The following is a 52,686-nucleotide window of genomic DNA, read 5'->3' on the forward strand; positions in this document are numbered from 1 at the left end:
TGAAATCACCCTCCTATCAATGACGGGGGTCAAAATTCACCCGTCGACAGGGGGTCAGTTTTCAGGCGTCGTCAACAGAGGATGGCGAGCAGTCGTGTGCGCACACCCCGCGTTACCGGCAGGCAGTTGGACAGCACGTCGTCGTTGCGGTCCATGCGTTCCCCGCTCCTGTTTCGGTTCGATGGTTCTGGCGTGAATGGGTTGTGGCAGACCGCGTTTGGGCGAACGCGGTTCGCGTTTGCCTACAGCCCGATGGAGTTATCCGCGCTGAGCGCATGGAGGGTTCGCTGTTTGCGCGTCTGGAGGTAGTTGCGCAGCCAGGCTTGGTCCTCAGGGCTTAGCCCGGAGGCTTCCTCGTCAGTGTGGATGCTGTCCGCACCGCAGGTGTTGGCCCGTCCGTCCAGTGCCAAGCCGGCGCTCAGGAAGAACCTCGCGGCCAGCACTTCGCGGCGGATCGCGGCGGGGTCGAGCAGCGTGGTGGCGGCGCTGTCGATGGCTGCTTGGGCGTACTGGGCACGGCGAAGGTCGTCGCCGTCGCGGAGCGCGTCTTGCGCGGCGGCGATGTCCAAGCGGGCCTCGTCGAGCGCTTCACGAGCGGTGGTGGGTTCGACAGTCATGGTGTCCTCCACGGCGGTAAATCAATCAACTTTGCGTAAACATTAGCATGTTTACGGGTTGTGTTACCTGCTTCTCTCTGACATCATGAAGCGATGGACACACCACGCGCGGGCGCCGAGGATTCCAGCGCCCTCGCGCAGGGAGCTCCTGGTGTTGATTCAAATAGCACTGTGCCAGTTTGGATTCGGTCTCGATCACGGGCGTACCGACCTTTGACTGCCGATGCCGAGCGGTCGCTTCGACTCCGCGTGAACAACCCTGGATTGCAGCGTCGACGTGAACAGCTGCGGCCAGGCGGTAGCGCTGGATCGCTCTCCTCAGCGAGGCGACCGCGATGACCGTGTGCACCGTGCCGCACGCCGCACGCGCGGCGCGCTCGGTGCACCAGACCATCTTGACCCGCGACGGTGTATCCCTGGCCGTGTATGACAGCGGCCCAGTTGATGCCGAGCACACGGTCGCGCTTCTGCATGGCCTGTGCCAGGGCGCCGGCAGTTGGCAGGTGATCGACAAGGCGCTGCACGAACTGCTCGGCTGCGCGGTGCGGGTAATCCGATACGACCACCGTGGTCACGGCGACTCTAGCTGCGCGCCGATGAGCACGTATCACGTCGAACAGCTCGCCGACGACTTCACCGATGTGCTCATGGCGCTGCGGGTGAGCGGCTCTCTTACGGTCGCCGGACACTCGCTGGGTGGCATGGCGGCGATGACGTACAGCGCGCGATCGGTTGATCGACAGCCTGTGCGCCCGCAGGGGCTGGTGCTGGTGGCCACCGCTGCGGGAAAACTGTGCGATCGCGGATTGGGGCGGTTGTTGTCCACTCCTGCACCGGATTTCCTGTCCGCGTTGGTGGCGCACACCCCCGCTTACGCGGCTGAGCACGCGGTGCGAGCACTTTCACGGCCGGTCTGCGAGCTGGTCGGGCTGTGCCGGGGATGCGCTCGCGCCGAGCGACGTGTGCTGTGCTCGATGTGCAGTGCGGCGCTGTCGACGACGGCGCTGAGCACCGCTGCGGGGTTCCTGCCGCATCTGCGCCGCTTCGACCAGCGTGCTGTCTTGGGCAATATTGGTGCCGCCACCACCATTTTGAGCGGTGACGCGGACACCGTGACACCCGCAGCGCATGCGTACGAGATGGCCAGCGCGATTCCCGGTGCCCGGCATCGTCAGTTCCACGGCGCTGGGCACATGCTCTTGCACGAGCGCCCCGTGCAGGTCGCGGACGAAATCGCAGCTGTCGTGCGGTCGCTGCGCACTGTCGTGAGCGGGGTGGGCGCGTGATCATGGCCCTTGCTGAGCGTCCGCGAGCTGATTCTCAGGTACCTCACGCGGCGTCCCGCACACCGACAGCGTCGCCGAGCGGGGTGAGTGTTGAGGCCGTGTTCGCTGGCGGGGTGAACGGGGCGGTGCGTGATGCGCTGTACCAGTGGTATGAGCAGCACGGCCTCACCGTGGATGTGTTCGGCCCCTTCACTTTTGAGGCGGTCGCTTATGCGCGGAGGGTGGCCGGTATCGCCACGGCCGGCGAACACCTGTCCGCTGATGAGGCGTACCGCCGTGGCCTGTGCGTGGAGTGCGCCGCCGTGCCGTACAGCCCTGGCATGCTGCGCTGTGAGGTCTGCCATCGCCGATGCGTCAACCGGCGAGGTGAGCGCTGATGAGCGCCATTGTCAGCACCCCCACCGAAAAACCGTGGCTGCGTACACTTCTCAGTGGACGACCGCACCAGGTTATCCGCTCCGAGCGGGGCGTGTATCTGCACCGATACTTCCTCGTGCCGAGAAATCGTTGGCATAACTTGTATCTGCATCGCTTCGTTGGCTCCGATGATGCACCCGCCTTGCATTCGCACCCGTGGAGCTTCGCAACGCTGATCGTTTCAGGGTCCTACACCGAGGTCACCGAGAACGGTGCGCATTGGCGCGGCCCGGGGAGCCTGGCGTTTCGACGTGCCGGTCACCGCCACCGCGTACAGCTTCTTCGCGACGACACCGGCCGAGAGCAGACGTGCCTGACCATCGTTTTGACCGGTCGCCGCACCCAGGCATGGGGATTCTTCTGCCCCCGGCGTGACGGAACGTGGCGGTTCATTCCGTGGCAGAACTTCGGCGCAGGCGGATGCGGAGAGTACTCCAACGCCACCGACGGGCAACTCAGCGACACCAAAAGCAGACTAGACCAAGGGATTTGACGATGACAGCTCTGATGACGGCGGCGATCAATGAAACGGTCTTTCGATACGTGCGCCCGCTGCGCGGCGGCGAACACGGCGACCTGTTGGGGATCTGGTCCGGACACGACATCCTGTTCCTGACACGGCGCACGCCGGGCTGGGCGCTGCTCGATGCGCACAATCAGGTGTGGGGCTGGCATCGGCGCGAATCGGGGTGGTCAACCGCAACCGCCGCGTTCGACAGCTTCATCGCCGATCCGGTCCTGCGTGATCGTTTGGCGGCAGACGGATTTCATGTCATCGCCGACCACGGGCCGCTGCTGGAAGAGTTCATCCGCGCGAACCCGAGCTATGGACTGCCGCCCCTGGCCAGCGGCCCAACCGGGCGCCCGGCCGAGCCGATCCTGCCCAACTGGGGTGACCTTCTCGATCTGGCCCAGCACGCGGTGCGCGGCGCAGAAGGCCGATACGGCGCGTCGGTGGAGGACCTGCTGCGGGCCGACAATCGGAACTTCGCGCGGCCGGCGGTCTTCGACCGCGCGGTGATGCGGCGTTGGCTGGCCAGCGATGACACGTCCGCCGCGTTGAGCGCGATGCGCGCCGCCGCTGGGCGCCACGACAGCCCCAGGACAGCCGGTGAGGCATTCGCGCTGCTGGACCCGTCAGGGTGCAGCGGGTCTCCCGACCAAGACCACGTCCTCGACGTCCACCTGTCCGATGCCTGCGGTGACGGCGACTGGCTGATCGGCACCTGCCGGCACTGCTGGCATCCCATCGTCGAGCGCGAACACCCAGACCTGACGGTGACCACCTGGAGTCTATTCGGCGATCTGCGCTGACACCCCGTTCCCTTCGACCGCGCAGGAGCGTGCAATGACCTCTCTGGCTGACAACCCCGAACAGACCATCATGAAAGTGGTCGCCCCACAGGCGGCCTACGCCGTGTGCACCTTTGAAATTGACGTCGAGAAGTGGTCCCTACTGCCTGTTGCGGCGACCTCACATCAGGCCCGATGGGTTGACAGCATGTACGCCAATGCCATCTGCGAGCCGGCGGGACATTGCGAACCGGCTGACGATTGCCGCTGCGGCGCTTACGGCTATCGCAGCCTCCGGAAGTTGCGCGACGTCCACCGTCAGGCCACGACGCTCGTAGCGGTCATGAAGTACGACCCATCGTCGGCCGTCGAAGACGAGAACGAGGTGCGGGCCTTAACCGCAACGGTCGTGGCCTTCTGGATCAGCCCTGACTTGCCCAAGCGCCACGTAGCGGCGGCCGTCGTACACGACGTGACCGGGAAGCTGTGCATCGAATACGACGACCTGGACTGCATGTTGGCGCGGTACGACATCACCGAGCGATGGGAGGCTTGGGGCGGCTTGGACGAAGACATCGACGAGGAACTCCGGCCGGCTGCCGCCACCGACGGTGTCGCTCCCGTGCCTCGGTGGGCTCACGCACTCGGTTGGGATCGGCCAGTGCACACCGCCCGTGCGGTGCGCTCATGGGTGACGGTCGTGGGACGCCCTCTGATCGAATCGTTCTCTGGCGCCGTCCATTACGCCACGAAGACTGCCCGGACCATCGTGATGACGATTGTCATCGCCTGGTGTGCCGTCTTCACGCACGTCTACATCCACACGCACGTCACCCCATTCGCGTTCATCGATCCGGTGCTGTTGGCCGGCCACAGGCTGATTAGCGCCATCCTCGCGCCGCCGGTGATGCTGCTCACGATGTCCGCGTTGGGGCTGCTCGCACTGCTCGAGACGGTGCACGGGGCGCGGCCACTGCCGCGTCGTGCCGATCCGATCGCCTGGGCGATGACCGTGATCCTCCCGTTCGTGTACCTGTTCGCTGAAAAAACCGTGCTGGTTTTCGGCATGCTAGTCGTGCTCGCGGCGGCCAACGGCACACCGGAGCCCTCCGAGCTGGGTTGGTGCCTGGTTGCGATGTTCGTTCTGAACATCGTGGCGCGCAGCGCACCACCGTTCTGCGCAATCTACGGACACCTGCGCGTACTGCGGGCGCAGTCATCCTGGGGGGCGTCGACGGATGTATAAGGAGCCCCAGACACCGTATCTCGGCTTCATGCGACGCCAAGTCAACGGCCGCGACCAGCTCTATGTACCGCGCACGGCCGCACACTGCCTCATCTCCGCACCAACCGAGACAGGTAAAACCCGCCGCCTTCTCGCCCCCGCGATTTCGTTGTGGGGCGGACCGGCGCTGGTCGTGAACAGTAAAGACGACATCATCGACTTGGTGATGCAGTGCCGGCACGGGCCGACCGCAGTGATCGACTTCCGGCCCATCGCCAACCCGACCTACCCGGCCGGGGTTCAGTCGATGATCTACGACCCGACCACCACCATTGAAACGCCGCTAGAGGCGCTGACCATCGCTGAAAACATCATGCAGATGGCCACTGTCGGCATGGGCAGCGGCGCTGACCAAGTCTCCGACGGGGGAGTGTGGGAGTCACAGGCCTCCGGCCCGTTGGCCGCCTTCCTCTACGCGGCATCGCCCAACGGTAACGGCATGGGCATGGACTGGGTACTCAAGGCCGTCGACAACATGGACACCACCGAGAAAGGCGCCGCCGAACCGGGGTGGTTGCAAGCGGCGGCCCTGTGCCACCAGTATGAAGTGCTCGCCATCGGGATGACGAAAATCCTGAACATGGAAGCGCGGCAGCGTGATTCGGTGGCAATCACGATGCGCAAGGCGATCACCCCCTGGTTGCGCATGAGCCTGAACATTGCCATGGGCAGCGACATCCCGTGGACATTTGATCCCTCGTTCCTTGATCACCCACAAGCGACCGTGTTCATCCTCGCGCCCGCCGACGGCACCGTGGCCGGCGCAGCGGTGACAATGCTCGAATCTCTCTACCGACGCTGGCGAGAAAAGACCGCGCAGCGAGAGCAGATGCACCGGCTCCTCATCGCGATCGACGAGCTACCCAACACCGCGCCGCTGCCGAGTCTTCGCCGCATTATCGGGGAAGGTCGCGGGCTGGGGGTCAATGTACTGGCCTGCGTGCAGGACTCAGAACAGCTCGACACTGTCTATGGCCCGGTGTACGCCAACGAGCTCCGCAAGATTTTTCCGGCGAACATCATCATGTTCGGCGCACATGAAGAAAAGCTGCTCACCGGCCCCGAAAGCTGGTCTGGCCTAACCTTCCGCCGATCGGAGAGCTTCGGGCAGGCGGACGGTCACCGCAGCCTGAACAGCGACTTCGGTGCAGGGTTGCGATGGCAGGAGCTGCTGCCTCCCGACCGCGAACACGCCCGACTGATTATTCGCGGCGGTCTCGGCCACTGCGTCGAGATTCCCGACTGGAGCCGGTTCCGGGTCCTATACGACCAGGCGAGCGCAGCCGCGCTCCGACGAGCTGGCCGAGCGCCACTCGTGCCAGCAGCGTCAACCCGACCTAGCCCAGCAGCCAGCCGCATGAACCGACTACGGCAATTCATCGTCGGTGAATGACCGACGGCACAACACATCCGACCATCACAACGAGAGATCAACCGTTGAAGAACCTCACCCGAGCCGCCCTCGCCGCCGTGACCATCACGGTCGCCGGGTGCAGCCACCTACCCATCCCCGGCCTGACTGGCTCCAGCACAACGGGAATCACCGACGGGCCGTACACCCTGATCCAGGAGCCCCAGGCCGGCTACAGCACCATCAGTTCACACATCGACGGCGCCAAAAAGTCGGTCCGCGTCGTCATCTACGAACTGGCGGACGACGCCATTGAGAAATCGCTCGAGAACGCGAAAACCCGCGGCGACGACGTCAAGGTATTGCTGGACAGCGCATTTCACGGACAGCAAGTGAACCAACCGGCCTACACGCGGCTGCGAGCTGCCGGGGTAGACGTCAAATGGGCACCAGCGCGCACCATCGTGCATCAGAAGTCGGTCGTGATCGACGACGACACCGCCATCATCAGCACCGCCAACTTCGACGCGAAATACTACCCAACCGGACGCGACGCCATGATCGTTTCTACTGTGCCCGAACAGGTCTCGGCAGTCGCCGCGACATTCGACGCAGACAACGCCGTAACCGACACCGGCCGCCTATCACAGGCCATTGCCGCACCCGGCCTGATCTGGTCGCCCGCCGCCCGAGCCGAATACATCCGCACCATCAACGCCGCGCACGACGTGCTGAACGTGACCAGCGAAGAGCTAAAAGACCACGCTGCAGCGATTTCCATCGCTCAGGCCGCCCGCCGCGGCGTCCCCTGCAAAATCGTGCTCAACGCCGACGACGCGGACACGCCCGCCGTCACTCAAGTCAAGGACGCCGGCTGTGCCGTACGCGTCCTGCCCAAGTCGCCCAACGCTCTGTATATGCACGAAAAGATCGTCCTGACAGACGATTCCCTCATCATCGGCAGCCAGAACCTATCCACCAAGAGCCTGACCGAAAACCGGGAGCTGTCCATCCGGCTCGACAAGGCCGCTGCCCCGAACATTGTTGCGGCAGTACACAACCAATTCGCCGCCGACTTCGACAAAGCCACGCCGGCGTGACAACAAGGAGACCATCATGCCCACCGTTGAACCTGCCGCCATAGGAACCGATCACACCGCGCCGAACATCGTCGGCGAGCGTAATCAAGGAGCATCAACATGAGCACCACCCTGGCCGCACCCACGTTCCGCGCCGCGCTCGACGCTGGGCTCTGCTGGCTCTATGCCACCGAGCAACCCGACACCGCTCTCGTCGAACGCTGCGGCGTCCGGATCATCAGCGGAGACCGGATCGTGCGCTTCCTTCCCGTCGGCATGGAGGGACACCCGCTCATCGTCCTCGATGCCCGCATTCCCCGATGGAGGCCACGTCCGACAGAGTGTGGTATCGGCACCCTGCCTGAATGCGAATTAGCCTCTGTTGCTGCACAATTACGCGAACTCGGTGTCGCATCGAGCCGCTGGCACTACCACAGCACCACCGGCACGATCGTGCTATCCGTCTCCGCGCACCCGTCACTGCGCGCCGCCATCGAACGATTCAGCGCCGGCTGCCCATGGCACCACAGCCAAGTGTGCGATGCGCCGATCAGCGCCGGTGGACAGGGCTGCACCTGGCATACCGATGGTCACAATGCGGCGGTGTGGCCATCGGTCGCCGCCGACGCCATCGAGAACGCCCGCGCCCTCTCCCTGCTGCCGTCGAAGTGAGCGGCCATGAGCCTCCTGCCTGCCACGGCGCTCCTGATCGCCGACGACGACCCCGAGTTTGACGAAGACATTCCCACCATCTCGCCTCCGCACCGCAGCGGCCGGGCCGCCGGGTCCAACAGCACCCGCCCAACGTCGATGAACACCAGCCAATCGCACCACGGAGAACGTATGTCTCAGAACAGCTCAGCATCGGGCACGTGCCACGCAAACGACTGCGACACCCCGTGCACCGGTTTCATGTGCGGGCCACACTGGAAGCTCGTGCCCCCGGCCATGCGACTAGTCATTGAATCAAGCCCGCACCCCCACGCCGTGCCGCCGGCGATCGCCACAGCCGCCATTGCAGAGGTCGCCCACCGAGAATCCCGGACCAAACCAGCGGTCCGCCAGAAAGTCCGCCGGCATCCGGTCCAGCTCGCACTGTTCGGAGACGACCAAGTGCTCACGAAAGGAAAGCGCTGATGCAAAAGCCTGGCTGGCTGGAACTTGCCGGCGCCACCGCCCTCATCGTTATTGGACCGGGCAGCGTCCTCGTCGGCCTCACCACCACTCCCCGGCGTGACGTACCTGCATGGCTGCATGTCAGCGAGACCGACCTAGCCTGGTGCACGATCGGGGTCCAGGTGTCCCTCGCTGTCACCATCGTGTGCCTGGGCACGTTCGCGGTATTCAGTACCGTGTTAGGAGAATTCGGCTCAGCCCTCACGAGTGCGCTAGTGCTGGTCATGACGGCCCCGTTCGCGGTTCTTGCGCTGCCCGAAATCATGCTGAGCGACCGACACGCACCGCCCGACCCCGATATTCCGTTTGCGACCGACTTCGACTACCGCGCCTATCTGCCTCACCTGTTCGAGGCAGTGAAAGAGCCGGCGTTATGGTCGCTCACCGCCGCTGTGCTCCTGGGCGGAGTCCTTGGCGTCGCGGTTCGCTGCTGGCCACGTCCGGCTGAGCACGCACCGCTCAGCGCCGGCATGCTCATCGACGACCCCGCAGCCGTGTTCACACCGGAAGTTCCCTCAGGGCAGCGCGATTCATTCGCGTCGCGAAGGGAAGGGCGGCAGTAATGACACCAACGCTGGACGGCCAACAGCCCACAGGGTTTGAGGTGGAGGGCCGCCGCATCCACGACGTGCACTCCTTATCGTCGCAGCAGGTCCTCAGTGCTGCCAAAGCACTTCATGTACGGCCGCTGTGCCTGTGCCAGTATCCGCCTGTGCCGATGTACATCGCCAGCAGCGGGCACGAGCTCATCGTCAAGCGGATGCCGGGTACCGCAGGCAGCCATCACCATCGGTGCCGGTCCTGGCTGCCGCCGGAAGAACTGTCCGGATACGGCGCGGTAGCTGAGCAGTCCATCGTGGACAACCCTGCGGACGGAACAACGGTGCTGCGCCTGGGGTTTTCGCTGTCCAAATCCGCTGGTCGCGCAGCGCCCGAGCCTTCGGGAACTCCATCGGACACCGTTCAAGCCAGCGGCAACAAGTTGTCTCTAAAGGCGGTGCTGCACTATTTGTGGGACGAAGCCGAATTGACGACGTGGCAGCCAAGTTTCGCTGGACATCGTTCCTGGGCGGTGGTCCACCGTCGTCTGCGAATGGCGGTGGACGGCAAGCTGGTTCGTAAGAATCCGCTCGGGCCTGCGTTGTTCGTACCCGAGCCGTTTTCGGCCGACCGTAAGGCTGAGCTGGAACAGCGCCGCATCAAGGCGTGGGCAACAGCGCGGCGGCAACCGGGTAAAACCACGCAGCTGCTCATCGGAGTGGGCGAGGTCAAGGCGCTGGAAGCGACCAGTCACGGATTCAAGCTCCAGATCCGGCACCTGCCGGGGCATCCGTGGTTCCTCGAGGAGGATTTGTACCGCAAGCTCGCCAAGCGATTTGCCGTCGAATTGGAACACTGGCAGATGTCGGAGCCGGGCGATGTGCGCCTGGTGGCGATCTGCACCTTTTCGGTGTCGCGGGCCGGGTATGCGACCGTCGAACAGTTGTCACTGATGACCACGGACCGCAACTGGCTGCCGTTCACCGGCGATGCTGACCGCACCTTGCTGAGCACCGCTGTCGACGCGGGACGGTCGTTCCGGAAAGTGCTGGCGTACAACGGAAGCGCAACAACCATGGCGTCGCTCACGTTCACCGACACCACACCGCCAGTAGCGGCGTTCATCGACCGCCCCGCGGGCGACGCTGACGGCGAGGAGTCGATTGCCGGTGTGTCGGTGTGGAACTGGCGCACCGACGAGGACATGCCCGACCTTCCTCTCACGATGTCTGACCGCGCGGCGCGGAGCCCTTCGACCGAGCAGTCCGACGCTGATATTGAACCCCCGTCTGAGGGCTCCGGCTTATGAGGTGCGCCGCTACCGACGGTGTTGTGCCCGTAGCGCTTCACCGGCTGTGGCAAGGGCGTGGACCGGCGTCTGGGTGTCGGTGTTCTCGCGCATCCAGCGGGCAAGGCGGTCGGGGTCTGCGCCGGCGGCGATGAAAACCGACATGATGTTGATGTCGGAGCTGCTGGGCGTCTCGGAGGGTGTCACGCTGGTCCGCCTTCCCGGTTGGTGAGTGAGTGTACGAGGCGGTTCAGACAGCCAGTGGTTGTTCTCAGACTGCGCACGGGTCGTCGCCGTCTCGTACCGCCACAGTCACGGCGTCGCCGCCCGGGACCATCGACAGATCAGCCAAAGTCATCGACGCCACGCGCCCGGCTGCCTGATGTGGAACAGGAATCGAGCCGCATTCGGCGACGGTAGCGATACCGCCAGCAACGGGGGTGTTCCAGAGCGCGGCTTGTACCTCACTTAGGGAGCTACCGCCGCCGCTGAGCTCGTGCCCGTCGATCGAGACGAACCATCCATCGCTGCCCAGACCGGCGTGCCGGACTGTCACGCTGGCGACGTGGAAGTTGACCGCGGTTTCACTCATGCTCGGGCTGCCCCGTCCCCATGGACCTGCGGGGGAGTGCTGGCGGCGGGGCGGGGTACCACCCTCCGATCTGGTCGGCGAATTCAGCTGGAGTGAAAGGGCATCCGTATCTGGCTGTGCGCAGGTGGTCGGAGACGACGGCGAGGTGCATATTGATGGCGCGGCCCATGCCCGCCAGCTGCGGCAAGGGCTGGAGCGTCCACGGAATGTGGGGGGCGACGGTGATCAGAATGTGCGGTTCGCGGCGCGGGTTGGCGAGTTTGTCGCGCGAGCTTGCCGTGACCGTCAGAGTTCTCAGAAGTGCGTGGTCGTAGACGTCCAGTAGGCAGTGCGATTGCCAGCCCGCGGCCGCGGCGCCGGCATGAAGGCGGTCGCGGTCGGTGGCCCAGTCGCGTATCCAGGTGTGCGTTAGCCCCTCGCCGTTCTCGGCGGTCGCGAAGGTCCATGGTCGAAGTGATGTTGTCGGTAACATGTGTCGAACTCCTTGAAGTGGTTGAGGTTTCGCGCTCAGCGCGCGCTCGGGGCTGGCAGTGTCCACGACGTCGTGGAAGCGGCGTCGGTGAGGGCATCTTTGACGCCGACCGCGACCGCGCCGATCATCCACGCGGCCCCGATGGCGCAGACTGCTATGCCGGTCTTGACCAGGTGCAGTGATTGCAGGGACTGTGTGATCTGGGTGACCGGTGCCATGTCGACCGCCGATAGTGGTTCGCCGACGTCGAATACCGGTGGGGCCGTGAGGTCGTCAGGGCCGAACGGCAGATTGAGGTCGACCGGCGGCGGCGGCGGGGTGATTGGCCACCATGTCGCGGAGCCGTCGATGGCCAGCCACCCGTTCAAGATGCCGTAGATGCCGGCGACCGCGAACGTCGCGGGTATCTGCGCCAGCAGGTACGGCGCAAGCAGAGTCCGGTACAGGGAGTCGTCCGGTCTGTAGAGCAGGACGGTGAGGACCCCGATGCCGACGGCGGTAGCGAACAGCGCGGGGATCGGATAGGCGCGCAGCCGGGCCGGGATGTACTGGACAGTCAGCTCGTATAGGAGCTTGCCTGCCGCCCATCCCAGGGGCGCGAGCAGTGCGCTGGCCAGGACGATGATTGCTTCCAGGCTGATTTCCACGGTGGACCCTCTGCGAGCCCAGTGGGGGTGAGTCAGGTTGTCGTCATAGGGATTTGGTCGTGCGCCCGCTGTCATGCGGGTGCGTTTGCGGATCTGCCGGTTCAGTTTCTCGCCGCGCCGTTTTTGGAAGTTCCAGATGCCGGCGTGCTCGGTGATCCATTCGTGCCGCAGTTCGTCGTAACGATCAGGCGTGATCTGTCGCATGTGTGTTCACCTATTGTCGTTGTTGCTTTGATCTGTCAGACTCGACAGGCATAGAGGTGAGGGTAGTCGCTGGAGCGACTGTTGTCGCCAGGCAATCGAGGGGAGCTTTCGTGGGAGTGCCAACAGTCAGCGCGCTAGTGCTGTTTGCGCTGGTATTTATCGTTTTTCTGATGCTGGCATGCAGTGGCGGTGGGCGTCCGAAGCCGCCGGTCACGCAGGCGATGGTCGACTCGATTCCGACGTGGCCGGGACGCGAAAACATGCAGTCACGGAACACCACGTTGTCCACCGGCGGTGTTCACCAGGTGCCGAGTGCGGTGCCGGCGTGGCCGTCGATGTGGGTGGGTCCGGCACCGGTTACGGCGCCGTCGCCCGTGGTGGTCGACATGGCGCCTGCCCTGGTGCAGCGCCGTCAGCCCAGCGCATCAACGATGCGCGTGATCAGCCACCGGGCGGCCTCATGACCACCTCCGACGCACTCTCCGACGAGGACTGGGGACGCGGTCTGCAGCAGTACGGGCAGAGCAGCACCCCAGACAATGACCACGACGCCGAAGACCTCGGCGATGTCGATGTCGCCGCACTGATGGCTGACGACGATGACGACGCGCCGACGGGGCCGGTGGACCTCGACGCCGGGCAGGACGGACCGCCCAAAGAGCGGTTTGATCACAAGCTGCTGTGGGGCTTCGGCGGGCTGGTCGCCGCTGGTGTCGTCGCTGCTCTGGCGGGCTCGGTGATCCTGTATTCCCATGACAGCAAGCCCGCGCCGAATAGTGGCGGGTCGCTCAGTGAGCCGCAGGCGGTAGCGGTCGCGAAACCGCCGCCAAGCCCTGCGGCCGCTACCGACAGCCCCGGTAGGGACCGCTCACTGCCGTACACCGCCGATGCGAACGGATCGTGCGCGGAAGGCTCTACGCCCGCACAGACCATGAGCGGGACCGATCCGCACAATGCGTTCGTCTGCGTCCGGGGCGGCGGCGACGGCCAGGTGATCATGCTTGATCTGGGCCGCACTTACATGGTGACCGCCATCTCCTGCACGTGCGGCTGGGTCGGGCAGGACGCCAGCGGCGTCACGCAGTGGTCGCAGCACCGGGTTGTACGCCTGGTGCAGTACAGCTTTCCGGACAACCCATCGATCACGCCGATCACGCAGGACACCAAGGACGTGCACGGCGAAGCGATTCAGCCGCTCAAGCCCGTGCTGGTGTCGCGGATCAAGATGCTGATCCGCTGGACCGAGCGGCCGCCGGCGGACCCGGCCGCTGCGCCCACGACAGCACCGCGCCCCGGTGGCGGCCTGGCCAGCGTGTTTGGCGACTCAAACACCACAGGAGCGCCAATCCCGCCGCCGAACGTGTCCCCGCTGGGCAGCCAGGGCAGTGACGGCAGTGACCCGGTTGATGCCACGTTCGCCATCAGCACCCTGAAAATCCTTGGACACGAGGCGGTTTGATGATGGATCAACACGGCATCGACGCTGAGCTCCCGCACCTCATTCGACTGGATCGGAATATCCCGGGATGGATGCACGACCAACGAGCGCTGCAAACCACGGGCCGCGCGCTGACCTTGTGCTCCGCCATCTTCGGAGCGATGGTCGTCGCCGGCGCCGGACCGGAGCTGATGTTTCCCGCGAACATGACACCCGCAACCTTGGGGACGTTGCCCTGGGTCGCACTGTGGACGGTGGCCGTGTTGCTGGGCATGTGGCATGTAAACGCCGCCGCCATGCAGCACCGGATGCGCGCAGCCAGCCGCGAACTGCGATTCGAATCACTGAGCCGCGCAGCTGATTACGCCGAAGACGTCCTCACGCTCAGCGGGCACGGACCTGCCGACGTCACCTGGCGCGTTATGGCAGTGGCACCGCTGACCGCGCTCGTGTACGCGGCGTCCACGCGCGGCAACGGTGAAGGAATGCCGTGGGTGCGCGAGATGGTCGATCGCTTGAACACTGAGGGAGCCTCCGGGTGGCACGCGGCCTCCCAGGCGGTCGCCGATATCGACGAGAAGCTGCAACCAAGCATCGACCGTTGGGCTGTCGCGGACGCCGCTCAGCGCGGCAGCGTTGCGCTGGTCATGCGGGAGGCGGTCGGCAGCATGGCGGGAGCGCCGGCATGAAGCTCAACAAGACCTGGCAAGGGCGGGTGGGCGCATCGTCGTCGGCGCTGCGCCGCTACGGCACGATCGTCATCATTGTGCTGGCGGCGATCAGTGGTCTTAACACGCTGTGGGACTTCGCTTTCGGCCGTCCCACCGATGTCGTCACGCCGGCGCGCAGCATTGTGAACAAGTCCGCGGTGGTCAGTTCGTTCGCCGAGGACTACGTCACCACCTGGCTGACCGCCACCAGCTCCACCGGTAAGGCGCTCGGCCAGTTCGTGTCGGTCGACCCGTCCCATCTGAATCTGCCGACGACCCCGGCGCTGGTGATCGGTTCCCCGACGGTGGTGGCTGTAACGGCTGAAGGCACCGCCGCCAAAGACGATGCTGCCGAGGTGTACTCGGTGGTCGTCGGCATCAACCAGCGGCCCTACGACGCGGCGGCACCGAGTCGCGCGATGTACCGGGTCGCGGTGCTGTGGACCAAATTCGGTCCTCGCGCGGCAGGACTGCCGTACCGCGTCGAGGGGCCCGGTCCGGGCGCGGACCTCGCCCAGGACTACCCGACGACGCTGGCTCCGACCGATCCCGCCTACAAGGTCGTCTCGGGATTCCTCACGGCCTACCTGACAGCCTCCACAGGCGTCGAGCAGTTCGTCACGTCGGACTCGTTGTTGACCAGCCTGGGCGCGCCGTACGTGGCCCTCAAGGACGACAAAGGGAACCCGATATCGGTGGTCACCGCGGTCACCGCGGCCTCGGCCGTGCCCGCGCAGCCCGCCGACGGGCAGACCGCGCAGGTGCTCGCGGCGGTCACCGCGCTGTCCTCGCAATACGCGAACGTGTCGATGAGCTACCCGCTGACCCTGCGCGGCGTGGGCGGGCACTGGGCGGTTGCCGGGATCAACCGTTCACCGCTGATGTCCCTCAATGACGACATCGTGCCCGTACCGGTCACGAGCGCCCAACAATCGACGAACTGACCACCGGCAGTTCGGGTTTCACCACCAAAGGAGCACAACGACCATGATCGTCACCACCACACTGGCCGCAGGAGACCTCCTCACCGGCACCGTCACATTCTGGAACGACTTTCGCGTCCCCGGCGCGATCGGCCTGCTCATCGTGGGCGTTCTGACCGCAATCTTCGCTTACCACAAAGGATTCGGAGCCGCCGCCGGCAAGTTGATCGGCGCCATCGCCTTGGCGGCGATCACGCTGGGAGCCGCTGGTCTGGTCAACTCCGCACAGCAGACGATCGACAACCACACCGGCGGCATCACGCGCGGCCAGTACGGGCAGTAGCGCCTAAAACCTGAGGGGGAATGCGCACGTGAGCGACAACTACGACGAAAATAGCACCGCCCGTTCCTTCGGCGGTGTGATGGACTTCCCGATCCGTCTCGGCTATCTGGACGAGCACACCCGACTTCTGTTGGGGCCGTGGGGCAGATACGACGGCGCCGCCGTTGTCGTATTCGGTGGTGGCACCTGCTGGGCCACCTACCACTGGTTCGACTCCGGGCACGCCAGGTCCATCTTCATCTACGGTGTGATCCTCACAGCATTCCTGGTGTACCTGGCCCGGCAAATTCCGATCAGCCGACCCTCACCGGAGTACCGGATGCTGTGGCTGCTCAACAGTTTCATCGGCACACAGAGCCGGGCCGCCGCGAACGGTAAGCGCGACCCGTGGAAGTCGCCGCCGAAAGCGGTAATCGATAACCTCGTCTTCACCAAAGGTGGTGTCTACGCGGACTTTATCCTCTCCGGTCAGGCCAGTGGCATGGAGCCGTTCGAGCAGCGCCGCGTGCTTGCCAATGCCCACCGCCCCTTGGTCCGCCAGCTGCCGTCGGGCATGGTGTTTTGGGGCATGTCCGCACGGGTTGACCCGACGCTGCTGCTGCAACGCATGCTCAAAGGCCGCGAGCACCAGCCGCGCTGGGTGCGTGAGGTCCGCCAGTGGGAACCATTCGTACGCGAAAACCCTTTCTACGAAGATGTTTTCGGTGTCCGGATACCGGTCGATGCTGGCATGGCCGGCCGCAGCGGCGCCGGCGCAGTAGCGAAATTCGCGAGCACCGTCGTCGGTCGCGACCACGACGCTCCCGACACCCTCGAAGGGTTCCGCGCGATCGTCGACGAACTGCTCAGCAAGATTCCCGCGCAGTTCCAGGCGCGGCCGGCAACACCGCAGCAAATCCAGTGGCTGTATGAGCGGCACTGGACCAGGGGAGCGGTGTCCCGGCCCTTCCCGCATGCCGCTGGTGGTCCCCGCCAGCTGACCTCCTCCGATTTCGAGTGGATGCTGCCTGTCGAGTTCGACGAGGGTGACCAGCACGCCCGCAAAGCGCACCGTTCGTGGTGGCGGCGGACGTGGCCATCGCGCAAACCCGTTGTCGTGCTTCGCGGTCCCGCCGGTTCCAGCTACCAGACCCTACTGCCGGTGGCCGAACTGCCTCGCGGCGGACTGCGTTTTCCGGGCGCGGAAATCCTTCAATCCGCCTACGACGTGCACTTCGGCGCAGACGTCGATTGCGACTGGTACCAGCACGTGAGTACTACGGCCCGGGAAAAGGAGCTCAATCGGGTCGAACGTGCACAGCGCAACCTCAACGACCAGTCGTTTCAGACCTCAGGCGCCCGTGACGCGGACCTGGCAGACCGATACGCCGCGGGCGAAGACTACGAGCGGGAACTGAACTCGAGCTCGCTGGAACGGGCGACGCATTCGACAACCGTCCTGGCGATCGGGGCGGCGACCGAAGCGGCACGGGCGGACGCTGTGCAGCAGCTCAAGACGCATTTCGCCGAGGAACTGGACACGGTTCTCGCCGCACGTGGCGGCGCACAGTCATCGCTGTGGGAGATTGGACATCCCGGCAGCGAAGGGCGTGCCCCGCACAGTCAGTTCTCACAGCCGACCACCACCCGGCAGTGGGCACGCTACGCGCCGCTGGTGTCCTCGGTCCTGGGCCACGACACCGGTATTCCGTTCGCCCGCAATCTGGCCACCCGCCGGAACAAGATGGTGCTGCTCGACTTCGAGGGGATGAAGGACCGGCGCGGAGCACCGGGCATGCTGTGGTTCGGCGCGCCCGGCGGCGGAAAGTCGCAGTCCTGCAAGCGCGTCGTGGACAGCCTCATCAAGCGCGGCCACCAAGCCTCGATCATGGAGCCGGGCACGATGCGCGAATGGGTGCCGGCGTTGCGACACCATGGCGACCGCGTGGTCCTGATCGACCCAGTCGCCGGGCAGTGGTCGCTGGACGGCCTCAAGATTTTCCCGGGCAAAGACGCCGTCGAGCACACCCTCGACCACTTGTTGCCGATGATGGGCATGGACGCGGTGTCCGTACCGGCGCGCCAGTTCGCGCGGCTGTTGCGCCCCGACGACGGTGTCGCACATTCTCTTGGCGGTCTGGTCCGCTGGTTCAAAAACCTGGATCGCAAGGAATACGCCGAGTATGAGGAACTGGCCGACAGCCTGATCTATTTCTCCGAAAAAGACTACTGCCGAGCCATGTTCGACGAGTCGCTGCCCGCACCTCCCTTGTCGGAAAAGGACGCGGTGATCTGGACGCTCGGGGGCCTGCAGCTGCCATCGACGTCCGAGACCGAGGAAGTGCACCTCTATCGACGCCAAACGCCCCGCGCCAGGGCAGGTTTGGCGGTGTACGGCATGATCGCCTCGCTGACCCGTTTGACCTACACCGATCCCCGCACACGTCGCCCGGATGCCTTCGGGTTCCTCGTCGCCGAGGAGGCGCGCGAGTATTTCGCGTCACCGGTGGGACGCAAAGACGCTGAGCGTATGGGGCTACAGGGCCGCAAAGAGAAGTACGGGCTGCTGGCAATCTCGCAGTATGTCGAGCATTTCGAGGGCATCGGCATCCAGAATCTCCCCATGCGGGTCATCACCCCGTTCAAGCCGACTGACCGTGATTACGCACGAGAATCGTTCCGGCGCTTGGGTATTAATCCCGACGAATACCCGGAGGTGCTCGACACGCGTGTCCAGGAGGGACGCGGTCTGGCGTACCTGTTCGATGACCTGGGCCGCGTTGGGCTGGTCGACATGCTCGCCCCGGTGCAGCAGGAGTTGGTGGACGCGTTCGACACCCGCGATATGGCCGACGAGGGGTGGGCGGCATGAGCGAGACCATCGCCGCGTGGATGTACACGCGGCCACGCGTTCGGCGGGTATGGTTCATGTTCCAAGCGATCTGGGCGTTCTCGATCACCGCGGTGTACTTCGCGCCGAACGCGACCGCTGACACCCTCTCGGCGGCATGGAATTTCACCGGCCTGCATGACAGCTACGGCGTGCCGATCGGCGCGCACTTCGTTGCCGTGGTGCCGCTGACGGAGATGATCGGGTCCAATGGCCCGCAGTTCGGCGTCTCACCGGAGACGTGGGGGCCGGCGATCATGTCGTCCTTGGCAACCGCCGGCACCTATGCTCAGCTCAACGAGGCACTCGCCGCCGAGACGGCGTTCCTGATTTTCATCTGCTCGGTGGGCATCTGGATCGTCAAGTTCGCATTGGGCGTGGTGTGGCTGGGATGGCTGGCTGCCATCGCCGAGCCGATCGTGGAAACCCTCAAAATGATCGTCGCCAGGACGCACCTGCTTGCCGCCGGCGTCGGTGTCTGCGTCGTGGTCGGCGGATTCATCTGCCTCACAACGGGATACGCGGCTGGCATCGGTATCATCCTCAGCGGCTTCGTCGCGCTCATCCTGTTTTGGGTGTTGCTGCGCGACCCTGTTGGCGACCTCGTCAGCGACAACGGGGTGCTCGGGATGGGCCGATCCATTGGTTACTCGATCGCCCAGGGCGTGGTCAACAATGGGCCGGTCGCCGCCGGCGGCACCAGCGCCCAACTCGACACGCTGTGCTCCTGGCTGGTGGACGTCCTTGTGCGCGACATCATGCAACTGCTGACCTTCGGACAGGTGATCGACACCATCCCCGGCTGCGCCGCCAAATACAACGCAGGGCTGCTCAGCGGGATCGGCGACGCCCCCGCGACGTACATCAAGGCGTGTGCGCCGCAGGCGTACGAGCACGCGCTGCACCTCGACTTTCTGACCGTCGGGTTGTTCTTCTGCTGCAATCTGGGTATCTGCGTCATCCTGCTCGCGGTCGACTACATGGGCATGGAGGCATTCCGTGTCGGGTTCAAAGCCTTCTGGAATGTCCTGATCCTGGTGCCTGCTGCGGCGATGGCAACCTTCCCCGGTCCGCCTCGGCAGGCAGCCAAGAAAGCAGCTGCACGAATGCTGCTGCATGGCGCCGAAATGATCGCCGGCACAGCCGGTTTGGGAATCTTGGTGCTCATCATGGCTGGCGTGACTCGAGGCACGCTACCCGGCACGATCGGCATGACCGACCCTCTGGCCAAGGTGCTGGTGATGACGCTCATCGCTGTTGCAGGAGCGTTTGCCTTCCGGATTGCCCTCCTGCGGATGTTCGGCGACCGCGGTATTCCGGGCCCGATCCGGGCTGTGAAGGGCACGTACCGCACTGTCACCGGGGCTGCCCGCACCGTGAACGAAGTCGACTACGCCGGGCGGGTGATCAAGAGTGCCGGCGATCGGTTGCGGGACTTCCGCAAGTCGCGAGCCGAAGGCCGAAAGGGCGAGAACGATCCCGACGGCACCGGGCCGAAAGCGCCGGGGCGCAAAGCCCATCCACCCACCACCGGACCCGGGCGGGGCACCCCGGGCAGCAGTGCCAGTGGCGCCGGTCCGAATCGGCCGGGCGGCAACACCCCGACCGCGCCCCCCACGGGACCGCGATCGCCCAAGCCTCCCACCGGAGACGGCGTCGCACCGCCACCGTCAAGCGGTTCACGAGCCCGGTCGGCCGTCGCGCAGACGGGTCGTACCGCGGCCAAGGACGCGGCGTGGGCGGGAGCGACCGCTGTTGCCCCGGAGGTCGCGGTCCCCGCCAAAGCCGCCGCCACGGTGGCTCATCGCCTCCACCACGGCAACGGGCACGGACATGGCGGCGGATCGCACGGTGCGGCACCTGGTCGCGCGGTAGGCAATCAGCCTGCGGCGCAGCCCCAGAACCGTGTCGGGCAGCCACCCAACGGGTTGGGCCACAACAGCAGCTCGGCCAAACCCCAGGCGCCGGCGGTGGACACGCCGCCGACGGCGCCGCCCGGGCGCCAGGCCCCACGACCCGATGAGCGCCAGTGATCGACCCTTCGCCACCGACGCAGCCATTTTCAGATGACCACCACATACCTACCCGCGCGACGGCCGTCCGCACCGGACCGGCGTCCTATCGGAAAGAGCGAGACATGACGATGGCACTGACCACACACGACCGGACTGGCAACTGGCCTTCGCCACGTACCGACCGTGGACCGCAGCCACGCATGCACCGGGCCGGCCACCCCGCCGCCGTCGGCGCGGTATCGGTGGGCGCTGAAACTGAGTTCGCCAACCCGTTCGCCGCCGAGGCCCGCACGGAGGATCAGCGCCAGTCGGCACTGACCGCCTACGCCGTCTGGCTGGCCGGTCAACCGGACCGCATCGCGGCGACCCGCCAACTGGGCGGGCACGACCTGTCCTGCACCTGCGCTCTCGGTGATAGCACCTGCCACCGCAACGTGCTGCTGGACGTGGCCAACCCGCCACGCGACGCGTTCGCCGCCGAAGGCCACGCCATGGGACTGACGCTGCGGCGGCCGTGGGCATCGCTGCTGCTCATTCCGGAGACATTGGGTGGCAAGACGATTGAAAACCGCACCTGGTCGACCGACTACCGCGGACCGGTACTGATCTACGGCGGCACCCGCATCGACAGCGCCGGTGTTGCGGCGGCGACTCGAGCAGGCTTGGACACGTCCTGGCACGTCGACCAGCAGGGCTGGCTCGGCGCAGCGATGTTGGTCGATGTACACCGCTCACGCGGCTGCTGCCGACCATGGGGACAGCCGCATGTCCGCGACAACGTGCCCGTTTATCACTGGGTTTTCACGCATCCGCAGCGGCTGGCCAGCCGCACCTGGGGACGTGGCTTCGTCGGCCTTCGCCCCACGTCCTGGTCGGTTCTGATCCGCCGCCGTTTCCTCAACATCGCCACCTCGCAGAAAGGCACACGCTGATGACCGCAATGTTCGATGGCTCCTACGACACCGACGCTGAGCAGCGGATGAATGCTGAGCGGATGGCTGCGCATCGGGAACGCAAGCGCCGCGACAAACTTGCGGCCCGGATCGCCGTGCTCGACGAGGTGGTCACCGGGCGCACTGAGCTGCGGCGCGCCCGCCCCTCGCTGGGCGAGGTCGCCGAGTTCTTCGGGATCGACTGCGGTCCACTGCACACCCTTCTGCGGCTTCGTCGTGAGGAATTCCTTTCCGACGGATGGCGTCACGACCGGTGGACCGATGAGGCCATCATCCGGGCGGCATTGTTGCTCGAAGATGGCGAATCGGAGACAGCCGACGAAATCCGTTACCACCTGCGGGAAAGTGAACTGCCCGTGGTGTATACCTCGCACGCGCGGCGGATTGAGCAGTGCGGCAATGACTTTGCGCGTGCGATGAGCCTGATCGATGCTGTGCACGGGGGCGAGAGCCCAGTCGACGTGTGGCGGCGCCTTCAGGACATGCCCCGCTACGAGCTGCAATCGCTGGCTATCGCGGTCGCGGCGCTGGTGCCCGAGGGTGCCGACAACCTTGGCGCATACTTGAAACAAATTGCCGGCAGGAACGGCTCTGTGGCACAAGGCCTTGCCCTGCTCATTCCGCGGCCGTCCAAGCTGTACCGGCGGCGCCGCAATCCCGGCAGACGACGGTACGTTGACCAGCCCGGCGGTGTGTCGGTGACTGCACAGCGATGACCACAGCCGACACGTTGCTGCTGCGGGACAAGTTGATTGCTGAACTGTGCGCTAGCCCCGTCGCGCTGGCAACCGCTGAACTGGCCGCGCGGATGCCCGGGAAAGTGGAGCGCAGCAACGATTCCTGTGCACAGCTATGTCACCGCAGCACTCTCGGTCCAGGATTGAAAGTGCTTGAATGCCACCGCAGTTGGCATCTGGTGGAATATCGACGAGCCACCCACGGATACACCGGGATTTACCGCCATCTGCGTGCGCTGGAAGCCCAAGGGCTGATCCAGCGCACCGTCCGTGAGAACCGCAAAGGCGTGTACTGGATCTACAACGGCCCCGACGTCGTGGCCGCATCACCTAGCCACACCGGCGACGGTGGTGGTCGGCCGTAGCCCGGGCGGCCACCACCGATCACACACCTGCTCTGGAAGGGACCACCCGCATGTCCACCGACGACCGCATGCCCCTGACCCCGTGGGCAATCAACCTCATCCGGGTAGTGGCCGCCCTGCTGGCGATCGGCGTCGGCTACGCCGCGATCAGGCTGAGCTTTAGCACCCTCAAAGACATCGCCACCCGCGCGCACGTGCCGCCAGACCAAGCCTGGCTGTGGCCCGGAGCACTGGACGGCGCCACCGTGCTGGCCACCCTCGGCGTCGTCGTCGGCAGCAAACGCGAGAAACGCTTCTTTTGGGGCGTGTTGGCCGGCGGCCTGCTCATCAGCATCATCGCCAACGACCTGCACGCGATCCTGCCGCCAAACCAGGAATTACCCCTGATCTGGCGCGCGGTAGTCGGATGGGTAGCGCCGATCTTCGGCGCACTCACCATTCACGGGTTCACCATCCTGCTCAGCATGAAATGGCACCGTGGCGCCGCGAAACAATCCAGCCAAGCACCCGCACCAGCGACACAGGTCGTCGCCGAACGGGCCGAAGCTGAAACCGCCGAGCCCACCATGCGGCCCGACACCACCGCCGTAGCCCCGGTCGATGAACCCGCTCCCACCGCGCTACCCGCCGCCACCACCGAGCCGGGCCGGGGCAAATACGCTGATCTTGCGGGCAAAGTGCTGACGATCGTCAATGTCAAGGACGTTGCCGTTAACGATGTTTCAGAAGTCCTGCGGATGAGCTACGACTTGAACATGGCGAACCGCGACATCGGCCGGCGACTGAGCATCGGGCATCACACCGTCGGAAAGATCATCGACGCCAGCGCGGCGGTCCTGCGCGGCGAACCGATCGCCGTCGCATCCTGACCAGAAAATTGGAGTCCGACACCCCCCGCAGGCCCCATTATCATCGAGTCAGGGGGTGCAGTGGCCCCATCCATTTTTATCGACCAGCGATGTGGAGCTACACCGATGACGATCATTCTCGATGCCACGGGTCTGACCGCCGCGGCCGGACAGCTGTCGGGCAGCGCAGGACTGCACACCCCGGCGGTTGCCGAACCACCCGGACTCGACCTCACCTCGGTTTCAGCTGTCGCACAAATCAACGCCGCATCCAGTGCGCTGGCCACCCTGCTCAACCACGGCAGCGCGCTACGGGAAGTCGGTGGGCTCGCCGTCGCCGGCACCGCCTTGATGCTGCAGGGCCAGGACGACGCCAACGCGTCCTCGATCCTCAACGGCGGCTCCGGCTCGGGTCCGGCCACCAGCGCTCCCACCATTCCATCGATACCGCACCCGGACGTCCCGGCGATCCCGTCGGTTCCGACGGCTCCGGCTCCGCTGCCGGGCGAAGCCCACGCACAGGCGCTCTACGGTGGCCCGGGATCATCGAGCCTGCACCAATTCGCTGACCATTGGGCCAACCACGCCCAACAGCTACGCGGGCAGGCTCAAACGATCATCAACGCCGGGCACGCCATTGACGCCAGTTGGGATGACGGTCACCAACGCGCTGGCGCGAATACCCGGGAGCATGCTGCCTGGCTGGACTCCATGGGGGATGAGGCGGAGAAGCTGTCGCTCCACGCGCGCACGGTCGCGCAAGGCTTCGATACCGCCAAAGCCAACACCCCTTCTCCCCACGAGTTCGCCCAGGCGCATCAAGACCTTCAAGCTGCGATGCAGCGGTTCGCCGCGACCAAGGGCGCGAACGCCGCGGAAGTGCAGATGCGCACCCAAGACATCGCGCACAAGCAGACTCAGGCAACCACCGCCATGGCCGACTACCACACCCAAGTGGCCGAGGGCAGCCTGTCCTCGGCGGCGCAGACGCTGAAAACCGCGCCACCGATCGCCCGGGGCGGCAGTAGCGGTGCGGCCCCCGACGGTGGCAACACCCCGGGTGTTCAGGCCGTGGACTACAAGCCGGGCGACGAGCACCACTATGCACCGATCATCCGTGGCCCCAATGGCTTGGGTCCGGCGCCGACACCGGACGGGCCGAAGTGGGTGGAACTGGGCCGCGGCTCAGGCAACTGGGTCCGTCAGGACGAATTGCCCGGACTGCAACTGCGTGAGCCGGGCGCGCTCGGCCCGGCCCCGCTGACTGACAGTCACGGCAACTCGGTCCCGTGGGTGGAGCTAGGGAAAGGATCGGGCGCATGGGTGCCGCAATCGGATTTCCCGAAAGCTCAGTTCCTCCCACCTGACGCGTTGGGGCAGTACGGCTACGAAGAGTATCTGCCGCACACGGGAATCTGGCTGCCCAGCAAGGACTTGAAGGTCGATCCGTTCGACCCGACGCCACCGCCGGTCCAAGTGCTGCCCGCCTAAGCATATGTTCCCCCAACAGCGGGGAATGCGTAAAAAATTACGTAAAAAATTACGTAAAGCTAGTGACATAGGTCGGCCGCCGGCGATAGGCTCGCATCATGCGTATCGACATGAGCGATCTGGTTTCGGCGACCGATCTGGCACGGCAGTCATCCTGGATGCTCAAAGAGGTTGCCGCGGGCCGGCGCTTCGTGATCGTCAAAGGAAACACGCCAGCGGGCGCCCTCGTCAGCATCGCCGACCTGGAAAAACTCAAAGCGGCCGAGGGTGACCCTGCCGCTGTCGGACAGTCGTGGCAGGCGATGCCCTCCCACGTGACATTCGCCGACCTCGCGCCGCTGCCCCCTTCGGCGCCACGGCACGCGATCCCGATCGGGATCGACGAGGACGACCTGAGCACCGTGTGGCTGGACTTGGAGCAATACCCGCACGTCTACTGCACCGGCACCAACCGGTCCGGGCGAACCACGTTCCTACAGGCGGTCTGTGCCTCCATCATGGCGCGTTACACCCCGCAGGAAGCCCAGGTGGTCGTGTTCGATCCGGATATGCGGCTGACCGATGAGCTAACCGACGAGTATCGCACTGTGTACTTGTACGACCCCAAACGGATCGCGCAAGCCGCGCAGGAGCTCGCCCACAAGCTCGATCAGCGCCGTCCGCCCCCCGATCTCACTCCGGCACAGCTCAGAGAATGGAATCCGGTGCGGCCCAAGTGGTTCTTCATCGTCGATGACCTGCATCTACTGTCAGGTGGTAGCTCGCTCTCGACAGTCCTTGCGCCGCTGGTCGAGCCCGTTCAAAATGCCCGTCTCTTGGACTTGCACGTCATCGCCGCCATCACATCCGACAACTGGAATGCCAAGGGCCGCAGCAACAAGCTGATCAATGCCATGGACGTCGGCGGCGCGACGGTCGTTGTTCTGGACGGCAGTCCCCGAGAAACGATCATCGATGACGTGCGGCCAGGATCACGGCTGCCAGGCCACGCCGAATTCTATGAGCGCCGCTCAGGCGGCCGCATGATCCAAATCGTGGCAACGCACGCAGCCGTGGAAAGCACGAAACCCGAAGAGTCCGATAGCGATTCGCCGCCGCAGCGGATGCCCGAACCGACCAGCCCGCAGGATTTCCTCGACGCACTGGGCATCGACGATGTGGCCACCTGGCAGCCCCGGTGGTCAGAGTCGGCGGTCAGCGACGGTGATGTCGTCGTGCCTTTCGGCCTTTCCGGCACCGGGCCGGCGGTGCTGAACCTGACCAGACTGGGCCACAACGCCCTGCCGGGCCTGGTCGTCGGGCGCACAGGATCAGGTAAGAGCGAGGTGATCAGGACCATCATGTTGGCGCTCGGAGCGCTCTACAGCCCGGAACAGGTACAGGTGATTGTGCGTTCAAAGTGGTCCGAAGAATTCACCGAGGAAGCCAAGCTCCCGCACATCACCGTGGCAGAAGACTGGGCCGGATTCGGCGACGTGATTCGTGCGGAGCTGAAAAGGCGTGAGGAAGCCGCCACGGTGGACGCAGAGCCGGAATTGCTCGTCATTGTCGATGAGGTGGACGACCCGTACTTCATGCAGGACCCCACCCTCCTGCGCGATGTCGTCGAGAGCTACCGACTCAAAGTGCATCTTCTCGTCACGGCACAGACGCTCAGACAGCTTGTTGAGCGCAACTGGCCCGGCCAGCGCGTCGGATCGTCGGCCTTCCGGCTCGCGCTGGCCTCCATCTGGATGGCCGACGCGCGGATATTGATTGGCTCGACAAACATCGCCGACCCGCGAGCCGAGGGCGGCACAGCGTTCCTGGGCTCGGCCGGCGATGGCGAGTCGACACCCGTACGGCTGTTTTTCACCGGCAATCACCTCGACGCTGATAGCGCACAGACAGTTTGCGATTACCTGATTGAACGCATTGCGGCGGTCGGAGCGCCGCGGCTGGACCAGTAATTGTCAGCGACACCCGGGCGTATGTCGAAATGCGCTGGGCAGGAGCATGATTCGCCTCCATATTTCCGATGTTCGGAATTCGATAGTCCAACAGAAGGGCCGCCAGGTGCACGTCGACGACTTTGACGAGCCAGAGCGCACGCTAGCGTCGGCATCGGTCTGGCATGTGCCGATGGTGTCGACGGCGGACTTCGCGTCCAAGTTGGGCGTGACGGTGCGGAGCGTCCAAAACTATGCCTGTGGGGACAACAGTTTTCCCGAACCCGCGGTGGCCGGTCGTGGGAAAGCGAACCTGTGGACATTGGCTCAGGTGTTCGACTACTGCGCACACTCGCGGGCCAACCGGCGGGTACCGCATCGGGGCATCCCGCGTGTATATCCACTGTGCTCGCCTACACCCACCAGCTTGGGTGGGGCCAGCCACTTGCTGCGGGCGCAGTTCGTTGCGGCCGAGCCTGTACCCGACATCTACCGGTATCTGAGGCCGCCGCGCCCGAACAGGACGCCGATCGTGCAGTACTGGACCCCGGGAGACACCCAGGGAACGCTAGCGGTCGTCTACCTGGCAGGGGATGCTGAACTGGACCGCTGGGATGCGCGTGACCTGGCGGTGAGCGCCGCGCGCTTCCTGCACGACCGGGAAATCGCGTCGGTGGCGGCGGTCATCACCGACGAGAACGATCGACCGGTCCCGAATCGTAAAGATGAACGTCAGCAGACAGTCATCGTGGCCGAGGTCGCCGAACACCCCGTGTGGTTACCGCAGAACTCTGTGGCACAACCGACCACTCCGGGCAGATCGTGGCGACCCAGCCGATTCGACCTGGACGCCGATCCGCCAACGTCGGTGTACGACATCGGCTGGCACGACCTGCGGTACCTCCTGCGCAGCAACCTGTTCTGGTGGCCGGCAGACACGCGGCACAGTGATGTGGTCAGGGGTTGGCGCCCATAAGTCGGCTGAGCGTTGGACACGGGAAGGTCAAGACCGCCCGACGCGGTTGATCAGCGCTGAATTAGGCGCCGCGTGTTTAGCGTTCGCGGCCCGCGTCGCGTGTGCGATCTTGGTCCTTGTCAGCGAGACGCCAGCGCTCGTTGTGGAACCGGTTGCCGGATTCGTGGTCGCGGCGTAGGCGGCGGCGTTCTTCTAGAGCCTCGGTAACCTCGCTGGTCAGGATTGCCGGGTCGCAGCGTTCGGCCTGGTCGAGCAACGGGTCTCGGTCGGGCTGGAGGGCGCGGCGTGCCGGGGTGGCCGACTCGACGGACAGGGTGACCGACCAGGGCAGGTCGCGGTGAAGCAGTTTGAGCATCGGCGCCGACGGGGCTGGAGGCCAGCCGCGCTCGTCGCCGTCGACCAGAACGACGCGGGCACGGCGGTCGTCGGCCTGCTCGGCGAGGTCGGCCAGCACGTCAGGCGATGCCAGACCTGCCCGGTCCACGACGATCGTGGTGTCCGAGTCCAGTTCGTACTGGCCGGTGGCGATCTGCTGGTGAGCCTGCTCGACGGTGAGCACCGAGTCCGCTTCGTCGGGGCCGACGATGCGGGAGGCCCGTTCGGCGGAGGGGCTGCACCACAGGATGCGGCGGCCCTTGGTCGTCGCGGCGGTATGCAGAACACCGAGCGCATCGAGGGCGACGTTGTCGTCGCCGGCGTGCACAGCGGTCACGGTGAACCCGCTGCGGGTGATCGCATTGAGGCGGTGCAGCGTATCGCTGGTGAGGAGGTCGGTGTTGGAATCGGCGATGGTGAATCCTCGCTCGACGACGTAGGAACCGGCGGAGCGGAGCATTTCCATCTCGGTGTGCAGCGCCGCGACGTTGTCCAAAACGTGTGCAGCGTTGCGGGTTTCGGCTTCGGCGAAGGCTATTGCGGTGGCGCTTTCGGCGCGGTCGAGTTCACCGGCGAGGCGGTCGCGCTCAACCCGTGCGGCGGTGACCGCGTTCCAGTCTTGGGCCATGGCGCGGCGACGTTCAGTGTCCACGTCATCGGCGGTGACGATGCGGTCAGCGCCGCCGGCGGCCTCAGCGCGGCGCGTCAACGCCTCGGTCAGGTCGGCGTGGAATTGTTCGGCCGGGGTCTGCTCGGGGAGGTTTGACATCGCCAGCGCCACCCCCGAGCGGGCGAGGTCCACGGCGACTTCGTCGGCATTCGGGTCAGCCTCCAAACGGGACAGTTCGGCACGTTCGTGCGTGACCCAGGCCATGATGCTGTCGTAGTGCTGTTCGGCGTCCGCCCACCGCGCCATGACGTCTTGAACGGCGAGCATGTAGGGGCGATCGGCGTCGGCGCGGGCACGCAGATCGCGCAAGGTGTCCTGTGCGGCGGTCATGGCCGGTCCTTGATCGGCCATGACCGCCCGGCGCAGGCGTTTGAGCTGTTCGCCGGCAGCGTGGTAGCGGCCGCGCAGCTCGATGACATTGGCCAAGACGTCGGCCACGGGTCGGGTGGGCGGCCGTTCGGTGAGCAGGTCCTCGAACGCCAAGTCGTCCTCGCCGGCGTAGCCGTCGTACTCGTACGGGTCTGGCGGGATGTCCTCGCCCAGGTCCGGCGGAATGAGGCTGCCGCCGTAGCCGAGGCCGAGTTTTTCCAGCAGGGCGTCGTCGGAGAGGCCTGCGTGGGTGTCTGGATGCTCGAGCGGGTGTTCGGGATCAGGGAACCGGTGGGCCAGTTCCTCGTGCTCTTCAACGCTGAGCGGTTCTTCGTGGGGGACCGGGATGTCGATGTGGTCGTACGGATTCGCGGTGGCGAACAGGTCGATCGAGTAGGTGAGCAGCAGGGCGTACTCGTCGGGCCGGATCGGGGTGGAGTGCTCGGCGTCGACGTCGCGCAGGTGCTCGTGCGCGACGTGCAGGAGGTCGATCGGATTCCAGCGCAGCGGGTCAGCGTTGTCGACGGCGGCGACCAAGCGGCCGAATGCGGGGTCGGCGATGATCGTTTCGGCGACGGCTGTCCCAAACACGGTGTGCAGATCGGGGAGCCATGTGGGCTGCAAATAGGGAGTGGACGCTTCCAGGGTGGCGGGCTGCACCCGTCCGGCCAGGCGCCACCATAGTGCGGCGCCGGGCATCAGGTCCGGGAGCGGCCCATCGGAGGCTGCATCGTCGATGAGCTGGGCCAGGTCGATGTCGGTGCGGGCAATCTTGGCCAGGTGCGCGGCCAGTTGTGGCCAGTACGGATCGCGGCGCACGCGCGGGTCGACCTTGTCGACGAGGTCATTGAACCGGGTGGTGTCCGGTGCGGTCCGGCCGATTTCGGCGGCAGCGAGGTCTTCGAGAAGGCGCTGAATCTTGCGGTCGCGTACCGCGTATTGGTCCGGGCCGGTGAGACGGGTATCGGCTTCGGGGACGTCGTGCGCGGCGCGGAAGACCGCGATTTCGCCGCGTAGTTGGGGGTTGGCGGCCAGCAGTGGGCGCGCCCACGCGGGCGCAGTGGTCGCGTCCCATCCGGCGGCGGTTGTGCGGATCGCGTCGGCGAGTTCGGTGACCAGATCGGCGCGCGCCCGCAGGTAGATGTTCTCTTCGTCGGACATTCCTCGGGGCAGGTCGGGCAGCCAGCGCAGCGGGCCGGTGTGCGCCGAGTGGGCACCGCTGGAGTCCAGGCGCCAGTCCAGCACCGCGGCCACGTCCCAGGCGCTGGCAAGTTCGCGGCGGCCGGCGGCTTGTTGCAGGGCAATGATCGGGTCGTCCCCGGCGACGGCAATGGTGGCCAGGTGCATCCGCAAGGTGGGCCACGCCGGCATGCGCGTCAGTCCGGGATGGACCTGGTCGGCGGCGGCGTCGATCGTTGCCATGGTCTCGGGGCCGAGTTTGTTCTCGGCGAGCGCGCCGACCGAGTGGGTGTAGTAGCGCGCCGCGCCGGCCAAGCGGGTGAAGGGGTCTTTGGCAACGTTGTCGGCGGTGGTGGCCGAGACCTGGGCGCCGTCGCTGGCGAGCACCTTGGTCAGGACGTCGATGGCGGTGTCCGGGTGGGTCGCGCGCGGGGTGAGAACCTTGTGGGCGTCGGTTTCGGCGGTCTCGACGTAAATGTGGCTTTCGTCGGTGGCCCGGGTCATTGCGACGTACAGCTTCTGGCGAGTGAGGTTCGCTGATCCGATGACGTGGCAGGTGCCCTTGGTGGTGCGCGAGCCGATGGTCATGCCCTGAGAAGCGTCGATGGTGGAGGCGTAGCCCAGGGTCACGTAGGCGTTGACGTACCAGGCAGGAAGCGTTGTTTTTTGCCCGTTGTCCAGTCGGGAGACCTTCAGAACGCCGCCGCTGGTGACGGCATCAACGCGCCAACGCTGCCCATTGCGGACGTAGTCTTTGCCGCCGGCCAGGCGCAGATAGCGCTTGTTCTTGCGGGTGGCGATGATGTCACCGGCGGATGCTCGCAGACCGTCCGCGAGAGCGGTTTCCCTCATCTTGGCCGGCGAAAGGGCGGCTGTTTCCGGGTCGGCAGCGAGCGCCTCCAGGCGGTCCAGGCGGGCGCGTTGGTTCAGTTGGGTGACGATCGGGTTGGTGGGAGCGAGCATCGTGGAGTCGTGCCCGGCGGCGACATCGGCGGCCCAGCGGCTGTAGGCGTCATCAATGATGGTGTCGCCCGACCCGACGTGGATTCGGCCGGCATCGGCGTAGAACGCCAGCGCGGACGGATCACCTTCGCGCAGCGCCAAACCGGCTTGGGCTTCGGCGCGCGACTTGAATCGCATGACCTCGGTGAGGCTCAACGCGCCGTAGATCCGCTCGACATCGCGCAGGATGCCGCCAGCCGAGATGGACCCGAGTTGGCGGTCGTCGCCGATGGTCGCGATGCGCGCGCCGCGCGCTTCGGCGAGGGTGTTTACTTCATCGAGTTGCAGTGTCCCGGCTTTACCGGCCTCGTCGATGAGGATCAGGGTGTTCTCGTCGATCTTGTCGAACCACTCGCGGGCCGGATCGTCGGTGGCGTATGGGCGGCGCAGCAGCCAGATGAGCTTGTCGATCGTGTCGGTGGTGGTCCTGATGTCGTCGCGCAGAATTTGCGCGGCGCTGGCGCTCGGTGACAGTCCTAGGACATTGCCGCCGGATTCCTCCCACGCCCGCGAAAGCACCGACATGGCGGTGGTTTTGCCGGTTCCAGCGGGGGCCAACGCGAGCTGGAAGCGTGCACCAGAGCACGCCATCTCCCGCACCATCGCGGCCTGGCCGGCGTTCAATGTTCGCCCACGCTCTGCTGTTTCAGCCAGCAGCGCCATTTCGACGGTCTCACGGTCCACGGTGCGTCCGTCGGTGCGCCCGGCTGCGGCCAGAATCCGTTTCTCGGCGGCCAGGATTTCCGGTGACGTGAACAGTTCGGTGCGGTGCGTGGTGTAGACGCTGGCCCCGTCGCGGCGGCGCAATACGTCCGGTTCGTTCAAGTCCGCGTCGCCGACGCGGGCGTGGGCGAGGCTGTTCGGTTCATCGAGCGCGGCGGCGGTCACTGCTTCCACGAGCCCAAGGTCGGTGGCCCAGCCGGCGGCCCGTACCGCGCGCAAGGCTTCGGCATAGATGTGGTTGTACTGCCAGCTTGAGCGTGACTCGGACACGGTCTCGACGACCGCGGCGGCGGTCTCGGACACCCACTTTTCGGTGATGTCGTCGACAGAGCGGCGGCCGGGGGTGCGGACCTGGACCAGCATGGAGGCCAGGGCGTGTTCGCTGCCGAGAACCTCGATGGCTTGGGTTCTCCACTGCTGGCGCTGTTCGGCCAGAGAGCGCGGTTCGTGCTTGGCAACACGGGTTTCGAGGTTGGCTCGCTCGTGCAGGGCGATTGCTTCGGCAGTGGTCGGTTCGCGGCCGTGGTCGGCCTGAAATGCTTTCGCCAGCTCGGTGTAGCGGTGATTGATCATGTGGCGGCGCGAGGAAAATTCTTCGTTCAGTTCGCTGGGTACGCCGACAATCTCGCGGACTGGACGCTTGCCTCGTTCGGTTGGCGGGCGCTCGGCAAATCGCAGCCCAGCGCGTTCGATACCGAGCGCTTCGATGCGCGAGTTGTAGAACTCCGATGCCGCGACGGTGCCCTTGAAAAGCGGTCGGCCGTCGATGGCCAGCCACCGATAAATGCCGTCATGGCCCTTCGCGCGGACTTTGTTGCTGATCGGCACGTGCGTGTGCAGATCAGGGTCTCCAGCGCGGCTGTCGCGGTGAGTGAAGGTCGCCGCGATGATCCCCTCGGTGTCTAGTTGGGCCACTCCCTGCGCGCCCATACGCGTGAACACCATGTTGTTTTCGATGTACTCGATGGTGTCGGCGACGGCCTGATCATGAATGCCTTCAAGGATTTTCGAGAACTCTGGGGGTGCCACCGCCCACAGCACCGAGAAGCTCTTGACGGGGCTGAACGTGAGGTCATAGCCCGCAGTGGAGGTGGTTTGATCGCGCGTCTGGGTGGCGATGAAACCGGTCAGTTCGCGTTCGTCCAGCGGTGGACGGTCGTATTCGGCCTCGAACATTTCGCGGGCGATGCTGGTGCGCATTTGGGCGCGCAGGGTCTCGTCGATCGGAGAGTTCCACGGCAGGGACTGGCTCAGATTGTGGTCCCGGTACGCCACGGCCAGCCGCCGTTGCAACTCGGTCGCGGCGTCGTTGATGACGAACGGGCGGCCAAGGCTCACAGCGGCTTTCGTGGCGGCCTTGCCGCTGCCTGCCATGATCATGTGTTCGGCGATCTTGCCGGCGTTTGGGTGCAGTCCCAGCCCGTAGAGGGCCTTCATTTGGTCTTCGGTGACCATCGAACCGGGGTCCACGCGCCACATCGCGTCTTCCGCGTCCGTGGTTAGGGTTCGCGAAGGCAGATCGGACAGGCCGGCTAGTCCTTTGCCGACCCAACGCCCCGGTGATTCGCCTTTTTCGGCGTAGTAGTCGCCAAGTGAAGTGCGGCCGCGGTTTTCGGCATCCTGCGCGGCAGTTTGGCGGATGAGGTAGAGGTACCCGTCTCCCGCTGAGAGCTTGTGAATGCTCATCATGGCCGCATCACGGGGTGACCATAAGGCCACCCCCGCACGCTTTTTCGCGGTCTTGTAACGGGCTACCGCAAATCCGGCCGTTACCGTTTCGTGACCGTAGTGCAAGAGGTGTGTGGTGCGAAGCGGAGGGCAAAAAGGTAGGAGCAGGTCAACGGCCTGGTGGTGGGAAACGGGAGGTCAAAGTGAACGGTGACGGCAGGGGATGACAGGGCGACCAAAGGTGACCGAAATTGATCACCAGCAAACGACTGCTGAAGGGGTGAGCGATGACACGGAGACGTGCGGGAAATCGAGCGGTCGGCGGTCGGCGACAACATCGAGAAAAAGTGTGCGGGAGTGGTCTTATCATCGGGACCCATGGAGAAGACCACGAGCCGCAAGGAGGCGCGCCGGCGTCTCATGGAGCGGCAGCAGAGCGTCGCTGAGGCGCGAGAAGCGCGCGAGCGGGCCAACATTGGCGACTTGACGGAGTTCACGGTGCGCGTTGCGCAGGTGGATGAAGTGGACGCCTGGCTGGCCGATCGGATCGAAAAACTCAAGGGCGAAGCCGAACGCAAGCGCCAGGCCCACCGCACTGCAGCCGGAAAGGCGTTGCAGGCGATGCGGTTACGCGGGGAGACGTTGTCCAACATCAGCACGGCGACGGGATATGGCGTGAGCCGGCTGCGGGAATACCTCAAGTACGCCACCGAGGCCCAGGCCGCCGACGTCGCCGATACGCCGAGCACTGATGCTCAGGTGGTGCCGCTGCCCAACCGCACATCGGTCGACACGGACGGGACGCCGGCAGGCGATGCCGTCGCGGGCGCCCAGTAGCGCGGAGCATCGAAGGTGTTGGGCAACGGTAGAATTCAGGCGGTGGCGCGCCCTCGGGGGCGTTCGCAACCGCTACCGTTGCGCGTCGACCCTATCGAGCATGCCGACGAAATCGCGCGGTTCCACAGTCGGATTGTCACCGGCCCACTCGACAGCGACTGCTGGGTATGGGCGGGTGCATTGAGCGACGACGGCTACGGCGTCTTTCGAATCAGACGCGATGGCGTGCGGCGCGTCGTGCGCAGCTCCCGGTACGCACTTGCGCTGTCGCTGAGCGGGAAGGTGTTGGAACCAACGGTTTTCGCGCTGCACACCTGTGACAACCCAGTGTGTACGCGAACTGTCCCACTGCTCGAGGTGGAGCGCGGCATCGCCGAGCATGTCGTCGGCGGCAGCCAGCGCGACAACATGGAGCGGATGGTACGCATGCGGCGCGGCGGCGGCAGACCGGCCATCGTGGCGCGCGGCGCAGGCGTGAGAGCCCGGGCCGAGCGCTCGCGCGCAATACGCGCGGCCGTCGCCGACGGCTGGGACGCTAGCCGGGTGACCGCGGCACTGCTCGGTACCGCGCAACCGACGCTGTGGTGAACAGGCACTGCACTATTGGCGCGCGGCAGCCTGATGTGCGGAACCGAATCGCACCGAACAACGAGTCCGGTGCGGAAGTATTGCGTAACAACGGATCACGTGGGCCGGTCGGAACCGTAATGCGTTTCCGCCAGCTGACCGAGCACCCAGGTGGTCAGCTCGTCGCCGGAACCCGCGGTGACATCGACGTAGCCGTGTAGCCAGCCATCGACGAGGTACTCGTGTCGTATCCACGTCGCGAAATCCTCAGGCGCCAGACGCTGCAGAGTCGCGGCGGCTCGGTCCAGGGCCGCGCGACCGACGCCATTGCGTTCGGCGTTCGCGTAATGCCCCTCGACGTCGCGGCCGGCAGTGCGGTCGGCCAGCAGATCATGCGCCAACTCGAAGGCGTAGGGGCGATTGTCGATCATGGCAGCACTTTCCTGGGGTCGGTGAGCAGCTGGTTGGCTTGGTCGCAGATGGTGGTGAGGTATCGCCACAGTGCGTCGCGTGGCTCGTCGTCGGGGGCAGGGAAGGTCAGGTGCGTCCAGCCGGTGGTCAGTCCGGGGAGGGCCGGGTTGCTGCGTGGGCGCACGATTAGGACATAGCCGGGGCCGGGCGGGTCGTCGGCCACGACGAGCTGAATCTCCACCCGGTGGTCGCCCACAATCGGACCGATCGCGGCGGCTTCCTCCACGAGTCCGCCGAACAGCGCGGCAGGTCCGGGCAGTGCGTCGCGGGAAGGGAGTTCATTCTCGATGGTGTCGGCGTGCAGGTCGATCCAGTCCTCGAACGCCGCGTCGTCGACACGGAAGGGGGCCAGATCGGTGCGCGCGGCCTGCCGGGGTGTGCTCACGATCCGGCTGCGACCGTCGGCTCGATGGTGGCGGTGGCGACGACGCGGCGTTGCGCCAGGCACACCAGGTCGTAGCTTTCGTGGTGCTCGGTGATCTGGTTGGCGACCGGGTCACAGTCGTGGGCGGTCACGAAGACCGCGAGCGCGGCGGCAGCCGTCTTGCGATCTACGTGGTCGCTGACGACTGGCCCGCTGTTCGGCGCCGGATCGATGGTCAACTGATGCATCGCAGGGCTCCCTTCGAGTGTGGTTACGCAATGTCAGCAAGGTCGAGCAGGCTCAGCTGCGGCTGCTGTCCGCGCGCTTCGGCGATGATGTCGGCCATCGACAAGTCGGCGCGGAAGGTGTGCCCGGCGGCGGCTTCAACGGCGGCGTACCGGTCGGCCAGCGCGGGATTGAGGCGGGCTGAGCACACGAGGTCCGCGCGGGAAGCGAGCACGCAGAACCGGCAGGACAGTCGGGACATGCCTGCGGCGTAGGCGGGGTGTGGCCGTGTGCCCGCCACCGCGATGCGGTCCCACACGTCGGCGACGGTGTAGCGGTGGATGGGGTACCAGTCATCGACGCGGCGGCGGCCGTTGGATGCCGACGGGTTGGCGGCGTACGCGGCGCGGCGGGCGCGGGCGGTGCTTTCCTCGCCACGCAGCCCCATGACGCCTGCGGCGCGCGCCTGCTCGACCACGACATCGAGTGATGCCTGACTGTCCTTGCCGGCGCTGGAGTTGACCAGGATGACGTCGTAGTCGGTCAGGTCGGGGGCTGGCCCGGCGGTGACGGTCGCCGGGGCGGTGTCGCTCGGCGTGGTGCCGAGTTCGTCTGCGGTGCAGCTCAATGGCAGGTGCGTGGTCATCGTGGTCACCGCCTGGCCAGGTTGCTGGAGCTGGTCTCGGCGGCGATCAGGGTCAGCACTCGCCGGCGGTCTGCTGCCGGGAGGTGCGTTGAGGCGCTGCGCAACTCGGTCGAGAGCGCGTTCACGTAGCGGTCCAGCGCCTGGATTTGACTGCGGTTGGACATGGCGTGCTTCCGCCATGACTCTCGGGGGATGAATCCCATGATCGGCCGCACCGGGGGCGTGGCCTCTGGGATGTATACGGCGCCATCGCTGGTGCGCATCACGCCGCCGTCTTGAGGCCGGTATGGAGCAACGTCGTGACGGATGCGCCGGCGGTCGAATACCCGAGCGAGCAGCTTTTCGAGGATGCCCGTGCGCGGTACCGGGTACCCGGGCGGCGGAGGGAAGGGGTAGGAGCGGATGTCGAATGACATGGGAGCGCCTGCGCTCATGCCGGGACCGCCGTTGCATCAGATGACAACGTTGCCTCTTCTGCCAGGGCCTTGATCCGGTCGGGGCGGAAGCCCGACCAGTGGTCCTGGCCGGCGACCACGACGGGAGCTTGCAGGTACCCCAGGCTGATCACGTGATCACGCGCCGCGTCATCCTGGGTGATGTCCACTTTGATGTAGGCGACGCCTGCCTTGTCGAGTGCCTTGTAGGTCGCGTTGCATTGCACGCAGGCGGGCTTGGTGTAGACCGTAACAGTGCTGTTCATGATGCCCTCCGAATTGATCTGGCAAACTGTTTAACGCACGTCTATCATATAGTATTTCTGCAGCTCATGCACCATTTAATGAATGATTCTTAGACTTTTTTTCAGCATGTCTTTACCATTTTTTTCTGTTGCAATTCGTTACCACTATGATGCGGTGCACTAGGCAGGTTCTGATGCGCTTTTCTTCTTCCATGCCATTTCGGTAGTTGCCCGATTGCCAACCGCAGCTTTCACCGAATAGGTGGGGCGCTACGCGACGTCGTCGAAGAGGGCGAGTTGCTGGCTGGGCCGGACTGCAAGAACACGGTTGCGCCAGTTCAAGGCGTAGTCAAGGCAATTCGCACACGAGCTGTGGGTGTGCCCGGGCAGCGGTGGTTCGCGTCTGGCTTGGTAGGACCAGGCGAGGCTGTCGGCGGTGAGAATCTTGCGGCCATATAGTTTCAATCCACCTGCTTTCACTCCGAATGCGTGCAGCGGCATATCGGGGTCGCGCCGCAGGACGGTGGAAATAACAGTGTCAATCTGCGAACTGGCCTGGCGGCGGCATATCGAACCAACTCCAACAATGGGGAACTGGGCCAAATCAATGCCGCGCGCCTCGTAAATGTCGATGCACCGCAAATAGTCCTCTGGCAACCATCCTTGAATTACCGGCATGTAGGGGTTGTCGTAGTCTTTTCCGTCCCACAATTCCTGGAGTTCAACGAAATTCTCGACGGTGCGGCGCTGGTGCTCGGCGACGGTGAGTCCGGTCTTGGCGAGCATGTCTGGTTCGCACATGAGGTCGCGGAGCAGCCCATGACAGTTTCCCGATTTCGTCGTCGTAGCGACGGACCGCGCGATGGTATTCGCGTGCGGTGGTGCGCCACTGGCCGTAGAGCGACAGTTCGGAGAACGCGCCCGAGTCCAGTGCCCATTCGGCTGCGGCACGGGGGAAGGTCTTGCGGCCGGCAAGACGGCGGTGGGAGAAAAATAGCGGCACGCCCGCCGTGGCCAGCCAGTGAGGTTGGTGCGAGGCGAGCTAGAACGTGTGCATTGGTCGGGGCTTTCGTCAGTAGCGGTCGATGCCGACGCGGACGCTGTGCGTGCCGTCGATGGCGAAGATGTGGTGCTCGTGGCAGCGGCGGGCGCGCAGTGCGAGCGGCGGCGTCAATGTCTTTGCGGCGCAACACCAGAATGTCGGTGACGACTTCGGTCCCATCGGGAGTTCCCAGTCTCTGGGGTCGCTGGGTTCAGGGCAGGATGTCGCCGGTGATCGCGAAGCGGGCGTGTACGTCCGGGACGAAGTGGGCGACCAGCTCGTCTGCGATGTCGACCAGTTCGCGGAGGTTCTCCTCGATTTCGGCGCGTTCGCCGGTGGACAACAGTTCTTTGGCGCGCAGGTCGTTGAGCCGGTCCCGGAGCGGAAACCAGTCGGCCAGCAGGCTTTTGACCGTTTCGGTGAGAACCGGTGCGGGCGGTTCCTGGCGAGCAGGCTCCCGGCGATGGCCGGCGTCGACGGCGGCGGCGCGATCGGCGGCGCGGCGTACGCGAGCGACGTGCTGTCGGGCTTGGGCATCGGCGATGCAGTCGGCGCGCACGAGGCAGTGGTAGCGCGCCCATCCGGCCTCGTCATCGATCTGCCAGCTGTCGGCGAACACGTCGTCCACTCCGCGGTAGCAGTTTCGGCAGACGATGCTCGGGGTGCCGTCGGCGATGGACCCTTTGCCTGAGGCGCCGCAGCAGGCCGTGAGGTAGTAGAGGTGGCCTTCGAAGTAGGCGAGCGTGATCGGGACGGTGGTCAGGATGGCCTGGCCGTGCTCGTCGGTGGTGAAGGGGAGGTGGGGAGCTTTGGCGGACACGGTGATTGGTCCTTTCGCGTGATTTGGGTTGTGTGTGGAGGGTTTGCGCCGGGGGTGGGGGAGGCTCGGTCACCCCACCCCCGGGAAGTTGTGTCAGGCGGCGACGGTCTCGCGGTGCAGGGCGGCGCGCAGGCGGAGGCCGATCCACTCGCCGACCTGGGGGGAGACGGCGTTGCCGTAGCCGTCGACCTGATTGCGGGCCGATCCCCAGACCACGAACGTGCCCTTGTAGTCGGCGAAGTCGACGTCGAAGCCGCATCCCCGGCCAATCTCATGAGGGGCCATCATGCGGAAGTAGCAGTCTTCGAGCGTCAGGTCGGCGAGCATGGCGTGCCATTCGGCGGTCATCACGGCGGTCGTGTCGGCGGAGGTGATGGTGCCCAGCGGGTCCGAAAGCGGGTGTGGTGCGGTCTCGGTACCGGTGCTGCCGTTCTGCTTGAACCAGCCGCTGAACAGGACGCCCTGGGTGACGGCCGACCCGACGACGGTGCCCATCGGCTTGTCGACGGGGTAGGCGCGGTACTTGGCTTCCTCGATGGAGCCGTTGCACTGGACGCGGCCTGCGGCGGTGAGAAGGCCGGGAATCTGGTCGGACGTCACGGTCGGCATCGCTTCGGCGTGCGTGGTGGGAATCGTGTTCTGGCGGAAGGGGACAACACCGGTCGACAGGAGTCCAAGGGTCTCCGAGCCGCCCTGGGTGGGCAGCGCCTCGTCGAGTCCTCGTGGCGCACCCTGGTAGTTGGTCACGCCGAGCAGGACGGCGCGCTCGTGCGTGCTGGTCACGGTGTCCATCGGCAGTGTGAGGTGCTTGCCGTCGCCGTTGTGCCGATGCGCGGCCAGGGTCTGCCCGGTGATCGCGACCGACGGCGTGAGCAGGCCGGTGGCATTTGTGGCTGTCTGCGACCACAGCGGCTGGCTCAGGTCGCGGCTGCGGCACGTCGATCCGGGACGTTCGTACGTGTTGCCGGCTGCGGCGACCAGGGCACCGGTCGACAGGATCGCGGTCTCCTGCTGGCTGGTCTGCGTGGCCATCGGCTGCCAGGGGTGGCGCTCAGAACCGTGCAGCGCTTTGGCCGGCATCAACACGGCGGGGAACTCGGCGAACCGCTGGCGGCACCGCTCGGCGCGGGCCATGGTCGCCGCGGCGAGGGGCTTCTTTCGGTCTCCGATGCGGGTTCCCAGGTCGGTCAGGTCCATCGCGGCCAGTGACGGCGTCATGCGCGGGACCACGGCTTTGCGGCAGGAGGGGCAGCGATACTCGTACTGCTTGCCGTAGCGCACCGACCCGGTGGGGGGCACTCCGGTCTTCCACGTCCACACGGCCTCGACGATCTTGTCGCAGAAGCTGCAAGCGGCGAGCGGGCGGTGTTCCAGGTCGGGTGTCGGAATCTTCTTGTCCCAGAAGGCGATGTACAGGCGATCACGCGACTGGGGAACTCCGAAGAACATGGAGTTCAGGTAGAGAACGCGGTGGTTGTAACCGAGCAAATCGAACTGCTTGAGCCACCAGCGGTAGGTGCTGCCGTCGCCGACCTTGCGCTTGCCTTGGATGGCCGGTCCCCAGGAGGTCAATTCGGTGGTGCACTCGACCAGGATCAGGCGCGGGTGATGGGTGGCGGCGTAGTGCAGGACGCAGTTTGCGGTGGCGCGGTCGCGCTCGGAGCGAGTGACGCTGTCCTCGAACTCGGGGTCTTCCAAGTCGAAAAGCGAAAGTCCTTGTTCGTAGGCCTTCTTGGTGTTGGCCTGGCTGTGGTTGACGCAGCTCACGCCGGCGGCGAGTAGATCGGCGGCGGGCAGGTCCCGCACCGAGTGGTAGGACGAGGATTCTTTGTCCACCAGGTCGGCGATCCAGTGTTCGGCCTCGGGGTGGTTGGCCTCGTGAACGGCGATCTTGTACTCGTTGTGGTTGGCCGCGCAGATGGTCGTGAAGCCTGCTTGTGCAATGCCTCTGGTCAATCCGCCGAAGCCGGAGAACAGGTCGACGGCCACCAGGTCGTCGTGCGCGAAGCGTCGCTTGCCGAGTGCTGGGCGGTATTCGGCGGTGGAAGTCATTGGCGTGTCCCCTCTTTCGTCCCGGTCACCCTCACCGGGGGTTGCCTATAGTCTACACCGTAGTGTTGACTATAGGCAACAGTTTAGGGGTGCTAAAAGCTTAATTCTGAGTACGGCTTCCGGGGCCGACCCGCTGCGGGGTCGGCCCCGAACTAATTGGGGCAGTTACACGTTCGCTTCGTTGCGTGGCCGGGCCGTGACACGGCGGGCTATCTCGATGATCCTCAGTGCCGCCTCGTGCTCGGCATCGTTGGTCGCCAAGTCGCTCTCGATGATCCGGTCCCAGTGGTCGCACGCTGCGGCGAGCTCGTCAAGCTCATCGGGCACCTGCTGCTCTCCTTGCGTTGTTTCCGGGTAGTCCACGAACTCGAGCTCGGCCTCCGCAAAGGTCCACCAGTGCACGCCTTTGACCGCGTACCGTCCGTCAGGCAAGACTGTCGCCTCCCAGACTTCGGTGTCGTCGGCGTCACGGTCGCGGAATCGAATGCGCCGCAACTGGTCTGCTGCGGCCTCCTCGAAGGTCGTCGTGTTCCGGTTCACATAACCGACAATCTCGTCGACGATGGCCCGTTCCTCGTCGGTGAGGGCGCGTTCGCGGGGGTCGGCGCCGGTTCCCATGTACCACGCGGTTTTCGCGTGCCACAGCTTGACGTAGGTGCCGTCGGTGCAGGCCTGCTCGGCTGCGCGTTTGGTGGTGAAGCGGTCGATGACTGCTCCGTCGGCGGCGCGGACGTGCCAGGTGCGGGCGTCGACCTTGTGCACGGTCCAGGTGGCCGGCGGGTTGGCGAAGTGCCAGCGGGCGCACTTTTCGAACGCGGCGAGGGACATGGTGATCAGTTCCTTTCGGTGGTGGGGCAGTGGCAGGTGGCGCCGCGGTGGCGGCGGCAGTCATCGAGTGCGGCAGCGGTCAGCGCGGCGATATCGGCGTGGTTGTCGGCGGTGTCGGCCCAGCCGTGCAGCTCGGCGTAGTCGGTTGCGGCGGTGTAGATTCCGACGGCCCAGCCGACGGTGCGCCCAGCTCGGCAGGCGCGGACACGGTGCAGGTAGGGCGACAGTGGGCCGCCCTGGTCGGAGACCTGGATGCGGTAGCCGCCCTCCAGCACAGCACCGGAGACGATGAGCTGGCAGCCGCCCCCGGAATCGGTGACGTGCCAGTCGGCGGCGAGCAGCTTTGACAGGGCCATCAGTGTCTGGCCGTATCCGCGTGCCCCGTGCGGGGAGTCGTAGTCGATGTCGGGGTCGATCGTGCACATGACGTCAGTGGGTGCTCTCGCGGATCGCGTATGGAGCCTGGGCGTAGGCCTGCTCGGCACTCGCGCGTTCGGCGGCGCTGAGGTCGTCTTCGTAGAACGGGGTGTTGAGGATCGCCGCGGCGGCATAGGCGGCGGCATCGAGCCGGCGTTCGAGTTCGGATGCGTCCAGTTGCCATTCCAGTTGCGGTCCAATGCCGTTCTGGAGGACGAGGTTGATGTCGGAGGGGTCGACGGGCTCGGTGAGTGCCATTGTTGGGGTCCTTCGGGTGCGATGGGGGAGAGGATGAGTCGGGCGTGGTTCAGGCGTGGTCGCGGCCCGGATCGGTGTGGTGGGAGACGTGGGCGCGGGCCGTGTCCAGGAAGGTCAGTAGTGCCTCGCGGGTGCCGATGAGGGCGAGGCCGTCGCCGTCGGAGTTGACGAGATTGGCTTGCCAGATGGGCGGGTACGGCGGCTGAGGTTTGGCCGCGTGGAGGTAGTCGCGGCGGTCGTGCTTGTCCGCTGGTCGCATCTCGGCGAGAGCTGTGTGGGCGTGTCCCCATTCGAGGTGGTTGCTCATGATGGTCCTTCGTGGTGTCGGGTGATGGTGATCGGGGTGCGGCGGTCGGAGGTGATGAGGCGTTGTGGGTCAGCCGAACCGAAGCAGATCGGTGACGCGTAAGTGGACGTAGAGCAAGCCGTTTGGGCCGAGGTCTGCCAATTCGGGGGAGTGGTCGATCTTTGCGCGGTGCTCGGGTGAGAGCTCCTGAAAGCTGGTGACGTGGTGGATTTTTCGGGCAGCGATCAGCTCCAGGATGTGGCGGTGAACCTGCCGGGCCAGAGTGTCCACGGTCAGCCAGAAGTCGAGACCGTATCCGGTGACGGCGGGCAGGACGTCGTGCTGCACGCGAGTGACGCGGACGAAGGTGTGATTTTCGGTAACGTACCTGACGCGCGCAAGTGGGCCGCTGTCCTCGGTGGCAGCGGTATCGAATGGGGCGACGGTGGCGACGTAGGTGGTTGTCGTCATGGCGTACTCCTTTGGTGTGTCGGGTATTTGGTGACTGTCAGAGCGTGAACAGGTCGAGTTGTTCGGCCTGTTCGTCGAGGCGCAGGGCGCGGCGCAGGATGTCTTTGGTAATGGCCCGGAGTCGGTCTGCTTCCAGGTAGTGCGCGTGGTCTTCGTCTTCAGTGGGGTGGTAGCGGGTGCACGGGCCGCTATGGGCGTTCGGCGCGATGTGGGCATGGGGGCAGTGGCACCAGCCGAGGGTGCGGTTACGTTCCGTGGTTTCCTCGTCTCTGGCGGCGATGAGTTCGTCGCGAATGGAGGTCGGCAGGCTTCGGGCGTAGGCGTTGATCTGCGCTTTGGTGACAACTACCCGCACGTCGCCGTGGCCGGGTGAGACGACTTTGCCGTTGCGTGTTTCGTAGGCGGTCATCCATTCCGGGCCGCCAGTGGGGGGCTTATGGTTGTACCCCCCGGCCATGGACTGCATCAGGTGGTCGGTGCCGGTGGAGTCGATCAGGCAGTCGCGGATCGTCCATCCACCGATGAAATAGAGCAGCCATCGCTGGTCAGTGGTGAGATCGCTCATTTGGCTGAGGCCTTCCCTTCCGGCGTGTTGCCTATAGTCTACATCGCGCTGTAGACTATAGGCAACAGCTGAAGTGGAATGAAAGATGCGAAATGGCCGCAGCAACAAACACTCTCAGGGACACGCCCGGTCACCATGATCGACTCGGCGGCCTTGATCAGAGCGAACCCGCACCAACGGTGGTGGCGTCCTTTGGGCTGGGCCTGGACTCCACCTCAATGCTCGTGCGCTGGATGACCGACCCGACGTCGAGGGACTTCGATTTGTCCGAATTGGCAGTGGTATCGGCGATGACCGGACACGAGAGCCAGGCCACCATCAGCGCGATGTCCCGGTTGATCATCCCGATGCTCGCAGCCCACTCGGTGCGGTTTGTTCAGGTGGCCCGCGCGCAGCGCCGAACCACACGCGCGGGAGCCGGCGTCGTCGTCCTCGACGACTCGCGCTCGCCGTCACGCCTGCATTCCGACGGCGTCTACACCCTGGGCGACGAAATGCTCGCTGCGGCAACACTTCCCCAGCTGGGCGGCAAACGACTGTGCTCGGTGCATGCCAAGGGCGACGCCCTCGATCCGGTGATCGCTCGAATCACCAAAGGCCACAGGTACCGTCACGCCGTGGGCTTCGAAGCCGATGAGCGGTCGCGCTCGGACAAGGACCGCCTACACGACACCGATCTGCGGGTCGGCTGGTACCCCTTGCAAGATTGGGGCTGGACCCGCCGCGACTGCGCTCAATACGTACTGGATGTACTCGGCGAAGAAATCCCGAAATCGTGTTGCGGCTTCTGCCCTTTCGCTATGAGCAGCGCAGCGGGCCGGGATCAGGTCATCAGCCGCTACCGGCGCGAACCGCACCTAGCGGCAGACGCACTGTTCCTGGAATACGTTGCACGCAGCATTAATCCGTCCCAAACCTTGATCGTCGGCAGCAGCGCTGCGGACCTGGTCGCCGATGCAGAACTCACCGAGGCGCTGGCACTCTTTCAGTCCCGGCTGGACTCCGCTGAGTGGTCCCTCTACGAGGTACGCCGGGTTGTCCGGCGTGCACGGAATGGCACAGGGATCACAGCGCGCGCGCTCGACGTCCTGGCCACCGGCACACGCACGGCCATGGCTGATCAACTCGCGGCCCAGCCTGGCGAGCGAGTGGTCGGGGCCGACGGCATCGTGCGCCACATCCTGCGGGACCGGTCCGATGGCGACGCCGATCATCTGTTCGTCGCGGCCCCCGCCGGGCCGCAATCCAAGAAGCGCGGCGGATTTGAGCAATGGTGGCAGGAGGCGACCGGTGAAGGACTGTTCTGAGTTCGCGATCGACACCCTGGACCGTAGACTATGTGCTACATCAGCACCCAGAAAGCAGGTCCGAATGTCCGACGATGACGACCCCGCCGTCCTGGAGCGCCTGGGCGCGAAGATCAAGGCCCGACGCGAAAAGCTGGGCCTCGCGCAAGGTGTTCTAGCTGAACGCGCCAACATCCACCGGACCTACGTCAACCAGGTCGAAAACGGGCGTCGGAACATCACAGTCGGCCTCCTGGCACGCATTTCGGCCGCCCTGGGTACGACTCCGGCGGCCCTGACGAAGGGCATCCTGTCGGAAGCCACCGAGGAATCCGATCAGTAAGGCGCCTAAAGTGGCTCTGACCCCGACATCGGGGCAGAAACGAGGTGGCAACCGTGCTCCCGTTAGCCTGTGTCAGCTCAACCAGTAGAGCGGTAGTTGCTCCCAGTTTTTGGTGATCCAGTCCAGCTGCATCCGGTTGCTCTCAGCGGCGGATCGGTCTTCCCAGGTGTCGATGCGCTGCGAGAACCAGGCGACCCAGTCATTGGGTCTGCCTCCGGCGGCGAGACCAGCCAGATAGGACGCGCACGCGCGGTCGCGGTGCACGATGTGAAGGTTGGTCTGCTGTCTCAGAAGATTGAAGGTGGCAACGTCCGACCCGTACTCCTCCCGGCGGACCATATCCGCAAATTTGTCGGAGGGGCCTGGCGCTAAGTGCAGAAAGATCTTCGATCGAGTCTCCAGCGCGTGGTGCTGCTGTGCGGCCTTTTGGATGTAGTCCTGGACCAGCAGCGCCCGGGTGGTGGCGAACCATGATCCCAACGCCTCGTCCCAGCTCGCCGACGCGGCCGGCTCCCACGCGGCGACAGGCAGCTGCCGCACTTCTTCAAGGGCAAGGGCGGCCACGTCCGGGGGGCAACCGGTGGGACTGGTCAGTCGGTCCCGCCAGTCGAGCGCGAGAGTTCCGCCGCGGGCCGCCTCAAGTGCCTGTCCAAGTAGCTGACGGACCCACAAGTTGTGGAGGAACGTGGTGAGCCCGTTTATCACCTCTTGCGCCCTGTGCTCGTACTCGTTCATCGGTGTCCGATTCTTTGCGGGCTGGTCGGCGGTGTGACGGAATCGCGTTGCGGCAGTATCCACTCGGATACCGGCCGGCACCGAATGCGCAAACGGTCACCGACAACCATCTTCATCACGACCTCGACTCCGGCCACGTAGCGGGGTGCGGCAGCCAGCGGAACGCGAGATTGTGGAACCTGCCCTGGCGGTCCACCAACGGCCGTGCAAATGTCCGGACCGGCGGTTCGAGGTCCTGCTCGATGTGCGGCGCGACATCGGTCCAGCGGTAGGTGAATTGGTCAGCAACGTATCGCGCAGCGACTTTCACCGCTTCCTCGCGCGGCACCATCCATGCCAGACGGAACCAGGCGGTGCGATCGTTGAGCGGCTCTCCGTCCTGTGTGCACGGGTAGTGCTGAACCCACAGTGTGCCGCTGTCGATTTCAGGTTCAACCCATGTCCAAGCATGCGCGGCATAGTGGCGAACGTGCTCAGCTTCGCTCAACTGATTGTCGTTCGGATCGGGGTAGCTGACGCGGTCGACGATGGTGAGCCTTCCGGTCCGATCATCGATTTCGGCGCGGTGGACGACCTTCACCTCGCCGTTCGCGAAGCCGACGCGCGCTGGTTCGAACGCGGTGCTGGCGGGGGCTGTTTCTCGGCTATCGGTGATCATCTGTTCCTCGGCCTTCGGTGCGGTGCGGTGAATCGCGGCGTAGTGCGTTCTATTTTGGCGCAAGGGACTGACAGACCCGGGTGACGACGGCGGCGAGGGCGGTATCGCCGCGCCGGGTCAGGATGGTGTGAACGTCCTGGGGTGAACAGTCCAGCCTTGTGGCGATACTGCGTAGCGTGATCCTCTTCGTCCCGAGAACGAGCTCGAGCAGAGGCTCGCCGGTGGTGCCCGCGGGAATGCGGCGGGCAGTGAGCGTCTCTTTGGCGGTGTCGAAGATCAGCACCACGGTGTCGCCGATCTGCGCGCCGTGGGACTTGGCGAGTGCGCGAATAGTTCCGAGGCGTGGCCCGTTGGTGCTCCACAGCGGCCAAATCATCGCGACGTCTCCGGCAGTTGTGCCGAAGTTCCGCCGCACGCCGGGTTGCACTCCCGCGCCGGCTGCGGTGGCCGCCGGAATTTGGACCGCGGAGCCGCGCAACAGCTCGCTCGTGACAGGTAGGGCGAGTCGAATGGTATTGCCGTGCTGGAAGGTTCCGCGTGCGGTGTTCCAGTGAGGCTGGGCCGGCAAGGGGTCATCGTCACGACGGCGGCGTAGAGTGCCGTCTTCGGAGATGAAGGCCAGGGATGCCATGTATCCACGCACGGACGATTCGGCAACATCGGGCACTGCGGCCAGAATGTCAGCGACCAGGTCAGCGCTGCGTACGCGGCCCCCGGCCGCGTCGATGCGGCGGCCGATCTCGTCGACAACGCCCTGATACTGGACCGTTCCCCACGCCCGCAAGGCCCAGGTGGTTCTCGATGCCCGGACGAAGCGGTCGTCGGTGTACAGCGTTCCCATGAGCGTCTCCAGTGTCAGCGCCTGGCGGCCGATCATCGCGTGAATGTCCGCGCCAGTCATCGGCTTGCCCATCGCGTGCAAGACCGCTTCGGCCTGCTCACCTGACGTCGAACCCCACTGCACGCAGACACCATTGAGGCGGCGCAGGCTGAAGAAAGTGCCGAGAAACGTCGGGACGACGGCAGCGGGCATGCCCGCTTCGACGAGCTTCGCGGTGAGTGTCTTGTCCGTTTGAACGGGGGAAGTGTCGAATGCGCGCGCCACGACGTCGAGCACTCGACGCTGACCGTCGATGGCACGGTTCTCGTGCCAGTCGCCGCGAGGCGCGTACGGTCCGGCGAGATACAGGTACATCTGAGCCTCAGCGCCGTAAGGGTCTAAGCGAAACTCCCTGAGATGGTGGATAACGCGCTGGCTGGGTGTGTAGGGGCCAAGAACAGTCCGCAGAGCGCGGGCGTGGCGGGTCACGTCCTGGTGGGCCGGCTCGGCGAGCATTTCGGCGAACCGGCGTTTGGTGCGGGGCCGGTTGCGCTCGAACCATGCCGGGTCGACGCCAAGATCGGCCGCGACGTCTTCGCGAGGGTGCGGGTCGATCGGGAACACGAGGCGGGTAAGCAGGGTCCGGTCGATTGGACCTAGACGATCGAGGAGGACATGAGCGGCCGCGGGTGCGGTGAGCCGGCGTCGACCTCGGGCTGCGCGGTGTGCGGCGACGGTTTCGATCGCGGCGGCCAGGGTGGCGCGCAGGGTACGTTCGCCAGCTCCAGGAAGGGCCATCAGGTCTTCCATCAGTTCGTCGGCGATGTCAGCCCAGTATGTGTAGCGCGGGCGGTAGGCGGTCGCGGCCCGGCCTGGGAGCCGGGCGTATGGGATGGCTATCGCGCCGATTTCGTCTAAGCCGGGAACGTTGGCCCCAAAGGTGTTGTTGGGTCCAAGCCACTCGATGGGGATCGGCGGCACGGGTGCTTTGGTTCCTTTCGCTATAAGGAGATGCCGCCCGGGCGATTCCGGCGCCGGGGGTCGTGGGGGCCTAGGTGAGGGTGAGCAACCGTGGCTCGGCGCGTATCACCGGGAGCAGCCCGATATCGCACTTGTTGGCCGGGGTGGCGTTGTCGGACATGGGTATGGCTACCATCCGGCGTAGGAGACCAAAAGATCAGCAATTACCCGGCAGCGGGCTTCGTCCAGGTGCGCCGAGATACCGGCAAGGCCTGGGGCGTCGAGCTGGGCCAGCATTTTGCCGCCGGCATCGTCGTTGTAGAAGCTGTACATCGCGGCGAGGAACACCGCCTCGCCGGAGGAAAGGGTGCCAAGGGCGCTCATGACGGCGTCGTAGTCCGGCGCTAGGTCGTACTTGCTCGTGGCTGTCTCGACGTTCGACGTATGGCCGTCGCCGAAATAGAGAGCCCCGGCGATTTGTACGCCTTTGCGCCAAGCCTCGAAAAAGGCCTCTTCGTTGTAATACGCGGTGCTCACCGGGCGTCCTCACTGATTGTTGCGATGATGCGGTCAGCCAGCTCGGCAACGGTGCTGGGCGTGGGTGCATGGTGCGTGTTCGCGCCCACGATCCACGTTGCGGGCTCGTACCGGAGGAAGTAGACGTTGACGTCCACTCCTTGGCCGTGGTCGTCTTCGTCGATTTCGCATACCTGCTCGGTGTCCTCCTCGGTCCCGCTCTCGCGCGCGACCCATCCGCGTGAACGCAGTTCGCTAGCAAGGGATTCCGCCGTTACGCTCGGTAGGGAGTCGTCGGCGCCGGAGTGGTGTCCGCTCCTGAAAGCGGGAGGCACGCCTTCACCGTCAACACAGACCGCCAGGTTGGGATTGAATCGCGAGGGGAGACCTGGGTCGGCGGCTAGAAACTGGCCGATCGTGCCCTGCGCAGGTTCAGTCAACCCCGCTGGGATCATTCGCTTTGACCAACGTGCGTGGGCGGCTTGACCAGTCATTCCCGCTGCCGCACCGATTTTGGCCCAGGTCAGGTTCTGGCGTCGTGCGCTGGCGACAGCGCGGTCGAGCTGCTCCTCGCCGGCACGGACGGCCTCGGCTGCAACACGAATCGCCATCGCTGCGTCAAGCTCGCTGATGTGGTCGCGCCACCATACGTCGTGGGCCGCGGGATTCGCGTCACCGCTGATCACGTCGAGTACGTCCTCGTCGGCGGCGTAGATGCGAAATGCCTTGGGATCATGGCGCGTTGGCGAGGGTACCCGTGTCCAGAGTTGTCGGCTGAACCATCGGTGGTCGGGTGCTTCTGATCCTGACTGGTAGCAATTGCAGGTGACTCGCCAACCGATGACCTCGCCGGCGGGGCGTGTCTGGAACTCGGGCCGGCCGCCGTGGCGGCGGACGGCTTCTTCGCCCCAGGTTCCGTCGCCGTATTGGTCGACGGCCAAGTGTCCGGCCGGGATGCCGATGCCGAAGAGACCGAATGCCCGCTGGCCGTCATCGAATTCGGCCACGAGATAGCCCTCATGCCATTCGCCGCTTCTGCCGCCGGGTGCGTACTCCCATCCCACGATAGGAGTCTACCAACTGCTGTCAAGATATCTTGACGCTGATTTGATCGCCATCAACGGTGCTTGACGTAAGGTGCAGCGCCGCGGACTGCGATCGTTGAGCACCCACTCGGCGAACAGTGGTGCGGGAGTTCGAGGGGCGTCGTTGGCCGGCGGGCCGCGCGGGGGCAGTTGCGCGGTGTAGGTTCTCATCTTTGACTGCATGTCGTCGCGCCCCCGACCGGCGACGATTCCATCTCTCTCACGTCGGATACACCGGGGTTTGTCTCACGAAACGCTGCAATTCCTACAGGCTCTGCGCTGACAGGCCGACTTCACGTGGCCTCTCCCTCGTCGTGTGTCCCGGACTCACCTCTCGGGTGTCAGCACTCGGGTGAGTATCGCGTCGGACGTGCCAAGGAGACGAAGTAGATGTGCTCTGACTACTCGTTCGAGGGTATCGGCAGCGTCGGACAGTTCCCGTCGGTCGTAGGTCTTGTTCCCATGCGACAGATCGTTGCGAACGACGCGAAGCGCATCCAGAGTCGAGGTAATTGAGGGATTGTCCGAACGTACCGATTGCACCAGTGCGCCCTCGGCGAGATGAGGTTCCATGTCGACAGGCAGAGCGCCGAACATTTCGCCGAGCACGGAGTCGAGCCCGACGGGGCGCCGCTTCGCCAAATACTTCTTAACGAATCGGAGGGCTGCGCCGTCCAAGACTTCCTGGCACCTCGTCATGACTGATTCGCGCTCCGTTACGAACGTCGATTGCTGCTCCTCGAATCGCTTCTCGTATCCGCACAGCCCTTCGAGCGCCTGGAGCAGAAGGAGGTACCTCGCTCGTGGGTGCTGATTCCGCCCGACCGCCGTGATGTCGTAGGTGTTGAGGATCGGGTTCTGTTCGGCTTGGAGTGCCTGCCAGCGGCGGAGCAACTCCAGCAGTGACTGGTCGTCGGAGGCAAGGCGTATATCCGAGACGTCCTTGTCCCGCAGCGACCGTGTTGATGTGTAGGGCGTTTGCGCGATCGATGCGTTGAACACCTGGCATTGTCGGCGCCCGTGCGGGCGGTCGTCTCCAACTGTAACTGGTGAGCAGGTCAAGTAGCTGATGTCCACCCGCTTGCCCGTCGCGGCTGCGATGAGCCCCCGCAGCGGCCACGCCCACTGCATCAGGAACTCGACCAGTGGGATAGGTGTGGTGAGCTCCACCGAGACGACGGGACTGAAAGCTAGACCAAAGCTGTACCAGCTGCCGACATCCGCCGAGAGCTGATAGTAGAGCGACACCTCGGCGTCGTCGTCACGCCATGTTTGGAGGCTGCTCTTGTCGATGGTGGCGCTGAACAACGGTTCGTCCTGCTCATACAGGTTGCCATGGGGCATGTGCACCTCCGCAAGAGGGCTTCGTCCCCCGAAGGCTTCGAGATAAGGCACCTGGATCACGCCGCCATCGACCAGAACGGGACCGTCGGTCGGCATCGTGTGCCCCACGAGCGCCGCCCAGGCGTCGAAATACGCGTTAGGTCCTTTATGGGACATGAACCCGTCGCGGCTGCCCTCACCGGAGACGGTGAGGACGGCGTCGATGAGCACGACGTCCAAACCGCCATCGAGTTCGCCGTGCACGAGGGGGTACTTGAAGTGCTGCGGGAACCCAGCTCCCATCGAGTTTCCGCTCCGCGTCCAGTTCACTGGGGCTTTTCCGAAGACCCCGCCGCCGGGCTGCCTGAGCTCTTGCAGGTCAACCTCGCCGGGTACCTGCCAGGTTTCAGAATCGGGAGGCTTGGACAACGTCCATGTTGCCCGATGGGTTCCTGCCTCGATGACCGGCTTCAGCGCCGTTCCCGCCATAATCGCCCCTCTCCCCAGCCAGACTCAGCATAGAAGCTGAACCGTCCCGGGTTTCATGCACCCTCAGGTTTCTGTGATCCGGCCGGTCTACCGGTCACGAGTTGGGAATAGTAG

General features: G+C 65.2%; 56 protein-coding genes. 28 read left to right on the forward strand and 28 right to left on the reverse strand.

Translation table 11 applies throughout. The annotated features are described in order from the left end of the window. Nucleotides 1-242: 242 nt before the first annotated feature. Nucleotides 243-617, reverse strand: a complete 375-nt coding sequence (locus ACJH6J_RS23735) for a hypothetical protein (RefSeq protein ID WP_406775328.1) — start codon at nucleotides 615-617, stop codon at nucleotides 243-245. Between the two features lie 395 nt (nucleotides 618-1,012). Here ACJH6J_RS23735 and ACJH6J_RS23740 point away from each other — a divergent pair, with 395 nt between their 5' ends. The 10 genes from ACJH6J_RS23740 to ACJH6J_RS23785 all read left to right on the forward strand — a co-directional run bounded on the left by ACJH6J_RS23740 (nucleotide 1,013) and on the right by ACJH6J_RS23785 (nucleotide 10,353). Further along, nucleotides 1,013-1,903: an alpha/beta fold hydrolase gene (locus ACJH6J_RS23740; RefSeq protein ID WP_406804623.1), complete on the forward strand. Its 891-nt coding sequence runs from the start codon at nucleotides 1,013-1,015 to the stop codon at nucleotides 1,901-1,903. A gap of 113 nt (nucleotides 1,904-2,016) precedes the next feature. Continuing rightward, nucleotides 2,017-2,280 (forward strand): hypothetical protein, encoded by a 264-nt coding sequence (locus ACJH6J_RS23745; RefSeq protein WP_406804624.1) that lies wholly within the window; start codon nucleotides 2,017-2,019, stop codon nucleotides 2,278-2,280. Then, nucleotides 2,280-2,813, forward strand: a complete 534-nt coding sequence (locus ACJH6J_RS23750) for a hypothetical protein (RefSeq protein ID WP_406775331.1) — start codon at nucleotides 2,280-2,282, stop codon at nucleotides 2,811-2,813. The genes ACJH6J_RS23745 and ACJH6J_RS23750 overlap by 1 nt, the downstream gene beginning before the upstream one ends. Before the next feature lie 2 nt (nucleotides 2,814-2,815). Further along, nucleotides 2,816-3,634, forward strand: coding sequence for a hypothetical protein (locus ACJH6J_RS23755; RefSeq protein ID WP_406775332.1), 819 nt, complete (start codon nucleotides 2,816-2,818; stop codon nucleotides 3,632-3,634). A 34-nt stretch (nucleotides 3,635-3,668) separates the two neighbouring features. After that, complete coding sequence (locus tag ACJH6J_RS23760; RefSeq protein WP_406775333.1) at nucleotides 3,669-4,859, forward strand: hypothetical protein; 1,191 nt, start codon at nucleotides 3,669-3,671, stop codon at nucleotides 4,857-4,859. Continuing rightward, nucleotides 4,852-6,291 (forward strand): type IV secretory system conjugative DNA transfer family protein, encoded by a 1,440-nt coding sequence (locus ACJH6J_RS23765; RefSeq protein ID WP_406775334.1) that lies wholly within the window; start codon nucleotides 4,852-4,854, stop codon nucleotides 6,289-6,291. The genes ACJH6J_RS23760 and ACJH6J_RS23765 overlap by 8 nt, the downstream gene beginning before the upstream one ends. After that, the gene (locus ACJH6J_RS23770; protein WP_406804625.1) at nucleotides 6,288-7,349 is read left to right on the forward strand and encodes a phospholipase D-like domain-containing protein; all 1,062 of its coding nucleotides are present in this window, start codon (nucleotides 6,288-6,290) and stop codon (nucleotides 7,347-7,349) included. The genes ACJH6J_RS23765 and ACJH6J_RS23770 overlap by 4 nt, the downstream gene beginning before the upstream one ends. Nucleotides 7,350-7,448: 99 nt before the next feature. Beyond that, nucleotides 7,449-8,000 (forward strand): hypothetical protein, encoded by a 552-nt coding sequence (locus ACJH6J_RS23775; RefSeq protein ID WP_406775336.1) that lies wholly within the window; start codon nucleotides 7,449-7,451, stop codon nucleotides 7,998-8,000. 464 nt (nucleotides 8,001-8,464) lie between these two features. Beyond that, nucleotides 8,465-9,067 (forward strand): hypothetical protein, encoded by a 603-nt coding sequence (locus tag ACJH6J_RS23780; protein ID WP_406775337.1) that lies wholly within the window; start codon nucleotides 8,465-8,467, stop codon nucleotides 9,065-9,067. Beyond that, on the forward strand, nucleotides 9,067-10,353 hold the full coding sequence (locus ACJH6J_RS23785; RefSeq protein WP_406775338.1) for a DUF1173 family protein: 1,287 nt from the start codon (nucleotides 9,067-9,069) through the stop codon (nucleotides 10,351-10,353). The genes ACJH6J_RS23780 and ACJH6J_RS23785 overlap by 1 nt, the downstream gene beginning before the upstream one ends. 9 nt (nucleotides 10,354-10,362) lie before the next feature. Here the strand turns inward: ACJH6J_RS23785 and ACJH6J_RS23790 are convergent, their stop codons facing one another. From ACJH6J_RS23790 to ACJH6J_RS23805, 4 genes are all read right to left on the reverse strand, one after another. Continuing rightward, nucleotides 10,363-10,539, reverse strand: a complete 177-nt coding sequence (locus tag ACJH6J_RS23790; RefSeq protein ID WP_406804626.1) for a hypothetical protein — start codon at nucleotides 10,537-10,539, stop codon at nucleotides 10,363-10,365. A 64-nt stretch (nucleotides 10,540-10,603) separates the two neighbouring features. Next, nucleotides 10,604-10,924 carry a hypothetical protein gene (locus tag ACJH6J_RS23795; RefSeq protein ID WP_406775340.1) on the reverse strand — a complete coding sequence of 107 codons (321 nt, stop codon included), beginning with the start codon at nucleotides 10,922-10,924 and terminating at the stop codon, nucleotides 10,604-10,606. Next, entirely contained in the window at nucleotides 10,917-11,396 is a 480-nt protein-coding gene (locus tag ACJH6J_RS23800) for a hypothetical protein (protein WP_406775341.1), read from the reverse strand. The genes ACJH6J_RS23795 and ACJH6J_RS23800 overlap by 8 nt, the downstream gene beginning before the upstream one ends. Nucleotides 11,397-11,431: 35 nt before the next feature. Then, on the reverse strand, nucleotides 11,432-12,247 hold the full coding sequence (locus ACJH6J_RS23805; protein WP_406775342.1) for a hypothetical protein: 816 nt from the start codon (nucleotides 12,245-12,247) through the stop codon (nucleotides 11,432-11,434). Between the two features lie 170 nt (nucleotides 12,248-12,417). Here ACJH6J_RS23805 and ACJH6J_RS23810 point away from each other — a divergent pair, with 170 nt between their 5' ends. From ACJH6J_RS23810 to ACJH6J_RS23875, 14 genes are all read left to right on the forward strand, one after another. Then, nucleotides 12,418-12,711 carry a hypothetical protein gene (locus ACJH6J_RS23810; protein ID WP_406775343.1) on the forward strand — a complete coding sequence of 98 codons (294 nt, stop codon included), beginning with the start codon at nucleotides 12,418-12,420 and terminating at the stop codon, nucleotides 12,709-12,711. Next, nucleotides 12,708-13,706, forward strand: a complete 999-nt coding sequence (locus tag ACJH6J_RS23815; RefSeq protein WP_406775344.1) for a hypothetical protein — start codon at nucleotides 12,708-12,710, stop codon at nucleotides 13,704-13,706. The genes ACJH6J_RS23810 and ACJH6J_RS23815 overlap by 4 nt, the downstream gene beginning before the upstream one ends. 71 nt (nucleotides 13,707-13,777) lie before the next feature. Next, complete coding sequence (locus tag ACJH6J_RS23820) at nucleotides 13,778-14,374, forward strand: hypothetical protein (protein ID WP_406775345.1); 597 nt, start codon at nucleotides 13,778-13,780, stop codon at nucleotides 14,372-14,374. Beyond that, on the forward strand, nucleotides 14,371-15,339 hold the full coding sequence (locus ACJH6J_RS23825; protein WP_406775346.1) for a conjugal transfer protein: 969 nt from the start codon (nucleotides 14,371-14,373) through the stop codon (nucleotides 15,337-15,339). The genes ACJH6J_RS23820 and ACJH6J_RS23825 overlap by 4 nt, the downstream gene beginning before the upstream one ends. Nucleotides 15,340-15,382: 43 nt before the next feature. Beyond that, nucleotides 15,383-15,661, forward strand: a complete 279-nt coding sequence (locus ACJH6J_RS23830) for a hypothetical protein (RefSeq protein WP_406775347.1) — start codon at nucleotides 15,383-15,385, stop codon at nucleotides 15,659-15,661. 28 nt (nucleotides 15,662-15,689) lie between these two features. Beyond that, nucleotides 15,690-18,512 (forward strand): ATP-binding protein, encoded by a 2,823-nt coding sequence (locus ACJH6J_RS23835; RefSeq protein ID WP_406775348.1) that lies wholly within the window; start codon nucleotides 15,690-15,692, stop codon nucleotides 18,510-18,512. Beyond that, entirely contained in the window at nucleotides 18,509-20,563 is a 2,055-nt protein-coding gene (locus ACJH6J_RS23840; protein ID WP_406775349.1) for a hypothetical protein, read from the forward strand. The genes ACJH6J_RS23835 and ACJH6J_RS23840 overlap by 4 nt, the downstream gene beginning before the upstream one ends. A gap of 104 nt (nucleotides 20,564-20,667) precedes the next feature. After that, nucleotides 20,668-21,477: a DUF4326 domain-containing protein gene (locus tag ACJH6J_RS23845; protein WP_406775350.1), complete on the forward strand. Its 810-nt coding sequence runs from the start codon at nucleotides 20,668-20,670 to the stop codon at nucleotides 21,475-21,477. Beyond that, a complete protein-coding gene (locus tag ACJH6J_RS23850) occupies nucleotides 21,477-22,214 on the forward strand; it encodes a hypothetical protein (protein WP_406775351.1) in 738 nt (245 codons plus the stop codon). Before ACJH6J_RS23845 ends, ACJH6J_RS23850 begins: the two co-directional genes overlap by 1 nt. Then, entirely contained in the window at nucleotides 22,211-22,600 is a 390-nt protein-coding gene (locus ACJH6J_RS23855; RefSeq protein ID WP_406775352.1) for a hypothetical protein, read from the forward strand. Before ACJH6J_RS23850 ends, ACJH6J_RS23855 begins: the two co-directional genes overlap by 4 nt. A 50-nt stretch (nucleotides 22,601-22,650) precedes the next feature. Beyond that, nucleotides 22,651-23,469 (forward strand): DUF2637 domain-containing protein, encoded by an 819-nt coding sequence (locus ACJH6J_RS23860; RefSeq protein ID WP_406775353.1) that lies wholly within the window; start codon nucleotides 22,651-22,653, stop codon nucleotides 23,467-23,469. A 105-nt stretch (nucleotides 23,470-23,574) separates the two neighbouring features. After that, nucleotides 23,575-24,939 (forward strand): PPE domain-containing protein, encoded by a 1,365-nt coding sequence (locus ACJH6J_RS23865; protein ID WP_406775354.1) that lies wholly within the window; start codon nucleotides 23,575-23,577, stop codon nucleotides 24,937-24,939. Nucleotides 24,940-25,037: 98 nt separating this feature from the next. Then, nucleotides 25,038-26,888: a type II toxin-antitoxin system prevent-host-death family antitoxin gene (locus ACJH6J_RS23870; RefSeq protein ID WP_406775355.1), complete on the forward strand. Its 1,851-nt coding sequence runs from the start codon at nucleotides 25,038-25,040 to the stop codon at nucleotides 26,886-26,888. Nucleotides 26,889-27,294: 406 nt separating this feature from the next. Beyond that, nucleotides 27,295-27,843 (forward strand): hypothetical protein, encoded by a 549-nt coding sequence (locus ACJH6J_RS23875; protein WP_406775356.1) that lies wholly within the window; start codon nucleotides 27,295-27,297, stop codon nucleotides 27,841-27,843. Nucleotides 27,844-27,919: 76 nt separating this feature from the next. On the opposite strand, the gene mobF is transcribed toward ACJH6J_RS23875, so the two are convergent. After that, nucleotides 27,920-33,850: a MobF family relaxase gene (gene mobF / locus ACJH6J_RS23880; RefSeq protein WP_406804627.1), complete on the reverse strand. Its 5,931-nt coding sequence runs from the start codon at nucleotides 33,848-33,850 to the stop codon at nucleotides 27,920-27,922. Nucleotides 33,851-34,207: 357 nt separating this feature from the next. Here mobF and ACJH6J_RS23885 point away from each other — a divergent pair, with 357 nt between their 5' ends. Together ACJH6J_RS23885 and ACJH6J_RS23890 are read left to right on the forward strand one after the other, a co-directional pair. Further along, nucleotides 34,208-34,666 carry a hypothetical protein gene (locus tag ACJH6J_RS23885; RefSeq protein WP_406804628.1) on the forward strand — a complete coding sequence of 153 codons (459 nt, stop codon included), beginning with the start codon at nucleotides 34,208-34,210 and terminating at the stop codon, nucleotides 34,664-34,666. A gap of 327 nt (nucleotides 34,667-34,993) precedes the next feature. Further along, entirely contained in the window at nucleotides 34,994-35,254 is a 261-nt protein-coding gene (locus ACJH6J_RS23890; RefSeq protein WP_406775359.1) for a hypothetical protein, read from the forward strand. A 95-nt stretch (nucleotides 35,255-35,349) separates the two neighbouring features. Here the strand turns inward: ACJH6J_RS23890 and ACJH6J_RS23895 are convergent, their stop codons facing one another. The 16 genes from ACJH6J_RS23895 to ACJH6J_RS23970 all read right to left on the reverse strand — a co-directional run bounded on the left by ACJH6J_RS23895 (nucleotide 35,350) and on the right by ACJH6J_RS23970 (nucleotide 44,357). Continuing rightward, complete coding sequence (locus ACJH6J_RS23895) at nucleotides 35,350-35,664, reverse strand: hypothetical protein (protein ID WP_406775360.1); 315 nt, start codon at nucleotides 35,662-35,664, stop codon at nucleotides 35,350-35,352. After that, nucleotides 35,661-36,089 (reverse strand): hypothetical protein, encoded by a 429-nt coding sequence (locus tag ACJH6J_RS23900; protein ID WP_406775361.1) that lies wholly within the window; start codon nucleotides 36,087-36,089, stop codon nucleotides 35,661-35,663. Before ACJH6J_RS23900 ends, ACJH6J_RS23895 begins: the two co-directional genes overlap by 4 nt. Then, a complete protein-coding gene (locus ACJH6J_RS23905) occupies nucleotides 36,086-36,316 on the reverse strand; it encodes a hypothetical protein (protein ID WP_406775362.1) in 231 nt (76 codons plus the stop codon). The genes ACJH6J_RS23900 and ACJH6J_RS23905 overlap by 4 nt, the downstream gene beginning before the upstream one ends. 23 nt (nucleotides 36,317-36,339) lie before the next feature. Next, nucleotides 36,340-36,939, reverse strand: a complete 600-nt coding sequence (locus ACJH6J_RS23910; RefSeq protein WP_406775363.1) for a hypothetical protein — start codon at nucleotides 36,937-36,939, stop codon at nucleotides 36,340-36,342. A 5-nt stretch (nucleotides 36,940-36,944) separates the two neighbouring features. After that, nucleotides 36,945-37,355 carry a hypothetical protein gene (locus ACJH6J_RS23915; RefSeq protein WP_406775364.1) on the reverse strand — a complete coding sequence of 137 codons (411 nt, stop codon included), beginning with the start codon at nucleotides 37,353-37,355 and terminating at the stop codon, nucleotides 36,945-36,947. Nucleotides 37,356-37,369: 14 nt separating this feature from the next. Then, complete coding sequence (gene nrdH, locus ACJH6J_RS23920; protein WP_406775365.1) at nucleotides 37,370-37,639, reverse strand: glutaredoxin-like protein NrdH; 270 nt, start codon at nucleotides 37,637-37,639, stop codon at nucleotides 37,370-37,372. A 249-nt stretch (nucleotides 37,640-37,888) separates the two neighbouring features. Beyond that, entirely contained in the window at nucleotides 37,889-38,404 is a 516-nt protein-coding gene (locus ACJH6J_RS23925; protein WP_406775366.1) for a hypothetical protein, read from the reverse strand. Nucleotides 38,405-38,690: 286 nt separating this feature from the next. Continuing rightward, nucleotides 38,691-38,840 (reverse strand): hypothetical protein, encoded by a 150-nt coding sequence (locus ACJH6J_RS23930; RefSeq protein WP_406775367.1) that lies wholly within the window; start codon nucleotides 38,838-38,840, stop codon nucleotides 38,691-38,693. A 31-nt stretch (nucleotides 38,841-38,871) separates the two neighbouring features. Next, nucleotides 38,872-39,480, reverse strand: a complete 609-nt coding sequence (locus ACJH6J_RS23935; RefSeq protein ID WP_406775368.1) for a hypothetical protein — start codon at nucleotides 39,478-39,480, stop codon at nucleotides 38,872-38,874. Between the two features lie 93 nt (nucleotides 39,481-39,573). After that, nucleotides 39,574-41,532 carry a DNA cytosine methyltransferase gene (locus tag ACJH6J_RS23940; protein ID WP_406775369.1) on the reverse strand — a complete coding sequence of 653 codons (1,959 nt, stop codon included), beginning with the start codon at nucleotides 41,530-41,532 and terminating at the stop codon, nucleotides 39,574-39,576. A 165-nt stretch (nucleotides 41,533-41,697) separates the two neighbouring features. After that, entirely contained in the window at nucleotides 41,698-42,360 is a 663-nt protein-coding gene (locus ACJH6J_RS23945; protein ID WP_406775370.1) for a hypothetical protein, read from the reverse strand. A 5-nt stretch (nucleotides 42,361-42,365) separates the two neighbouring features. Continuing rightward, the gene (locus ACJH6J_RS23950; RefSeq protein WP_406775371.1) at nucleotides 42,366-42,785 is read right to left on the reverse strand and encodes a hypothetical protein; all 420 of its coding nucleotides are present in this window, start codon (nucleotides 42,783-42,785) and stop codon (nucleotides 42,366-42,368) included. A 4-nt stretch (nucleotides 42,786-42,789) separates the two neighbouring features. Beyond that, on the reverse strand, nucleotides 42,790-43,035 hold the full coding sequence (locus ACJH6J_RS23955) for a hypothetical protein (RefSeq protein ID WP_406775372.1): 246 nt from the start codon (nucleotides 43,033-43,035) through the stop codon (nucleotides 42,790-42,792). Between the two features lie 49 nt (nucleotides 43,036-43,084). Beyond that, entirely contained in the window at nucleotides 43,085-43,342 is a 258-nt protein-coding gene (locus tag ACJH6J_RS23960; RefSeq protein WP_406775373.1) for a hypothetical protein, read from the reverse strand. 69 nt (nucleotides 43,343-43,411) lie between these two features. Beyond that, the gene (locus ACJH6J_RS23965; RefSeq protein ID WP_406775374.1) at nucleotides 43,412-43,792 is read right to left on the reverse strand and encodes a hypothetical protein; all 381 of its coding nucleotides are present in this window, start codon (nucleotides 43,790-43,792) and stop codon (nucleotides 43,412-43,414) included. Between the two features lie 37 nt (nucleotides 43,793-43,829). Next, nucleotides 43,830-44,357: a hypothetical protein gene (locus tag ACJH6J_RS23970; RefSeq protein ID WP_406775375.1), complete on the reverse strand. Its 528-nt coding sequence runs from the start codon at nucleotides 44,355-44,357 to the stop codon at nucleotides 43,830-43,832. A gap of 326 nt (nucleotides 44,358-44,683) precedes the next feature. Between ACJH6J_RS23970 and ACJH6J_RS23975 the strand changes: the two genes are divergently transcribed. Further along, entirely contained in the window at nucleotides 44,684-45,664 is a 981-nt protein-coding gene (locus ACJH6J_RS23975; protein WP_406775377.1) for a hypothetical protein, read from the forward strand. Between the two features lie 64 nt (nucleotides 45,665-45,728). Then, nucleotides 45,729-45,986 (forward strand): helix-turn-helix domain-containing protein, encoded by a 258-nt coding sequence (locus ACJH6J_RS23980; protein WP_406804629.1) that lies wholly within the window; start codon nucleotides 45,729-45,731, stop codon nucleotides 45,984-45,986. A 72-nt stretch (nucleotides 45,987-46,058) separates the two neighbouring features. On the opposite strand, the gene ACJH6J_RS23985 is transcribed toward ACJH6J_RS23980, so the two are convergent. From ACJH6J_RS23985 to ACJH6J_RS24010, 6 genes are all read right to left on the reverse strand, one after another. Continuing rightward, the gene (locus ACJH6J_RS23985) at nucleotides 46,059-46,721 is read right to left on the reverse strand and encodes a hypothetical protein (RefSeq protein WP_406775379.1); all 663 of its coding nucleotides are present in this window, start codon (nucleotides 46,719-46,721) and stop codon (nucleotides 46,059-46,061) included. 115 nt (nucleotides 46,722-46,836) lie between these two features. Further along, nucleotides 46,837-47,379, reverse strand: a complete 543-nt coding sequence (locus tag ACJH6J_RS23990; protein WP_406775380.1) for a hypothetical protein — start codon at nucleotides 47,377-47,379, stop codon at nucleotides 46,837-46,839. A 49-nt stretch (nucleotides 47,380-47,428) separates the two neighbouring features. Further along, nucleotides 47,429-49,180 (reverse strand): hypothetical protein, encoded by a 1,752-nt coding sequence (locus ACJH6J_RS23995; RefSeq protein ID WP_406775381.1) that lies wholly within the window; start codon nucleotides 49,178-49,180, stop codon nucleotides 47,429-47,431. Nucleotides 49,181-49,348: 168 nt separating this feature from the next. Then, a complete protein-coding gene (locus ACJH6J_RS24000; RefSeq protein ID WP_406775382.1) occupies nucleotides 49,349-49,696 on the reverse strand; it encodes a hypothetical protein in 348 nt (115 codons plus the stop codon). Next, the gene (locus ACJH6J_RS24005) at nucleotides 49,693-50,739 is read right to left on the reverse strand and encodes a hypothetical protein (protein ID WP_406775383.1); all 1,047 of its coding nucleotides are present in this window, start codon (nucleotides 50,737-50,739) and stop codon (nucleotides 49,693-49,695) included. Before ACJH6J_RS24005 ends, ACJH6J_RS24000 begins: the two co-directional genes overlap by 4 nt. 348 nt (nucleotides 50,740-51,087) lie before the next feature. After that, the gene (locus ACJH6J_RS24010) at nucleotides 51,088-52,572 is read right to left on the reverse strand and encodes a hypothetical protein (RefSeq protein WP_406804630.1); all 1,485 of its coding nucleotides are present in this window, start codon (nucleotides 52,570-52,572) and stop codon (nucleotides 51,088-51,090) included. Nucleotides 52,573-52,686 lie beyond the last annotated feature (114 nt).

Origin of the sequence: Mycobacterium sp. SMC-18 (assembly GCF_045310895.1) — a bacterium.
GTDB lineage: Bacteria > Actinomycetota > Actinomycetes > Mycobacteriales > Mycobacteriaceae > Mycobacterium.

Excerpts from the sequence above, each read along its gene's own strand:
- ACJH6J_RS23735 (WP_406775328.1), bottom strand. The coding sequence starts at position 617 with ATGACTGTCGAACCCACCACCGCTCGTGAAGCGCTCGACGAGGCCCGC.
- ACJH6J_RS23750 (WP_406775331.1), top strand. The coding sequence starts at position 2,280 with ATGAGCGCCATTGTCAGCACCCCCACCGAAAAACCGTGGCTGCGTACA.
- ACJH6J_RS23755 (WP_406775332.1), top strand. The coding sequence starts at position 2,816 with ATGACAGCTCTGATGACGGCGGCGATCAATGAAACGGTCTTTCGATAC.
- ACJH6J_RS23760 (WP_406775333.1), top strand. The coding sequence starts at position 3,669 with ATGACCTCTCTGGCTGACAACCCCGAACAGACCATCATGAAAGTGGTC.
- ACJH6J_RS23765 (WP_406775334.1), top strand. The coding sequence starts at position 4,852 with ATGTATAAGGAGCCCCAGACACCGTATCTCGGCTTCATGCGACGCCAA.
- ACJH6J_RS23770 (WP_406804625.1), top strand. The coding sequence starts at position 6,288 with ATGACCGACGGCACAACACATCCGACCATCACAACGAGAGATCAACCG.
- ACJH6J_RS23775 (WP_406775336.1), top strand. The coding sequence starts at position 7,449 with ATGAGCACCACCCTGGCCGCACCCACGTTCCGCGCCGCGCTCGACGCT.
- ACJH6J_RS23780 (WP_406775337.1), top strand. The coding sequence starts at position 8,465 with ATGCAAAAGCCTGGCTGGCTGGAACTTGCCGGCGCCACCGCCCTCATC.
- ACJH6J_RS23785 (WP_406775338.1), top strand. The coding sequence starts at position 9,067 with ATGACACCAACGCTGGACGGCCAACAGCCCACAGGGTTTGAGGTGGAG.
- ACJH6J_RS23795 (WP_406775340.1), bottom strand. The coding sequence starts at position 10,924 with ATGAGTGAAACCGCGGTCAACTTCCACGTCGCCAGCGTGACAGTCCGG.
- ACJH6J_RS23800 (WP_406775341.1), bottom strand. The coding sequence starts at position 11,396 with ATGTTACCGACAACATCACTTCGACCATGGACCTTCGCGACCGCCGAG.
- ACJH6J_RS23805 (WP_406775342.1), bottom strand. The coding sequence starts at position 12,247 with ATGCGACAGATCACGCCTGATCGTTACGACGAACTGCGGCACGAATGG.
- ACJH6J_RS23810 (WP_406775343.1), top strand. The coding sequence starts at position 12,418 with ATGCTGGCATGCAGTGGCGGTGGGCGTCCGAAGCCGCCGGTCACGCAG.
- ACJH6J_RS23815 (WP_406775344.1), top strand. The coding sequence starts at position 12,708 with ATGACCACCTCCGACGCACTCTCCGACGAGGACTGGGGACGCGGTCTG.
- ACJH6J_RS23820 (WP_406775345.1), top strand. The coding sequence starts at position 13,778 with ATGCACGACCAACGAGCGCTGCAAACCACGGGCCGCGCGCTGACCTTG.
- ACJH6J_RS23825 (WP_406775346.1), top strand. The coding sequence starts at position 14,371 with ATGAAGCTCAACAAGACCTGGCAAGGGCGGGTGGGCGCATCGTCGTCG.
- ACJH6J_RS23830 (WP_406775347.1), top strand. The coding sequence starts at position 15,383 with ATGATCGTCACCACCACACTGGCCGCAGGAGACCTCCTCACCGGCACC.
- ACJH6J_RS23840 (WP_406775349.1), top strand. The coding sequence starts at position 18,509 with ATGAGCGAGACCATCGCCGCGTGGATGTACACGCGGCCACGCGTTCGG.
- ACJH6J_RS23845 (WP_406775350.1), top strand. The coding sequence starts at position 20,668 with ATGACGATGGCACTGACCACACACGACCGGACTGGCAACTGGCCTTCG.
- ACJH6J_RS23850 (WP_406775351.1), top strand. The coding sequence starts at position 21,477 with ATGACCGCAATGTTCGATGGCTCCTACGACACCGACGCTGAGCAGCGG.
- ACJH6J_RS23855 (WP_406775352.1), top strand. The coding sequence starts at position 22,211 with ATGACCACAGCCGACACGTTGCTGCTGCGGGACAAGTTGATTGCTGAA.
- ACJH6J_RS23860 (WP_406775353.1), top strand. The coding sequence starts at position 22,651 with ATGTCCACCGACGACCGCATGCCCCTGACCCCGTGGGCAATCAACCTC.
- ACJH6J_RS23865 (WP_406775354.1), top strand. The coding sequence starts at position 23,575 with ATGACGATCATTCTCGATGCCACGGGTCTGACCGCCGCGGCCGGACAG.
- ACJH6J_RS23870 (WP_406775355.1), top strand. The coding sequence starts at position 25,038 with ATGCGTATCGACATGAGCGATCTGGTTTCGGCGACCGATCTGGCACGG.
- mobF (WP_406804627.1), bottom strand. The coding sequence starts at position 33,850 with ATGATGAGCATTCACAAGCTCTCAGCGGGAGACGGGTACCTCTACCTC.
- ACJH6J_RS23885 (WP_406804628.1), top strand. The coding sequence starts at position 34,208 with ATGGAGAAGACCACGAGCCGCAAGGAGGCGCGCCGGCGTCTCATGGAG.
- ACJH6J_RS23895 (WP_406775360.1), bottom strand. The coding sequence starts at position 35,664 with ATGATCGACAATCGCCCCTACGCCTTCGAGTTGGCGCATGATCTGCTG.
- ACJH6J_RS23905 (WP_406775362.1), bottom strand. The coding sequence starts at position 36,316 with ATGCATCAGTTGACCATCGATCCGGCGCCGAACAGCGGGCCAGTCGTC.
- ACJH6J_RS23910 (WP_406775363.1), bottom strand. The coding sequence starts at position 36,939 with ATGACCACGCACCTGCCATTGAGCTGCACCGCAGACGAACTCGGCACC.
- ACJH6J_RS23915 (WP_406775364.1), bottom strand. The coding sequence starts at position 37,355 with ATGTCATTCGACATCCGCTCCTACCCCTTCCCTCCGCCGCCCGGGTAC.
- nrdH (WP_406775365.1), bottom strand. The coding sequence starts at position 37,639 with ATGAACAGCACTGTTACGGTCTACACCAAGCCCGCCTGCGTGCAATGC.
- ACJH6J_RS23925 (WP_406775366.1), bottom strand. The coding sequence starts at position 38,404 with ATGCTCGCCAAGACCGGACTCACCGTCGCCGAGCACCAGCGCCGCACC.
- ACJH6J_RS23930 (WP_406775367.1), bottom strand. The coding sequence starts at position 38,840 with ATGGGACCGAAGTCGTCACCGACATTCTGGTGTTGCGCCGCAAAGACA.
- ACJH6J_RS23940 (WP_406775369.1), bottom strand. The coding sequence starts at position 41,532 with ATGACTTCCACCGCCGAATACCGCCCAGCACTCGGCAAGCGACGCTTC.
- ACJH6J_RS23945 (WP_406775370.1), bottom strand. The coding sequence starts at position 42,360 with ATGTCCCTCGCCGCGTTCGAAAAGTGCGCCCGCTGGCACTTCGCCAAC.
- ACJH6J_RS23950 (WP_406775371.1), bottom strand. The coding sequence starts at position 42,785 with ATGTGCACGATCGACCCCGACATCGACTACGACTCCCCGCACGGGGCA.
- ACJH6J_RS23955 (WP_406775372.1), bottom strand. The coding sequence starts at position 43,035 with ATGGCACTCACCGAGCCCGTCGACCCCTCCGACATCAACCTCGTCCTC.
- ACJH6J_RS23960 (WP_406775373.1), bottom strand. The coding sequence starts at position 43,342 with ATGAGCAACCACCTCGAATGGGGACACGCCCACACAGCTCTCGCCGAG.
- ACJH6J_RS23965 (WP_406775374.1), bottom strand. The coding sequence starts at position 43,792 with ATGACGACAACCACCTACGTCGCCACCGTCGCCCCATTCGATACCGCT.
- ACJH6J_RS23970 (WP_406775375.1), bottom strand. The coding sequence starts at position 44,357 with ATGAGCGATCTCACCACTGACCAGCGATGGCTGCTCTATTTCATCGGT.
- ACJH6J_RS23975 (WP_406775377.1), top strand. The coding sequence starts at position 44,684 with ATGTCCCGGTTGATCATCCCGATGCTCGCAGCCCACTCGGTGCGGTTT.
- ACJH6J_RS23980 (WP_406804629.1), top strand. The coding sequence starts at position 45,729 with ATGTCCGACGATGACGACCCCGCCGTCCTGGAGCGCCTGGGCGCGAAG.
- ACJH6J_RS23985 (WP_406775379.1), bottom strand. The coding sequence starts at position 46,721 with ATGAACGAGTACGAGCACAGGGCGCAAGAGGTGATAAACGGGCTCACC.
- ACJH6J_RS23990 (WP_406775380.1), bottom strand. The coding sequence starts at position 47,379 with ATGATCACCGATAGCCGAGAAACAGCCCCCGCCAGCACCGCGTTCGAA.
- ACJH6J_RS24010 (WP_406804630.1), bottom strand. The coding sequence starts at position 52,572 with ATGGCGGGAACGGCGCTGAAGCCGGTCATCGAGGCAGGAACCCATCGG.